The sequence below is a fragment of the Streptomyces sp. NBC_01537 genome (genome assembly GCF_045040445.1).
Lineage (GTDB): Bacteria > Actinomycetota > Actinomycetes > Streptomycetales > Streptomycetaceae > Actinacidiphila.
The window spans coordinates 3,086,101-3,143,771 of sequence record NZ_CP109392.1 but is presented as its reverse complement, the minus strand read 5'-3'; the positions used below and the strand labels follow the sequence as shown (position 1 = coordinate 3,143,771).

The following is a 57,671-nucleotide window of genomic DNA, read 5'->3' as shown; positions in this document are numbered from 1 at the left end:
GGTGTTGCGCAGGGTCAGCCCGGAGAGCTTGCTGTCGGTGCCGTGGATGGCGGTGACTTCACTGTCCCAGGCGAAGGAGATCTTGGGGTCGGCGAAGGCGCGGTCCTGCATGGCCTTGGAGGCGCGCAGGGTGCGAAGCGGGAGAGGAAGGTGGCTTCCTCGATCGCGGTGTCGCCGCCGCCGACGACGGCGATGTCGTGTTCGCGGAAGAAGAAGCCGTCGCGGTGCGCGGTGCCTTCGGAGTCGGTGACGGTCTTGATGTCACCGTCGAGGTCGACCGCGACCACGTCGTCCGCGATCAGTTCGGCGCCGAAGCGTTCGGCCTGGGCTCGCATGTTGTCCATGAGGCCGGGGCCCATGATGCCGTCGCGGAAGCCGGGGAAGTTCTTGACCTCGGTGGTCTGCATCAGCGCGCCGCCGGCGGTGTCATGACGCGGGGGCCGGGGCGATCTCGGCGATCAGGGTCTCGATGCGGGCCTTGATCTCGTCGCGGATCGGCCGTACGGCCTCCACGCCCTGGCCGGCCGGGTCCTCCAGGGTCCAGTCGAGGTAGCGCTTGCCGGGGAAGACGGGGCAGGTGTCGCCGCAGCCCATGGTGATGCACACGTCGGAGGCCTGGACGGCCTCGACGGTGAGGATCTTGGGGGTCTCGGCCGACATGTCGATGCCGACCTCCTTCATCGCCTCGACGGCCGCCGGGTTGACGGTGTCGGCCGGGGCGGAGCCGGCGGAGCGGACCTCGACGCGGTCTCCGGCGAGGTGGGTCAGCCAGGCAGCGGCCATCTGGGAGCGGCCCGCGTTGTGGACGCAGACGAACAGCACGGAGGGCTTGTCGGACATCGGGGTCTCACTTGTCTCATGGCTGGTGACGAAGGGGGTGACCGGGCTGGTATCAGGCCCGACTGATGTGACAGTATCAGCCCATGATGACGTCAGTCGATACTGATCTGATCCGGGTGCTGGCCGACCCGCTCAGGCTCCAGATCGTGACCCTGCTCGCCCGCGAGACGCTGTGCACCACGCATCTCGTGGAGGAGACGGGCGCGAAGCAGACCAACCTCTCCAACCACCTGCGGGTGCTCAGAGAGGCCGGGGTCGTGGAGGCCGAGCCCTGCGGCCGGTTCACCTACTACCGGCTGCTCCCCGACGTCATAGAGGCGCTGGCAGGCTCCTTCGCGGAGCTTGCCACCACCGCCCGCGCCACCGCCGAGGGCAACGTCAAGCGCGCCTGCCCCTGATCTGTCGTCCCGCCCCGCCCCCAGGAGTCCCCGTTGAGCGCCACCGAAGCCAGCCGCCAGACCACTGCGGGGCCCGCCATAGCCGCCACCGAGCCCCAGCCCGCGCCCGGGGCGACGCCGCCGCGTGTTCCGCTCGGCCGACGGGCCGCCGCCGAGTTCGTGGGCACCGCCGCCCTGGTGGCCGTGGTGATCGGCTCCGGCATCCAGGCCACCGGGCTGACCCAGGACGTGGGTGTGCAGCTGCTGGCCAACTCCCTCGCCACCGTCTTCGGCCTCGGCGTGCTCATCCTCTTGCTCGGCCCCGTCTCCGGCGCACACTTCAACCCCGTCGTCACCCTCGCCGAGTGGTGGACCGCCCGCCACGGCGGTGGCGGCGTCACCGCCCGCGAGACCCTGGCCTACATCCCGGCCCAGATCGCCGGGGCCATCGCGGGCGCGATTTTGGCCGACGCGATGTTCGGCCGGCAACTGGTGAAGTGGTCCACCCACGACCGCTCCGCCGGGCATCTCCTCCTCGGCGAGATCGTGGCGACGGCCGGACTGATCCTGCTGATCTTCGGCCTCGCCCGCACCGACAACCTGCGCTTCGCCCCGGTCGCCGTCGCCTCGTACATCGGCGCCGCCTACTGGTTCACCTCCTCCACCTCCTTCGCCAACCCCGCGGTCACCATCGGCCGCGCCTTCTCCGACACCTTCGCCGGCATCGCCCCGGCGTCCGTGCCCGGCTTCATCGGCATGCAGGTGGTCGGCGGAGTCGTGGGTCTCGCCCTGGTCGCGCTGATCTTCGGCCGCCCGGGGGATTCCGGCCCTAGCGGGCCGTGAGCAGCCCGGCCATTCCGGCGAGGACGCCGGGGGCGAGCCGGTAGTAGACCCAGGTTCCGCGCCGCTCGGACTCCAGTAGTCCGACGTCGCGGAGCTTCTTCAGGTGATGGCTGACGGTGGGCTGCGATACGCCGACGTCGGAGATGTCGCAGACGCACGCCTCGCCGTCCGGGTGCGAGGCGACCCTGGAGAACAGCCGCAGCCGGACCGGATCGCCGAGCGCCTTGAACATCGCCGCCATCCGCACGGAGTCCTCCTCGGACAGCGCGGAGGAGGTCAGCGGCGGGCAGCACGGGGCGACCTCTTCGATGACCGGCAGTTCGACCGTCTTCAAATTCGACATGCGTCTATGTTGACATCTGTCGATGCAAAGTGCCAGGCTCTTTTGTATCGACGAATGTCGAAACAAAAGTCTGCCGGCCCAGAAAGGCACCGCCTCATGAGCGAGACCGCCGCACTCCCCGTTGTCGTCGTCGGCGCCGGCCCGATCGGCCTGGCCGCTGCCGCCCACCTGCTGGAGCAGGGCCTGGAGCCCCTGGTGCTGGAAGCCGGTCCGAGCGGCGGCACGGCCGTGCGTGAGTGGTCGCACGTACGGCTGTTCTCCACCTGGTCCGAGCTGGTCGACCCTGCCGCCGAGAAGCTCCTTGCCCCCACCGGCTGGGTCCGCCCCGACGGTGCCGCCTACCCGACCGGCGCCGACTGGGCCGACCAGTACCTCCAGCCGCTGGCCGAGGCCCTCGGTGACCGCGTGCGGTTCGGCGCCACCGTGAGCGGGGTCGCCCGCGCCGGGCGCGACCGCGTGGTGGATGCCGGCCGTGAGGAGCAGCCCTTCACCGTCCACCTCACCACCGCCGACGGCACCGAGGAGCGGATCGCCGCCCGCGCCGTCATCGACGCCTCAGGCACCTGGTCCACCCCCAGCCCGCTCGGCGGCGACGGCCTCCCGGCCCTGGGTGAGCGCGCGGCGGCCGACCGCATCGTCTACCGCGTCCCCGACCTCAAGAACCCCGCCGTACGCGCCCGCTACGCAGGTAAGCGCACGGCCGTGGTCGGCTCCGGCGCCTCCGCTTTCACGGCCCTGGCCTACCTCGCCGACCTCGCCAAGGACGAGGCCGGCACACACGCGGTGTGGATCCTGCGCCGGGGCATCGGCGGCAGCACCTTCGGCGGCGGCGAGGCCGACCAGCTCCCCGCCCGTGGCGCGCTCGGCCTGCGGGCCAAGGCCGCCGTCGACGCCGGGCACGCGAGCGCGGTCACCGGCTTCCGTACCGCCGCCGTCGAGAAGGACGGCGAGCGACTGGCCCTCGTCGGCGAGGACGGCCGCCGCAGCGAACCGGTGGACGAGGTCATCGTCCTCACCGGCTTCCGCCCCGACCTGTCCTTCCTCGCCGAGCTGCGCCTCGGCCTCGATGCGCGCCTCCAGGCCCCGGTGGAGCTGGCCCCGCTGATCGACCCCAACGTCCACTCCTGCGGCACCGTCTACCCCCACGGCGTGAAGGAGCTGTCCCACCCGGAGCAGGACGTGTACCTCGCCGGCATGAAGTCGTACGGGCGCGCGCCCACGTTCCTGGCCATGACCGGATACGAGCAGGTCCGCTCCATCGCCGCCGCCCTCGCCGGCGACCACGAGGCCGCCGCCCGCGTCGAACTCACCCTCCCCGAGACCGGCGTCTGCGGCGGCGCCGGACTCTTCGACGAGCCAGAGGCCGCCCAGGGAACCGACGCCGGAGGCTGCTGCTCCGCCCCCGCCACGTCCGGCGGCTGCTGAACCCCAACCCGCTCACCAGGAGGCACGTCATGTCCCGCGTACAGCTCGCCCTCCGCGTCCCCGACCTCGATGCGTCCATCGCCTTCTACACCAAGCTCTTCGGCACCGAGCCCGCCAAACTCCGCGACGGTTACGCCAACTTCGCCATCGCCGAACCGCCGCTCAAGCTCGTCCTCTTCCAAGGCGACACCACCGAGGACACCCGCCTGGACCACCTCGGCGTAGAAGTCGACACCACCACCGCCGTCACCGACGCCACACGGCGCCTCGCCGACGCCGGACTGGCCACGACCGAGGAGGTGGACACCACCTGCTGCTACGCCCTCCAGGACAAGGTCTGGGTCCACGCCCCCGGCCAGGAACCCTGGGAGGTCTACGTCGTCAAAGCCGACGCCGACGCCCTCGATCGCCAGGAGGGCAGCGCGTGCTGCACAGCGGCGGCCGAGCCCGCTGCCGCCACCTCCAGCAGCACCTGCTGCTGACCCGCCGCCGCCCTCGCATCAAGGAGGTCAGGACTCTGTTGCCAGGCGCACGGCACCGGGCTGTGGTCGCGTCCTGGTCAGTCCGGCTTCCACGGCGGTGAGCAGTGTCAGGGCCGCGTCGAGGTCTGTGGTGTCGTGGCCGGCGGCCGCGGAGACGGACGTGGCCCATTCCTGCCGGACGAGGACGGTGTTGCTGCGCCCGCGTTCGGTGGAGTGGACCGTCACCCCGCGACCGTCGCCCGAGTGGGCGTGCCGCTCGATGAAGCCCTTGTGTTCGAGCCCGCGCAGGACGGTGGAGAGGTTGGTGCGCTGTAGCCCGGTTGCGGCGGCGATGCGGCTGGGCGTTGCGTCGGGGTCGCGCTTCAGGTAGCGCATCACCATGCCCTCGGACTGCGACAGGTGGACGGCCCGCTCGTCGGTGTAGCGGCGGAACTGGATCTCCCGGCTGATGATCAGCACGAGGTCGGCCAGGTCGGCCCATCGCTGCTCTTCGGCCGGTCCGGCCGCCGAGCCCGCCTGGTGCGTTTTGTCGTGCATCACATCTCCCGGGTGCGGGGTTGCCAAGGAACTGGTTATGACATCATACTCGTCATGCCCTCATAGTTATGAGTGCATAACTACCATCGAGGATCTGTCATGACGACAACCCTTTCCTCCGGGCAGGCCGGGGCCGCGACGGCCTCCCCCCGCGCCATGGCCCGCGCGGGCGGGCTGCACCCGGTCGGGGTGTTCATCCTGCTGGCGGGCGCGTTCCTGCCGATCATGGACTTCTTCATCACCAACGTGGCCCTGCCCAGCATCGACGCCTCGCTGCATGCCTCGGCCTCGTCGCTGGAGCTGGTGATCGCCGGGTACGGCGTCGCGTACGCGACCCTGCTGGTCCTCGGGGGACGGCTGGGTGACCGCTACGGCCGCCACCGCATCTTCTTCGGCGGGCTCGTGGGCTTCGTCCTGGCCTCGCTGGCCTGCGGCGTCGCCCCGACCGTGGGTGCGCTGATCGCGGCCCGCATCATCCAGGGCGCCACCGCCGCGCTGCTCATCCCGCAGGTACTGGCGACCTTCCATCACGTACTCGAAGGTGAACGCAAGTCCCGCGCCGTGGCCCTGTACGGGGCGACCTCCGGCATCGCCGCCGTGGTCGGGCAGCTGGTGGGCGGGCTGCTGGTCAGCGCCGACATCGCCGGTACCTCCTGGCGGCCGATCTTCCTGGTCAACGTGCCCATCGGCGTGGTCGTGATCCTGGTGGCGGCGCGGATCGTGCCCAGCACCCGCTCGCCCCACCCCGTCGGCATCGACCTGCCCGGCACCGTACTGTTCGCCGCCACCCTCACCGCCCTGCTGGTCCCGCTGACCGAGGGCCACTCCCTGGGCTGGCCGTGGTGGACCTGGCTGCTGCTCGCGGTAGCCGTCGTCCTCGGCGCCGCCACCTACCTCGTGGAGAAGCGCACCGAGCAGCGCGGCGAGGTGCCGCTGCTGCCGCCGTCCCTGCTGCGCCTGCCGTCGATGTGCCGTGGCCTGGCGATGGTGTTCGCCTTCAGCATCGGCTTCGGCGCGTTCATGTTCGTCTTCGCCCTCACCATCCAGAACGGCCTGCACGCCGACGCCCTGCACAGCGGCCTGGCGATCCTGCCCATGGCCCTGCTGTTCTTCGCCGGCTCCCTGGTCGCACCCCGCATGATCACACGATTCGGCCGCGCCGCACTGTCCACCGGTGCCGTCATCCAACTCGCCGGACTGATCGCGCTGGTGGTCATTCTGGTCGGGAAGTGGCCGCACGTCAGCCTGTGGGCCATGGCCGTGCCGCTCGCCCTGGTGGGTGCCGGGCAGTCGATGCTGTTCGCCGGCCTGTTCCGCAGCGTGCTCGCCGACGTCCCCGCCCACCTCGGCGGCATCGGCAGCGGCGTGCTGATCACCCTGCAGCAGAGCGGTCTCGCCCTCGGTGTGGCCACCCTCGGAACCCTCTACCTGACCCTTGCGCCGCACAACGTCGCTCACGCCTTCGCCGGCGTCGAGTACGTGCAGATGGGCATCGTCGCCCTGCTCGCGGTCAGTGCCGCCGCCCTGCCGCGCTTCACCAAGGCCACGGCCAACGCCCCGGTCGCCGACGCCTGAACCCGCCCCTCCCCGAAAAGGAGCAGTGATGAGTCTTCTGGACTTGTCGCGATGGCAGTTCGCCATCACGGTCATGTTCCACATGACCTTCCCGGCGATCACCGTCGGACTCTCGATTTTCCTGTCGGTCGTCTACGGCGTGTACTGGCGCACCGGCAGGCCCGTCTACCTGCAGATGTTCCGGTTCTGGCGGCGCATCTTCGCCGTCGGCTTCGCGATCGGCGTGGTTGCCGGAGCCGTCATCACGTTCCAGATGGGTTTGAACTGGGGCGTGTACGGGGCCAGGACCGGCCCGATCATCGGTCCGATCATCGGCATGGAAGTGGTGACCGCCTTCTTTGTCGAGGCAGGGTTCATCGGCGTCCTTCTCTACGGAGAGGAGCGGGTCCGCAAGAGCACCATGTTCTTGTCCACCGTCATGGTGGCGCTGGGCACCATCCTGTCCTCCACCTGGATCATCGCGGCGAACTCGTGGATGCAGACCCCGGCCGGCTTCAAGATCGTCCACGGTCGGTTCGAGCCCACGGACTGGGTACGGGTGATCTTCAACCCGTCCTTCATCTGGCGCTGGCCGCACATGCTGACAGCGGTGCTCATCTCGGCCGCCTTCTTCATCGCCGGTATCTCGGCCTGGTACCTGGTGAAGGGGCGCGCCAAGGGTTTCGCTCGCCGGTCGATGTCGATGGCTCTTGGTGTCGCCGCGCTGTTGATGCCGGTCCAGCTCTACCTCGGTGACGCCGTCGCCGGGCACGAACTGCCCCACCAGCTTTCCAAGCTGGAGGCGATCGAAGGCAACTGGAACAACGGCAACACCGGTTTCGTCCTGTTCTCCGTTCCCGACCAGGAGGCCGCGCGCAATATCGCCGAGCTGAACATCCCCTGCCTCGGCAGTGCCATCGCCAAGGACCTGACCTGTGACACCGCGATGCCGGGTCTGAAGCTCACCCCGGCCGCCGACCGCCCGGACATGGCCGCGACCTTCTGGGGTTTCCGCGTCATGTTCCTGGCTGCCGTGCTGATGTTCGGCACGGTGTTCGCCGCCACGGTCCTGCGCATGCGCAACCGCCTGTGGACCGCGCGGCGATTCCACAGGTTCGTCCTCTGGACGACCCCGGCGGGCATCCTGGCCATCCTCGGGGGCTGGGTCACCGCCGAAGCGGGACGGCAACCGTGGATTGTCTTCGGCCAACTGCGCACCTCCGACGCGGTTTCCCACCTGGCACCCGGCGAAGTCCTGTTCTCGGTGATCGGCTTCTCGGCGCTCTACCTGTTCATGCTCCTGGCGTACATCGCCTACATCCTCCGCACCATGCGAATCGGCCCGGAACGTGACGATCCCCGACACGACCCCCCACCGGACCTGCCTGGCACGGATTCAGCCCGGTTCGCCGAGGTCCCCGGACCGCGCAAGGTTTCCGAACCGCTCGTCTCCCAGGAGGTGACGACCCGGTGATCACCACCCTCTGGCTGGCTGTCGTGCTCGTCTGCTTTCTCATGTACGTGGTGCTGGACGGCTACGACCTGGGCGTCGGCGTGGCCACCCTCTTCGAACGCGACGCCACGCACCGGCGGCACATGCTGGAATCGGTCGCGCGTGCCTGGGACGGCAACGAGACCTGGCTCATCCTCCTCGGCGTCGGGCTCTGGGCAGGTTTCCCGCTGGCCTTCGGCACGATCCTGCCGCACGCCTATCTGCCGCTGATCGTTGTGCTCTTCTCGCTCATCACGCGCGGCGTGAGCGTCGAGATGGCTTCCCAATCGCCGCCGGGCCACCGCTGGACAACCGCCTTCGGCGTAGCGTCCCTGCTGGCCTCGTTCGGGCAGGGCTTCGCACTGGGCACGCTGACCTCGGCCCTGCATCTGCGGGGCGGCGTCTTCACCGGGCCGGCCTTCGGGGCCTTCAACTGGTTCTGCGTGCTGACGGGGTGCACCGTCACGGCCGCGTACACCGCCCTTGGCTACGCCTACACCAAGCTCAAGTCGTCCGGGCGCCTGCGTGAGACGGTGGCACGCCGAGGTGTGGTCGCCACGGCGGTCGCGGGTGGGTTGGTGGTCGCGGTCCTCTTCGCGGTCAACGCCACCGCGGCACCGTTGAATCTCGACAGTCCGGGGCGCGCCTTCGCGTTCGGTGGCCTGCTGCTGTTCGCCGCCGCCGCAGGAGGGACCTCCCTCGTCACGTTCCCGTGGAAGCGTCAGTCCGGCCCGGCGGACACCCTGCCCATCGGCGGACTCATCGTCGCGACGGTGTCCACGTTCCTGGCACTCGGCGTCGCCCGCTACCCGGTGCTCGTGCCGCCGGGCCTCACCGTCAGCAGTGCGGTCAGCCCCCACGACACCATGGTCTTCATCCTCGTGGGCATCGGACTGAACATGCCGCTGGTGCTGGGCTACAACGTGTTCGCCCACCGGGCCTTCGCCGGGAAGTCCGACGCCGGGCTCCACACAGACGAACCCCCAACTGCTGAGAGCCTCGTTGTCACAGGAGCACAATCATGACCACCCCAAGCGTCACCCCCGGCGCCGGGCCCGCGTCGTCGCTGCCGAAGCCGGTCCGCATCGTGCTGCGCCTGCTCGCCGCGGTCGCCTGGACCTTGCTGGGCCTGCTGGCCTACTGCATCTGCCAAGGAATGTTCGGTGGTTACCAGCAGATCCACTCGGCACTCCTGACCACCCTTGGCATGATCGCCATCGCCCTGATCGGCGGTATCACCTGGATCGTCGATGAGCGGCGCCCTCATGACGACGAGTGAGCCCACCACCGCCGAAACGGGTCGGGCCGACTCCTGGCTCACGGCGTGCGCCGCACCAGGACAGCGCTGGTTCGGCCTGTCAGGCGCCCTCCTGACTGTCGAGACGGTGTTCACGATCGCCCGCTGGGGCGCTCTGGCGTGGACAGCCCAGGGCGTGATGAACCGCAGCACGTCGCAGGACACCCTGGGCCTCACGGCCTTCGCCATCGCCGGCACGCTGGCGATGGCCGCCAACTGGACGGCAGGCATGCTCGGCGAGCGAGGCGCGCGCGCCGTGTCCATCAGGGCGCGGCAGCAGTTGGCCGGCGCACTGCTGCCGACCGCCCGGCGGATCTGTGACACCGGCCCGGCCGAGGCCGCGCTGGCGATGGTCGACCTGGTCGATGACGTCGCCGACTATCACGCGCAGGTCGCGCCGCTGCGCCGGTCGGCGCCGCTGTCCATGCTCGCCGTCCTGGCGGTCACCGCCGCGGTGCACTGGCCGGCCGCGATCGTGCTCGTCCTGACCACGGCGCTCATTCCCCTCAACATGCGCTTGGCTGGGCTGTTCGCCCAGCACGGCGCGGACCGGCAGTTGGCCGCGACGCAACAACTGAACGCCATCGTCCTCGACAGCTTCCGCGGCATGCGGACGCTGCGCGAGCTCGGCGCGGCCGGCCGGCGCGGTCGAACCCTGACGACGGCCGCCGAGCGTCTGAACAGGGCGACGATGAGCGTGCTGCGCCGCGCATTCCTGTCCGGGATGATCATGGATGTCGTCATCACGTTCTCCATAGCGGTGAACGCCACCTACATCGGCTTGTCGCTGCTCGGGTACGTTCATGTGCCGCACGCGCCGGGGCTCACCCTGTTCACCGGTCTGCTGGTGCTGCTGGTGTGCCCGATGTACTTCGCCCCGATGCACGCCAGGGCCTCCGCGTTCCACCGACGTGAACACGCCGTGATCGCGGCCGGCGTCATCAGCGACATCGTCCAACACACCCCCGCCCAGGCGATCAAGGCGGCGCGTCCACGGCCGACCGAGCCCGTCGGGGTGTCCCTCGACGCAGTCCGGTTCCGCTACGCCGGCGCCGACCACGACACGATCAGCGCCGACGTCGACTTCGCGCCGGGTACCTGGACCGCGATCACCGGTGCCTCCGGCTCGGGCAAGAGCACGCTGCTCTCGCTGATCGCCGGCATGCGGCCGCCGTCGGCCGGACAGGTCCGCTGGCAGACCTCGGCCGTGCGGCAGGCGCCGACACTCGGCGAATGCGCCTGGATCGGACAGCAGACAGTGCTGCTCGACGCGACCGTCCGCGACAACATCCGCCTCGGCCGCCCGGCCGCCACCGAACAGCAGATCCAGCAGGCAGTCGACGCCGCCGGGTTGAGCTCTGTGACGGAGCGCCTTCCCCAGGGTCTGGACACCCGACTCGGCGAGGGCGGGTGGGGCGTGTCGACCGGCGAAGCCCGTCGGATCGCCATCGCCCGCGCCTTTGTGCGCGGGGCCCGGCTCTGGCTGCTCGACGAGCCGACCGCGCACCTCGACGCCGACAGCGAACGCGACGTCATCAAGGCCCTGCGGCGAGCCACCGACGGCTGCACCGCCATCATCGCGACCCACTCCTTCGCCCTGGCCGCCGCAGCCGACACCGTGCTCGCGATCGACAGCGGCCTCCTGCGCGACGCGAGGCCGGTGAACGCATGAGCAGCAGCCTTCGGCCGAGCCGCAGCCGCAGTCGGCGGGCACGCTCCCTCGCGGCCCTCGGGCTCGTGCTCTCCGTCACCGCCGAACTGTCCTCCGCCGGTCTGCTCGGCCTGTCGGGCTGGTTCATCAGCACCTGCGCCGTCGCCGGCGCGGCGACCTTCAGCTCCTTCTCCTACATCGCCCCCAGCGGTGGCGTGCGTGCCTTCGCCCTGGCCCGCATCGCCGGCAACTACGGCAGGCGTCTGACGCTGCATGCGGCTGCCCTGCAGCAGGTCGCCACCACTCGGGCCGACCTCTTCGGCAAAGCCGCAACCACGCACCGGCCGCAGCTGGACGGCATCTGGTCCGGCGAACTGCTCGATCGCACCATGGCCGACGCCGACAGCGCCGGGATGGCGCTGATCCGGTCCACCGCGCCTGCCGTCGTCACCGCCGCGATGACCGCCGGCACTGTCCTCGCCGTCGCGCCGGCCACGTCCGTCGCACCGGCGGCAGTGCTCGCGGCCGGCGTCGCGATCGCCGCCGTGATCGCCTACCGTACGCCCGGCACCACCCGCGCGGCCGAGCAGCAGACCCGCAAGGCGCTTCGCGCCGAACTGGTCACCGCCATCGACGCATGGACGGAAATGGCATCACTCGGGGCCGCCGAGCAGCTTGCGGCACGCACTACGGCGAAGTTCGCGCACCTCGACACCGCACGCGAAGCAGTCAGCCGACGCCGGCTCCGGACCACGCTGATCACCGGTCTGGTCTGCATGGCGACCCTGGCCGCCACGACCGCCTGCGACATCGGCACCCGCCCGGACCCTGCCACGTTCGTGTTCGTCGCCCTGATGACTGTCGGCGTGCTGGCCCATACCGAGCACCTGCCGACCGCCGCCGAAGCCCGATCCACTGCGAAGGCCGCACACCACCGGCTCACGGCAAGCGCGCCAACGCACACCCCGAGCGACGTGACCGTTCCGGCGATGCGGTCATGGGCCACCGAGCAGGACGTCGGCTTCGCCGGCTACCCACTCCCACCGATCGCCCTGCGGCCGGGGCGCATTCTCAGCGCCCGCGTCACCCGCGGCGCGATGCTCGTCGTCACCGGCCGCTCCGGCAGCGGGAAAAGCACACTGCTCCGCGCCCTTGCCACGTCGCTGCGAAAGTCGCTCGACCCCCACGACGGCCGGCCCGCCGTCACGGCCGTCGCGGCCGACGACTACCTCTTCACCGGAACACTCGGATCCAACTGGCGCCTCGCCGACCCCACCATGACCGACGACGACATCACCGCACGCCTCGCCGCGCTGTGGCTGGACGAGACCGGACTCACCGCCACGACACCCGTCGGCCCCGGTGGAAGGCAGCTCTCGGGCGGAGAACTCCGCCGGGTCTGCCTGGGCCGGGCCCTGGTCACCCGACCCCACGTGCTGATCGTCGACGAACCGACCACAGGCCTGGACGACCGGACCGCCCAACACATCATCGGCATCCTCGCGGACCTGCCCGGCACCACCGTCGTGATCGCCATGCACGACGTGCCGGCGTCTCCGGCATGGGCCGGGGATGTGTCCGCTCTGCCGCTTGACCTGGAGCTGGGCAACGCTGAACAACCAACACATGGAGGTCAACGATGAAAAGCATGAGCAAGGGAATCGGCGGTGGCACGACGCGTCGTCAGGTCCTGACGGGAGCAGCCGTTGGTGCGGCGGCGGTTGCCACCGCGTCGCTGCTTCCTGCCGACAGCGCGCAGGCGCGCGCCGGCCGGCCCGGCGGCGCGCAGTACGTGACGGGCGTCGATGTGCTGCCCGACACCTCCCACGCGTCGAAGGCGCTGGTCAACCACATTCGTGGGTACTTCCAAGCCAAGACCGACAAGAACCTCGACTGGCAGACGTCCTACTTCTCCCGCGAGCAGTTCACCTACATCGACGCGATCCTCGGCTGGCACTGGTACACCTGGCAGGCCTTGCACGACGCGCTCGCCGGCTGGTATCCCACCTGGCCGGAAAACAGCAAGTCCTACCCCACCCGGATTCTCGGTGACACGACCAGCGCGATCCTGATCTTCACCGATACCCCTGGCATGTTCGGCCCCGGCCAGGTCCGCAACTTCGGCGCGGTCAACTTCAACCGGCAGGGAAAGATCGAACGGTGGGTCGACTACTGGGACGCCAGGCAGTTCGGGGTGACCGACTGGCAGAAGGAGCAGGAGCCCCCGAACCAGTGGCCGACGAACTTCAGGGAGACCACCGTCGGGGAAGCCGCTTCACCGGTGATGCGGCGCGTCGTGTCCCGCCTCTCCGAGGCCCTGCGCACCAGCGACATCGCGGCCGCGGTGGAGTTGTTCTCCTCTGACGCCGTGTACGAGGACGTGCCCGCACACATCCAGATCACCAGCCAGGCCAGCATCGAGACATACCTGACCAAGGCGGCCTCCCTACTGCCCTACGTCGGCGCCGGCACCGGCGTGCGTCACGTCCTCGGCAGCCAGGCCGGCGGCGGCTACGAGTGGACCGCGGCCAACGGCCCGATACCCCGCGGCATCACGGGCATAGAACTCGATCCCTGGGGCAAGATCGAACGGTTCACCTCCGTGTGGAACGGCGCATACGCCGACGCAGCGTTGCTCACCGCCTTCGCGCAGCAGGCCATCGAGCACTGACGCCCAGCCCGTCACGACCCCGCGGCCACATCCGCCGGCTTGGCCGCCACCGCCGGGACCGAACACGCTCGGTGCTCACAGCGGAACTGGCTGCATCGGAGGTTGCGGCGGGTGGCCGCGGGACGGACGCTGGAAGGAGAGAGCCAACAGGGAGATGAGGTTTTTCCCATGGCAGAGAAGACCGTACTGCTCAAGCGGGGCGAGGGCAGGTCGTTCTGGATGCTGAACGGCCTGTACACGGTGAAGGCGTCCGGCGACGAGACCGGTGGCGCGTTGACCGTCATGGAGATGACGATTCCCGCGGGCTGGGGCCCGCCGCCCCACACCCACCCCGGAACCGAGAGCGTCCATGTCCTGGAGGGCAGGATCCGCTACTACATCAACGGCGAGACGATCGACGGCGGCCCGGGATCCTTCTTCCATATTCCCGAGGGAACCTGGGAGAGGTTCGAGCCGCTCGAGACGTCGCGCCTCCTCGTCGTCTACACACCGGGTGGGTATATCGAGGAGTTCTTCGCCGATGCGGGCGAACCCGCCACGGCGAATGAACTGCCCACGCCCTCCACCGAGCCGCCGGACTTCGAGCGGTTCGCGCAGGCCGGCGCGCGGCACGGCGTCCAAATGAGGCCGAAGCCGGAGGGCTGACCGTGTCATGCAGCCCCGGTTCGGGCGAGGACATGTTGGATGGTCTCTGCGGGTCGGACAAGGACGAATTGGATGCTTTCGTCGGCAGCGATGCGCACGCCGTGGACAGCGGGGTCGGGAAGACTGTTGTAGTGGAAGGGCGTGGAGGAGTAGTAGGCGCCGGTGTCTAGGAGCGCCACGATGTCGCCGGGTTCGAGCTGGGGCAGCGGGCGGGCCTGGGCGAGAAGGTCGCCGGCGAAGCAGCAGGGGCCCGCGATGTCCTGGGGTACGGCTTCCCCGCTCTTGGGGGAGCCGGTGGGGTCGTGGGCGGTGATCCGCAGCGGCCAGGCTTCGGGCATGAACACCGTCCGGGTGGCGACCTGGGCGCCGGCGTGGGTGATCGCGATCGGGCGTCCGCCGGAGGTCTTGGTGTACTCGACGTACGCGGCGGTGAATCCGTTCTTGGCCAGGAGGGACCGTCCGAACTCCGTGACGACCTGGTAGTCGCCGCTGAACAGCGCCGGTGCGTCGGCCTGGAGGTGCGCCACGTACTCGTCGAAGGCCGGGGCCGTCTCGTCGCTGTCGAAGTTGACGGGGAGCCCGCCGCCGATGTCGATGCCGATCACCTGGCGCCGGCCGAGGTCGGCGTTGACCTCGTCGGCGAAGGCCACGGCCTTCGCGATGCCCTGAGTGATCAGATTCAGCGGGCAGCCCTGCGACCCGACGTGGGCGTGCACCCAGGTGAGCCATGGGCGGTCCCGGTAGGCCTGCAGGAGCTGCTCCCGGCTGCCGGCGTCCTCCAGCGGTATGCCGAACTTGGACGTCGCGGTGGCCGTGCTCATCGCGGCGATATCCCCGCTGCCGACCTGGGGGTTGATCCGCACACCGATCCGGGAGGTGGACGAACGGCTTGCGAGGATCTCGTCGACGCGTGAGAGCTCCTGGAAGTTGTCCACGTTGACCGCGACCCCCAGGGCCAGGGCCTGGTCGAGGTCGGAGCGGGTCTTCGCCGGGGAGTCGAAGACGATCCGTTCGGGCGCGAAACCGGCGGCCAGGGCCTGGGCGAGTTCCCCGGGGCTGGCGACCTCGCAGCCCATGCCATGCGTCCGCAGCTCCTCCAGCACCGGCACCAGGCAGTTGGCCTTCGCCGCGAACGTGTGCAGGGCCTGAACCGAGGGCGGGAAGGCACGGTGCAGCGCCTCGACGCTCGCGGCGACGGCGTCGAGGTCGACAAACGCCGCCAGTACGGCATGGTCGGGGTCGAGAAGCCTCTCGCGTACGGCGGCGCGCAGGATGCGTTCGCGCCGTTCGGCTGCTGGGGAGTCACTCACTGGGTTCCTTTCGTGGCCGCGAACCGGGCGCAGGACGCGACGAAGTCGTCGAAAAGGGCACGGTGGGCTCGTTGCTCGATGAGCTCTTCCGGGTGGTACTGGACGCCTACGATCCAGCGGTCGGGGTCCGCGGCCTCGACGGCTTCGACGAGGTCGTCCTCCGATGTACCGACCACCCTCAGCTCTTCGGCGGGGGTGGCGATGACCTGGTGGTGCAGGCTGTTCACGCGCAGAAGCCGCGCGTCGGACAGTCTGGCGAGCCGGGAGTCGCCGTCGATCCGGAGCTCATGGACCTCCGAATCCAACGGCAGGTCCTGCCGGTGGTTGACCGGGCCGCCCGGCTCCAGGTGCTGGACCAGGCTGCCGCCGAGGGCGACGTTGAGGATCTGGCAGCCCCGGCAGACGCCGAGAACGGGCATGCCCAGGTCGGCCGCGCCGGCGATGGCGCTCATCTCCAGGGCGTCAAGGTCCTCGTCGATGACCGTCTCGGGGTGTACGTCCTCGCCGAAGTAGCGGGGGTGCGGGTCGACTCCGCCGGGGAGAAGCAGGCCGTCGACACGTTCCATCACATATCGGGTCGCCGCGTCATCCGTGCCGGGCATGATGGCGACGGGTATCGCGCCTGAACTCGTCAGCGCCCGTACGTAGCTGTCCGCCAGCCTGAAGACGGAGGGACGGTCGGGCAGATCCCGTCCCAGGGTGACCGCGATCAACGGTCGATGGGCGACGTCAAACACAGGGGGTGGCCCTCTCGTTGTGGCGTGTTGTGGGCGTGTTGTGGCGCGAGGTCGTCTACAGGACGCTGTCGAGGAATGTCCTCGTACGCTCGTGCTGCGGGCTGCTGATCACGTCGTTCGGCGCACCGGACTCGACCACGATGCCGTCGTCCATGAAGACGACCTGGTCCGCCACCTCGCGGGCGAAGCCGATCTCATGAGTCACCACGATCATGGTCATGCCGCTCTTCGCCAGATCGCGCATCACGCTGAGCACATCACCGACGAGTTCCGGGTCCAGGGCCGAGGTCGGCTCGTCGAAGAGCATCAGCTTCGGGTCCATCGCGAGTGCCCGGGCGATGGCCACCCGCTGCTGCTGACCGCCCGAGAGCTGAGCCGGATACATGTCGGCGCGGTCGGTGAGGCCGACCCGGTCGAGCAGCTCCCTACCTCGTGAGTGAGCGTCGGCCTTGCTCTGACGGGCCACGCCGACCGGGGCCTCGACGATGTTCTGCAACGCTGTGAGGTGAGGGAACAGGTTGAACCGCTGGAAGACCATGCCGATGCTGCGGCGCTGGGCCGCGATCTCTCCGGGCTTCATCTCGCGGGCGCGGGCGCCGTGTTCGCGGTAGCCGATCAGCTCGCCGTCGACGTATATGCGCCCGCCGTCGACCCGTTCGAGGTGGTTGATGCAGCGCAGGAACGTCGACTTGCCCGAGCCCGACGGCCCGAGCAGGCACATCACCTGCCCGCGCTCGACACGGAGGTCGATCCCCTTGAGCACCTGGTTCGCGCCGAAGTGCTTGCGGACGTCCCGGGCTTCCACCAACGGCATGTTCATGATCCCGCCTCCGTCCTTGCATCGGTGTGCGCGACCTGCGCGATCCGGGTCCGCACCTGGCCGACCAGGCGGCGTGCCTGCTGCCAGGGCGTCAACGGCAGGCTTCGGTTGGAGCCGCGCCCGTATCTGCGCTCCAGGTAGTACTGCGGCACGGAAAGCACCGAGGTGAGAACCAGGTACCAGGCGCTTGCGACGATCAGCAGTTCGACCTGGCGCAGGTTCTGCGCCGAGATCCAGCTGCTCTGCGTATAGAGCTCCGGCACCGCGATGAGCTGGAGCAGAGCCGTGTTCTTGAGCATGGAGATCGTCTCGTTGCCCATGGGCGGGATGATCACCCGCATCGCCTGCGGCAGAACGATGCGCCGCAGGGTGTACGTGGGCGACATCCCCAGCGAGTGGGCCGCTTCGACGTTCCCGTGATCCACCGAGAGCAGTCCTGCGCGGACGATCTCGGAGGCGTACGCGGCCTCGTTCATCCCCAGGGCCAGCAGGCCGGCGACGAAGGGCGTCACGATCGCATTGGTGTCCGCCGAGGCGAACTGAATCGAGGTGAAGGGGACGCCCAGGGTGAGCTTTCCGTACAGCAGGCCCAGGTATCCCCAGAACACGATCTGGACGAGCAGCGGGGTGCCCCGGAAGAACCAGGTGTATGCCCAGGACATCACGCGCAGAACCGGGTTGGCCGACAGCCGCATCACCGCCAGCAGGACGGCGAGCGTCGTCGCCAGCGCCATCGCGCAGCCGGTCAGCGCGACCGTGAGCAGGACACCCCGGACGATCCGCCCGTCGAACAGGAAGTCGGCGATCGTCAGGTGCTCGATGTTCGGGTTGTTCCACAGCGAGAACACCCAGCCCGCGCACAGAGCGATGAGCACCGTCGCGGCCACCCACCGCCCCGGATGCCGCAGGGGCGTGGCAGCCACATCGTGTGTCCCGGCAGCCATCTCGCTCGTCACGACGCGCCGTTGACGATCGCGGACGTGACGCCATAGGCGGACAGGTCGTACTTGTCGAGCAGCTGCTTGTAGACACCGTCCTTCACCAGCGAATCCAGCGCCGCCTGCAGAGCGAGGACGAGGTCGTGGTCCTTTCGGAGCACCCCGACTCCGGTGTAGACCGGGGCGACGCCGGTGGGATGCGCGGGGTCGCTCGCGACCTCGAATATGGCGCCGTTCCCTGCCGTGGCGGCGTTGTACCTGGCGGGGGCGGCGTCGAGCACGTCCGCGATCGCCTTCCCCGCGCGGACCGCGATCAGGGCGTCCCCTTCGGAGGGCAGCTCGACCACGGTGATCGGCTTCTTCCCGGCGGCCGCGCACTTCGGCGCCTGGGCCCTCATCAGGTCGGCCTGCGTGGTGGCCTTGGCGACCGCGACGGACTTGCCGCACAGATCGAGCACCTTGCCGATCTTCTCCGGGTTGCCCTTCTTCACGACGATTTCCATTCCGGCGTGGAAATAGTCGACGAAATACAGGCTCTTTTCCCGCTCCGCCGTGTCATTCATTCCGTACATGATGATGTCGTGCTTGCCCGACTGCAGTGAGGGGATGATGCTGTCGAACGCCTGGTTCGTGAAGTTGAACGCGACGCCGAGCTTGACGCCGAGCGCCTGCCCCAGGTCGTAGTCGAATCCGGTGAACTTCTGATTCTGGTCGAGCATCTCCATCGGGGCATAAACGCCGCTGGCCACATTGATCCCGCCCTTGAACCGCTTGGGCAGTAGTGCCGCGATCTTCGCATCGGCGGTAACCGACGGCTCAGCCTTGCTCCCGCTTGCGGCAGGGGCCGAGGTGCCGGCGGTGGCCGATGTGCCACTACAGGCACTGAGGAGAATTCCCGCGGACGCCACCGCGAGAGTCACGGTGGTGAAACGACTTCTGGCCATGTGTGTCTCCATGTCACTTGTCCCGACCGGTGACCGGGCCTGGAGCGGAAAGGTCATCGCGGCGATTGTTGTCCTCGCCCGCACCACCCGTCCTGGTCCGATTGGACTAGGATCCCGTCATGTCCTTGTCCGATCGCCCAAGCGGCGCGATCACCGCCGACCCGCCGGCCACCACGGTCCGGCACCTCGTCACGACCATCGGATCGCCGGTCCTGCAGGTGCTGACCGCCCCACAAGGGCTGGAACAGACGGTGCGAGGGACCGTCCTGCACGACCCCCACGACCCCCTGCCGGGCGGTGTCGACCAGCTCCTGCTCATGCCGGGGCTCCAGGGCGACCACCCCGGCGCCGCCGAGCTCGTACGGGAGGCCGCCCGCCGCGGATACTGCGCCATGGTCCTGAAGGTCAGGGGGACCGACACCGGCGCCCTCGTCGCGGAATCGGCGGCCAACGGCCTCACCCTGCTCGCCGCGGCCGACGAGGTCTCCTGGCGCCACCTCGACGCACTGCTGCTCTCCGCCCTGGGCTCCCAGGGTGTCGGCGGCGATCCGAAGGCCGGCTCCGGGGACGGGCTGTTCATCCTTGCGAACGCCGCCAGTGCCGTCATCGGCGGATCCGTCGCGATCGAGGATCTGGACCGGCGGGTGATGGCCTATTCGTCATCGCCGGACCACCGCATCGACGCCCTGCGACGCGAAGGAATTCTGAGCCGTCGAGTCCCGGAGATCGACCACAACCTGGAGCGCTATCGGATCGTTCTCGGCACGGACGAAGTCGTACGCTTTCCTGAAGCGCTCGGCGCGCTGCCGCGCGCGGCTATCGCCATCAGGGCCGGAACCCAGCCACTCGGCACCATCTGGGCCATCGAAAGCACCGACGGCATCCACAGCGACGGCGAGCAGGCGCTCATCGATTGCGCACGGCTGGCCACCCTCCACATTCTTCGCAGCCGCAACGCGAACGAACTCGAGCTTCAAAAGCGCGAGAGCGCGTTGCTCGGGGCACTGGAAGGCTCCTGGGCGGCTCACGAAACAGTCTTTCGTCTGTCCATCCCCTCGGGAGCCGACCTCGGGCTCATCGGATTCGCCACCACGGCCGACGCGACAGGTTCCCTGGCGTTGACCGCTCACCTCAGCCACGCACTGTCCCGCTATGTCATCCCCTTCCGTCCCGACGCGAGCATTGCCACGACCTCTCGTGCGGTCTACGTCCTGCTGCCCGGCGGCGGCTCACAGGCTGCGAAGCGAATCGCGAGAGACGCGCTCACCGCGATCCGCGGCTCCTCCGGGGGGTCCTTCGGCGACCACGTGCGCGCAGCGGTCGCGCCCACCGAAACGGATCCGGCGGCCCTACCGGCCATGCGCCGGGAGATCGACGACATCCTGCGGGTGACAACCGCCCACACCGACGCGCCGCCGGTCGCCGGGCTGACCGACGTGCACGCACGTCTCCTGCTGGCCCGCGTCGCCGACGAACTCAGCCACGAACCGCGCTTGAGACATCCGGCTGTTGCCGCAATGGCCGCCCACGACGCCGAGCACGGCACGGACTTCGTCGTGTCGGTCCTCGCATGGCTCGACGCCGCGGGCAACGTCGCCGAAGCCGCGACCCGGCTGGGTGTGCACACCAACACCCTGCGCTACCGGCTGCGCCGGACCGCCGAACTCTTCGACATCTCGCTGGACGACCCCGACGACAGGCTCTCGCTGTGGCTGCAGCTGCGTCTCATCCGAGGGCAGTAGCCAGGTGGGGCCATATCACGCTGACTTATGATCACCGTGGTGACCTGGAATGTCCTGCACCGCATCCACGCGGAGAACTGGGGTGAAGACACCACAGCGAACTGGCCGGACGAATCGGAGAGGATCGCCGCGGTCACGGCACGGTTGGCGGAACGTGCTGAACAGGTCGTCGCCCTGCAGGAAGTGAGCGGTGACCAACTGGCCGCCCTGCGTCGTGCCATGCCCGACCGTACGGTCCACGCTCTGCGGTTTCCACGTGTCCCGCGACCACGCCACGGAAGGTGCTCACTCGAAGATCCGGGGGAGCACCTCGTGCTCCTGGTCAACGGGCCGGCTCAGCAGTTGGCCGCCCAACGGCAGCCCCGTCAGCTGGCTCGCTTGGCAGAGCTGGCCGCTACGTCAACCGGGCCGGTGGTTTTGCTCGGTGACTTCAACGCCGACCGCGTCACCGTGGCTGCCGGCCTCGCCCCAGGGTTCACCGTTGTGGACCTGCCGCCGGACGCTCTGCCAACACCACCGGGCGGGTCGGGCATTCCGTCACAGTGCATCGACCACGTGGTCGTGCGCGGCGGCGGGATCAGCGGGGTGGTGGTCGAAGACGCCGACGGCCTGTCGGACCACAACCTCCTGTGTGCGAACGTGACGGTCTGAGCGGCGAGGAGCCCGAGCCACCACTGCCCGAGCCGCCCGACTGAGGGGCCGGCCGGGGTCCGCGTACGCAACGATGCCCCGCCGACCGGCATGGTCGGCGGGGCATCGCTGGCGTGGCGTCGGAATGCGTCAGCTGATGTAGCCGGCGACGTCCGCGATCACGTTGGTGGTGCTGCTGGTGTAGAAGTCCACCTTGCCGTCGGAGCCGACCGGCGCGATCACCTGGTTGGAGATCGTCTTGCCCTTCACCCAGTTCAGGTTGGAGGCCGTCGGGCGGCTGCCGCCATCGGCAAAGGCGGTGAGGTAGCCGGTGCCGGTGGTGCCGGTGACGGTGACGGTGAGTACGACTGCCTTGACGCCGGCCGGGATGGCGTCGCGGCCGGAGATCTGCAGGGCCAGGGTCTTGCCCGAGCCCAGGGGGGCCGTCGTACGGGTGTCCAGCAGGCGCAGCGGGGTGACCGTGCCGAAGGTCGAGCCGCTGGTGGAGAAGTAGCCGGAGACATCGGCGATGACGTGGCTGGTGCCGTGGACGTAGATGCTGACGTTGCCGTCACTGGCGATCGGCACGACCACGAGGTTGGGGATGGTGGTCCCGGTGGCCGACCAGTTGACGTTGGAGGCGGTCGGGCGGGTGGCGCCTTCGGGGTAGGCCTCCAGGTAGCCGCCGCCGACGGTCTGGGTCGCCGTCAGGTTGAGCACCACTGAGGTGGCGCCGGTCGGTACGCCGCCGTGGCCGCGGACCTTGAGGCTGATCACCGCGTTGGAGATCTTGGTGCTGGTGGGGATGCCGACCTTGGAGCGGGTGTCCAGCAGGCGGGCCGGGGTCAGCGCCGTGTACTTCGAGCCGGTGGTGCCGCTGGTGTAGTAGCCCTGGACATCGGCGATCAGGTGGGTGGCGCTGCTGGTGGAGAGGTCCACCACGCCGTCACCGGCCACCTTGACGGTCGCCGAGGCTGCGACGGTCTGGCTCGCGCCGGTCCAGTTGAGGTTGCTGGTCGACGGCTTGGTGGTGCCGTCGGCCCAGGCCGTCACCGCACCCGCGCCGGTGGTGCCGGTGACCGTGAGGTTGAGCACGACACCGGTGACGCCGCTGCTCGGGATCCCTCCGACGCCCTCGACCTTCACCGGGGCGGTGCCGCCCGCGACCAGGGGCTTGGTGGTCGGGATGGAACTGAGGCCCCAGCCGGTGCCGTTGCGGGTGTCCAGCAGGCGTTTGGGGCTGCTGAGCGGGTGGAAGGTGGAGGCGCCCGTGGCCGCTGTGCCCTTGGCCGCGCACAGTGCGGTGGTCAGGCCGGCCTCCTTGGGCGAGCCCAGGCCGGTGACCTCGTCGTAACCGGCCGCCGCCGTGAAGCCGGTGGCGTACGTGGAGTTGTTGCCGCTGGTGACGTCCCAGAAGTTCGTCGGGTAGCTGCTCCGCGCGGCCTTGTAGAGGGCGTTGTTGAGGAAGCCGACCTGGCCGTTGGCCTGGCAGGCCGTGCCGGCGTTGGCCTGGACGATCGCGGCGGCCCAGGTCGGGGCCGCGCCGCTGGTGCCGCCGATGATGCCGGGGACGGGGCTGGAGGACTGGCTGTCGTCCTGGAAGTAGACCGGGTAGCCGGCGTACGGGTCCGCCAGGGCGGAGACATCCGGAACGGCACGCTTGGTGGTGGTGGCGATACCGCCCTGGTAGACGACGGGAGCCCAGCGCGAGGAGACGCCGCCACCGGTACCGCCGGTGTCGTTGTTCCACGTCTTCTGGGTCGCGCTGCTGCCCGAGCCGGTCATCGTCGTACCACCGACGCCGGTGACATAGGGCTGGCTCGCGGGGTCGTCGACGGCCTTGGCGGTGGAGCCGGTCGCGCGGTAGCAGTCGCTGGAGCCGTCGTCGCCCGAGGCTGCGACCACGCTCTGGCCCTGCGTGGCGGCCTCCGCGAAGATGGTGTTCTCTGCGTTCGCGGTCGCGCTGCTCTCGACCGCCTCGCACTCACCCCAACTGGTGGAGATGACCTGCGCCTGGTCGTCGGTGACCATCCGCTGGTAGACGTCGAGCACGTTCTGGTCGGTCGCGGACGCGGCGTCCGGGCCCTGATAGTCGATGATGCTCGCGCCGGGCACCAGTCCGATCAGGTCATCGATGTCGAGCGCCGACTCCACGCCGACCGATCCGTCGGTGGCCGGTGCGCCGGCCCCTGCCGTCGTATCGACGAACACGGTGGAGACCGAGGTGTTGGTGCCGACGCAGGACTGGTACGCGGCGATGCTGCCGGCGTCGACGTTCTCCAGCTCGAACACGGCCACGGTCTGCCCCGCACCCACGGTGGCGGAGCTGGTCATCCCGTAGGTACCGGCCAGCTTGCCGGGGCTGTAGTAGTCGGAGCCGTCGGTGAGGCCCGAGCCGGTGAAGTCGGCGCAGAGCGCCGGGCTGTACGCGTTGGCGGTCACCGTGCGCGAGCCGCGTCCGGAGGCGGTGGCGGAGGCGGAGGCGGTGGCGGAGCTGGACTTGCTCGTGCGACGCACCGCGGAGTGGTGGCTGGTGACGGTGTTGACGCTGCTCAGGCCGACGACCCCGGTCACCGACGCCGCTACGTCCGCGGGCAACGAGGGCGCCGAGGTGTTGAGGTAGTCGGTTCTGCCGTCCTTGAGCCGGACGTTCCGGAAGCCGGTGCCGAAGGCGTGGGACGCCTGCTCGGCGGTGGCGGTGACCGGGATGGACAGGCCGTCCGAGCTGACCTTGCCGGGAGTGAGGCCGGCCGCCTTCAACGCCCGCGAGACTCCGGCGATGGTGGCCCGCGTAGGACCGAAGACCGAGGCGAACTGCCCCTTGGCCAGGTAGTGGTGGTACTGGGCGTTCCCCGGCGTGGACACCGCGGTGACGAAGTCCGCCAGCGACTGCGGGTCACGCGGGGCCAGATTGACGCTGAGGTGCATCGTCGTTCCCGACGCGGTCGCGCCGGTCACCGTCGCACCCGCCGGGACACGCGGGGCCGTCCCTATTCGCCGGGGTGCGTCCGATCCGGCCGTTCCCCCCTGGGCGACCGCGCCATTGGCGGTCGCGGTGACGACGGTGAGAGCGACGGCAGCGGTGGATGCCGCCATGATCACCCTGGCCCGTCTGCCGGTCTTGACTGCCGCGCGTCCGGGACGTCCCGGCGCGGCGTGGACCTTCTTGGGCATGCAGAAATCTCCTAGAAACTGACGCACCGTCACGCCTGTGGGCGTGGCGATGGTCGAAGCGTCACTCAGGCCGACGGGTGCATCCGTGTCACCAGGCGCACAAGGCGCACAGGAGCTGTCCCTCTTAACCGAAGTGTGCGCATTTCTTATCAGGAACGGACAGTTACTGTCTCCGTTCGCCCGGGAACCATGGGGGGATCTTTACGCCACCGCCGCAGGGCGAGCGTGTGCGCCACGTCGACGAGTGCCGTCAGTCTGCGCTCCGTCGCCCTCCAGCCTGAGGGCCCGGCTCGGTCGGCACGGTCATGTCCCATGGAGTGGTGTGGTTCGGGATGGTCTTGGAGTAGCCCCTGGCATGGGGCGAGCCATCGTGCGACGGTCAGCAGGGGGTTGAGGGCGCAGGCGGCCTGGCCTCGGCCGTCGCCAAGGTCCTGCTCGGGTTCGGTGACGACATCACCCGGGTCCAGCGCAGGATCAACCGGGATTGCCAAGGGTCGCGGAAGGTCGCCTGTGTCTGCCCGCCGCAGCATGTCAGGGACTGAGCCACCACGGCACCGGGGGCCGTGCCCCAGTCGGTGATCACCCCGTCGACGTACGGCTTCTTCGCCTCCGGGCCGAAGCCGGTGGCACGGTGCCGGCGCAGCCGCTCGATCTCGTTGGACGAACCCTCGTCCAGCAGCAGGTCGATACGCTCGCGCGCCGTCAGCTTGCCCTTGAGCTTCTGGGCCTCGGTAGCACGGTCGCCGGGCCCGCGTCGGACCTGCTCGCGGATGGCGTGCAGGTCGGCCACCCGCTTCCGCGAGTCACCCATCAGCCGGCCCTGCTGATGACTGTCATGTCGCCGCTCCGGCCGACCACCCCCACCGTGGCCCAGCGCTTCTCGGCGCTGCCGCGCAGGATCTCCTGCTGCAGGTCCTGCAACTCGGGCATCGGCTCGATGCCGAGCTCGTCCCGCAGCGCGGTTCGCAGCCGTGTGAAGACCTCCAGTGCCTGCCCGCGACGGCCCATCCGGTGGAGTGCCAGCATCAGTTGGGCGTGAAATCCCTCGTGCAGGGAATGGTTCTCCGTTAAATGCTTCAGTCTGCTGAGCACCTGACGATGCCGACCGGTGTGGAGTTCGGCCTCTATCTGGCCCTCCATCGCCGTCAGGCGGAGTTCGTCGAGCCGGGCGACCTCCAGTGCGAGGCGCGGGCCGAGGGGCACGCCGTCCAGCGCGGGGCCCCGCCACATTCGGAGGCCTGACCGGAAGATGCCGGACGCCTCGGCGTAGTGCCCCTCGCTCAGGCGCTGGCATCCCAGGTCGACCGCCCGCTCGAAGAGATCGGCGTCCACGGTCCCCGTCCCCAGATCGAGGCGGTATCCGCCGCGTGAGGTGATGAGGATCTTCTTCGGGTCCATCCGCCGCGACACCGCGCCCCGTCGGGATGCCATCAGCGAGCGCAGGCCAAGGACATAGGTCTGCACGGCGGTGACCGCGCTGCGCGGAGGCACCCCGCACCAGAGCTCGTCGATCAGGCCGGACATGGTCACCACGTGTCCGAGTGCGAGTGCGAGCGTCGCAAGGAGCTGCTGTTGCTTGGGCGCCGACGGTCCCAGTGAGATGTCGCCGTCTGTCAATTGAATTTCTCCGAGCACTCCTACATCCAAGACGATCCCCCCAGGGTACGAATTTCTTCGCTTTCGACTTCGTCGAATTTACCGCACACGCGAGCGACACCCCAAGCTTTACGAGTTGTGCGTTACTCTGATTTTACAGTTCACACAACTGGTGTCGCCGAATTGGAATCCGAATGCGAGGCGATCTTTGCGACCCGGTGACTTCTGTATAAAATTCCTGAAAATCTCTCCCCGGACCAGCCGGTCCGCGAATGCCACAGAGGCGCGGCAGGGTCGACGTTCCCCTGCCACGCCTCTGTGGCCATCGCTGCTCTGCCCACTTACTGGGCGGGGCGCCGGCCGATGAACCCGACAGCGAGCAACGCACCCGTCGCGAGCGCTACGGCTGCCACGGCGAGCGCCACCCGCGTCCCGCTGTCACCCGATGCGTGCAGCACCGACCCGAGGATCGCGACACCCGCGACAGCGCCGGTCTGCCGGGCCGAGTTGAGGGCGCCCGACGCGATACCTGCCTGCTCCTTGGGGACGGAGGAGACCATGGTCGTCACCAGTGAAGGGATGGCGAAGGACACTCCGAAGCCGAAGACCAGCAGGCCGACTCCGGTGAGCACCTTGGATCCGGTCCCGTCGTTGCCCACGAAAAGCAACTGGACGACCGCGCCGAGCGTCATCAGGGAGAAGCCCAGCACCGACGGCACCCTGGGGCCTGACCTGGCCACCAGCCGACCGGTGTAGACCGGGTTGAACGCGGTCGGGAGGGTCAGCGGCAGGAAGGCGAGTCCGGCCGCCAGCGCCGAGTAGCCGAGTCCCTGCTGGAAGTGCAGGGTCATGATGAACAGCACCCCGGACAGGCCGAAGTTGACCAGCAGACCGTTCACCAGGCCGACGGAGAAGGCGGGCTTGCGGAACAGAACGAGGGGCAGCATGGGCCCCCGCAGGCCGGGCTCCCGGCGCTCCACGGAGATGAACAGGACCGCGGCGACGGCCCCGACCGTCAGCGCCACCAGCACCGGCGCCGAGGTCCAGCCCTCCGGCTCGCTCTGGATCACGCCGAACGTCAGGCCGGTCAGGGCGAGTACCGCGAACAGCTGGCCCGGCAGGTCGATGCCGCGCTCCGGGTTGCGCGGCACCTGGGGTGCCAGGGCGCGGGTGAGCAGTGCGCTGAGCAGCGCCACCGGCACGTTGATGATGAAGATGCTGCGCCAGCCGAAGGTGTCGGTGAGTACACCGCCCACCACGGGGCCCGCGGCCAGCGCGACGCCGGTGATGGCGGCCCAGGACCCGAGTGCGCGGGCCCGCTGGGCCGGGTCGGTGTAGGCGGTGGCGATGACGGCCATGGAGGCGGGCAGCAGTGCGGCGCCCGCGATGCCCAGCACTCCGCGCATACCGATCAGCACACCCAGGTTGGGCGCGGCCGCGGTGAGGCCGGAGGCGATCAGGAACGCCCAGGTGCCGCTGAGGAAGACCCGGCGGGCACCGAACCGGTCGGACAGTGCCCCCATCGTGAGCAGCAGCGCGGCGAACGTGAGCGTGTAACCGTTGACCACCCACTGCAGCCCGGAGAGGCCTCCGCCGATATCATCGCGGATGGCGGGCAGTGCCACGTTCACCACGCTGGTGTCGAGCAACACCATGAAGTAGCCGAGCGAAAGGCCCAGAAGCAACAGCCCCCGGCGTCGCGCCCCGGCATCGGACTGCGGACCCGCCGAGCCATTCCCTCCTGATGCTGTCGTCACCGTCGATGACTGCGAGGACATAGTTGTTCCCTTCTCAATTTCACGATGAAGACACATGACTCGGTGCAGGCGTGAGTCTGCGACAGAAACAGCCTGGCGGAAACCAGGGCCAAGGAGAAGCGGGAAGTTCCGATGACGCCATCGGCAGCGCCGATGGAACGGGAGAGGTCGAGATTTGCAGCTCCGACAGCTGAACACGTTCCGGACGGTCGCCGAAACTCTCAATATCACGCGCGCGGCGGAAAGACTCAATTACGCGCAGTCCAGTGTCACTGAACAGATACAATCGCTCGAAGCGGACATCGGTGTCGCGCTCTTCGACCGCACCGGCCGCCGGCTGCGACTCACCGCCGCGGGGAACCGGCTCGTCGACTACGCCGAGCGCATGCTCGCGCTCGCCGAGGAAGCCAGGGCCGTGGTCGCCGGTATGGATGATCCCGTGGGTGAACTCGCCATCGGCGCGCCCGAGACACTGTGCGTGTACCGCCTTCCCGCACTGCTCACCCGGTTCCGTGAGACGCATGCCAACGTCCGCGTCCTGCTGCGCCCGGGCAATCGGTCGGAGTCCCGCAACGGCGTGCGCGAGGGCACCCTGGATCTCTGCTTCACCTTCGGACCGCCGCCCACGGAACCGGAGTTCGAGAGCATGGCGCTCGCGCCCGAGCCCGTGGTCGTGGTGGCGCCGCCGGGCCATCCGCTGACCAAGCCGGCGCAAGTGCGGACCGAGGAACTGGCGGGCGTGAACTTCCTGGTGACCGAGCAGGGGTGCAGCTACCGTCGGATGTACGACGAGATGCTGGGCTCCTCCCAGGGGCCCCGGCCGCGCATCGTGGCCGAGCTCGCCAGCATCGGTGCCCTGCGGACCTGTGTCGCGGAGGGGATGGGGTGTGCGCTGCTGCCGCGGATCGCGGTGGCGGCGGACCTGGCGCGCGGCGCTCTGGAGACCGTCCCGTGGATGAACGCCCATCACGAGACGGACGTGCATGTCACCTGGCGACGTGACGGTGTCCCGCCGTCCGGCCTGCGGCCGTTCCTGGACACCACACGCGAACTCCTGGGCAGCCCGGTGGGGTAGCCGGCCGCCGGCCGGGTGCGACGGCCGGCCGGCCATCATGCCCCCGTCACCCCTCGTCCAGGCACAGTTCGTCCTCGTCGAGCCGGACCAGCCGGCCGGAGAAGCCTCCGGTCAGGGCGGCGAACCAGACCGCCGGACGGGCGCCCACCTCATGGCGGCCCAGGACCAACGGCCCGTCGGCGGAGACCTGGACGTAGTCGCCGGCGGAACGGATGTGATATCCCGTGTCGCGGGCAACCCTCACCAGATCGGCGAACTCGGGGATGTCGAGTACGTACAGCGTGGTCATCGGGTGCTCACCTTCTCCTCGGCCTGCTCGGTGTGCGCCCGGGCGAGTTCGCCCTTGCGGAGCCACATGTCCTCGACGGTCGGGGTCTTGTCCCGCGTCACGTCGGCGAGCGCCCGCAGGGTGAGTTCGGCGTCGCGCGCGTCCACCTCGGCGAAGGCCCGCAGCGGGCGGGTGATCTCCAGCTGGATGCCGTTGGGGTCGTCGAAGTACAGCGACTCCAGCAGTTCGTGCGCGAGCGGCGGCGTGACCCGTACGCCGTGTTCCTTCAGCCGGGCCCGCCAGCTGAGCAGCTCCTCCTCGGTGTCGACATGCAGCGCCAGGTGGCGCGAGCGGTGCATCAGGTCGCCCGGGTCCTCTTCCTCGGGAAGCCCGAAATAGTAGAAGAAGGCAAGGTGGTTGCCTTTGCCGAGGGCGAAGAAGAAGTGCACGAAGTCGGGGAAGGTCTCGCTGACCCAGCCGGTGGCGGTGATGGCATGCACCAGGGGCAGACCGAGCACGTCCCGGTAGAAGACCAGGGTCTCCGCGGGTTTCCAGGTGACGTGGGCGAGGTGGTCGACACCCATCAGACGCAGCGATCCGGTGTCGAGCGGCGCGCCGGCCGCCGGGGGCAGTGTCATGGCAGGTTCCTTACGTGACGGGTGACGAAGCGGTGGAGGCGGAGCGCTGGGCGGGCACGGCGGCTTCGGAGAACTGCAGCACGTGGTCGCGGAGCGTCCTGCGGTCGACCTTGCCGACCGCGGTCAGGGGGAATTCGGCCACCAGATGGAGCAGCGCGGGCCATTTGAACGCCGCCACGCCCCGGTCGGCGAAGAAGGCGCGGATGGACTCCAGCGTCGGGCGGTGGCCGTCCTCGACGATGACGCACACCCCGACGCGTTCCCCCAGCACCGCGTCGGGCAGGGCGAGCGCGGCGGCGTCCGCCACGCCGGGGGCCGCGCGCACCAGATCCTCGACCTCGTCGATCGAGACCTTCTCACCGCCGCGGTTGACCAGGTCCTTGATCCGGCCTTCGATGACCAGATTGCCGCTCGGGTGCCACCGCACGAGATCACCTGTGCGGTACCAGCCGTCGGTGGTGAAGGCACGGCGGTTGTGCTGCGGAGCACGGAAGTACCCGCGGAGGGTGTAGGGCCCCCGGGTCAGCAGCTCCCCGGTCTGCCCGTCGGGCACCGGGTGGCCGGTCTCGTCAACGATGAGGATCTCGTCGGCCTCGGAGATCGGACGGCCCTGGGTCTCCCGCTGAACCTCCGCAGGGGCGTCGGGGCGCGTGTAGTTGAGCAGTCCCTCGGCCATCCCGTACACCTGCTGAAGCGTGCAGCCCAGGCCCGGGCCGAGGCCGCGGGCGAGTTCGGCGGGCAGGACGGAGCCGCCGACCTGGAGCAGCCCCAGACTGCCGATGTCGTGCGGCGATCCTGCGGCGTACTCGAGCCATCGGTGGGCGACGGCGGGCACCAGGGAGGTGACGGTGATCCGTTCCCGGGCGATCTGAGCGAACGCGGTCCTGGGATGGGGCGACGACGACATGACCGCGCGTCCTCCGACGGCGAGCGTGCCCAGGACTCCGGGACAGCCCAGCGGGAAGTTGTGCGCCAGCGGCAGCACGGCCAGATAGGCGGTGTCGGCGTCGAAGCCGCACACCTCGCCGCTGCGCCGGAAGTTGTACTCGTAGTCGTTGTGCGTACGAGCGATGATCTTGGGCAGTCCGGTGGTGCCGCCCGACAGCAGGAACAGCGCCACCTCCCGGGCGTCCGGGGCCCGTTCGTCCAGCCGGCGGCGCCGCTCCCGGGCCCCCGGGCCGACCCGCAGCGCCGCCCGCAGCTCGATGTGACCGGGGGCGATCCGGTCCGGGTCCCCGGCGACCAGGACGGGGACCGGGCGGCCGCGCGCCGCGCCGATCCGGGCCGCCAGCTCCTGGTGGTCGAACTCCCGCCAGCGGTCGGGGACGGCGATCGCGGCGACGTCGGCGAGTTCGGCGAGGTACTCCAACTCGTGTTCCCGGTGCGGCAGGAGCGCCAGCACCGGTGCCACGCCGACGCGCTGGCAGGCGAGGAAGAGCGCCACGAACTCCCAGCAGTTGGGCAGTTGGACGAGGATGTTGTCCCCGTCGCCGAGACCGAGGCCGATCAGGCGCTCGGCCAACGCGTCGGCACGCTCGGCGAGTTCCTGGTAGCTGACCGTTTCCGGGCCGTCCACGATCGCGGTCCGGGCGGCGAACCGGTCGGCCCAGGTCCACATCCAGTCGCCGAGCGGACGCTGCCGCCAGTACGCGGCCGCGGTGTAGCGGGCGGCCACCTCGTCGGGCCAGAAGACTCCCCCGGCGCGCTTCATCTGATCCTCCATCGCAGTGATCGGGTGTCACAGGGCAGGGGTGCAGGAATGCAGGGGTGGTGGGGGCGGCCCGGGCCCGACGTGTCTCAGCCGGGACCGGGCCGCGTACTCAGCCGGTCAGGCGGTCAGGCGCTCCGCGAGATACTCGGCGATGGCCGTCACCGTGGGCCGGTCCCACAGCAGCGTGGCCGGCAGCGCGAGCCGGAAGAGCTTCTCCAGCCGGCGCCTGATGACCAGCGTCATCACCGAGTCCAGGCCCATCTCCATGAGCGGACGCCGCACGTCGAACGCGGACGGCGCCCACTTCATCTCGGCCGCCACCAGGCCGCGCACCTGGTCCACCAGAGCGGCATGCAGCTCTTCCGGCGCCAGCGAGGCCCAGTCTGCCTGAGCCTGCTCCGTGGCAGCGGAGTCGGCGGTCTCGACGGTCAGTTCGTCCAGGAGCGCGGGACGGACCGCGCCGGGTTCCAGCTCGATGGTGCGCATGACGGCGAAGCAGGGGGAGTCGTAGCGGGACGCGAACTCCCAGCTGCGGAACGCCTCCGCGGCGGAGATGTCCGCGGTGCCACGGGCCGCGAGTTCGGCGTCGATGACCGCCGAGGACGTCGACATGCCCAGGCCGCGCCAGGAGGTCCAGGCGAAGCTGACGGCGTTGTCGTCGCCCAGCGTCTTGCGGTGTGCGGCCAGGGCGTCCAGGAACGCGTTCCCGGCGGCGTAGCTGGCCTGGCCGGTGAGACCCAGCAGTTGGCCGCAGGAGGAGAACAGAGTGAAGAAGTCCAGGCTGCCGGGGGCGAACTGCTCGTGCAGGACCAGCGCTCCGGCCACCTTGGGCCGCATCACCTGCTCGAGTGAGCTCTCGTCGACCGTCACCGTCATACGGTTGTCGAGCACGCCGGCCGCGTGCACCACGCCCCGGACCGGGGGCAGGTCGAGGGCCTGCGGAGACAGCGCCGCTGCCACGGCCTCGGGGTCGGTGATGTCGACGGCCACGGTGCGGACGGTGACGCCGAGCCCTTCCAGTGCGCGAACCGCCTCGATCTGCCGGCGCGTCGAGGCGTCGCTCTGCTCGTCCCACACCGCGCGGGGCGGCAGGCCGTTGCGGCCGACCAGGACCAGGCGCCGGGCGCCGCGTCCGGCGAGCCAGGTGGCCACTTCCAGACCCAGGACGCCGAGTCCTCCGGTGATCAGATAGGTGCCGTCGGGGCGGCATTCGAGCGAGGCACGGACCGGCTCCCGCTCCACGGCCACGAGCCGCGCGACCTCCGCGTCGGTCCCGCGCAGCGAGACGAGGTCCTCGCCGGGCTGCGCCCGTACGATCCCGACCAGCGCCGACAGCGTCCCTGTGTCGGGTTCCTCCGCCACATCGACGGTGCCGCCCCACAGCTCGGGGTGTTCGCCGCCGACGACCCGGCCCAGGCCCCACAGCGGGGCGTCGCCCAGGGACTTGGCGCCCAGGGACTCGAGTACGCCGCGGGTGACGCACCACACGGCCGGCTGCACCGCGGGGCCGGCGGCCGCGAGCCGCTGGACCGTGCGGGTGAGCAGCCAGGCCGCACCGACCGCGGCGCCGCCGACGCTCTCCCCGGGGGCGGCCCGTTCCGGCACCACCAGTACGGCGGTGCCGGAGGTGAGCGGTTCGGCGAGGGAGTCCAGCTGCTCGGGGGTGTCGAGTACGGTCCAGGGCAGGCCCGCGCCGGTGAATGCGTCGCCGATGAGAAGGCCGGTCTTCCGGTCTCCGACGATCACCGCGGAGGTCACGGGGCCGCGCCCGCGGGCCGGCTCGGCCGGAAGCCGCAGCGGGCGCCAGGTCACCTCGCTGACCAGGCGGCGCGGACTGGCCGTGGCTCCCGGGTCACCGTCCAGCACGCCGTAGCGCAGGCCGGTCAGCCGGGCCAGCGCCCGGCCGTCCGTGGCGGCCACGGTGACGTCGACGGTGTCGGCGGCGGCGGGGCCGTCGACCGTCCTGACGTGGAGCAGTACCTCGGCGGGGCAATCGCCCTGGACCACTGCCTCGCGGATGTGGGCGGGCATCCGGAGAATCGGTTCTCCCGGGAAGACCACCGAGGCGATGGAGAGCGCGGCGTCGAGCACGGAGGCCCAGGACGCGGGCGGCTCGCCGTCGGGCAGCGCCGAGACGACGGCGAAGATCTCCCCCTCGGCGCGCCGCATCTCCCGCACCTGCCACGGGAAGCCCATGGCCGCCACACCGATGTCGGCGAGCCGGTCGACGACGAAGCCGGCGTCGAGGACTTCGGCGCACCGGGCATGCAGCGCATCGGCGTCCAGAGGCTGTTCGGCCACAGTGGTGCCAGGGGAGACGACGGCCGTGGTGTGGGTGAGCCAGGCGGCATCGGCGTCGTCCGCGCTGCCGGGACCGTCCTGCCCGAGGATCCGGGACGCCAGACGCACCGTGCCCTCCTGGTGGACGACCTGGAGTTCGCGCGCCGTGCTGACCGCCACCGGCACGCGCAGGGTCACATCGGCCAGTCCGGGGCGCCGGCCGCCGTCGGAGGCGGCGGTGAAGAAGGTGTTGAGCAGTACCGTCGCCGGGATGATCTCGACGCCCTGCACGGGGTGGTCGCCCGGGTAGGGGCGGCAGGTCTCGTCCAGATAGGTCTGCCACATCCGCGCCGGGGTGCTGCCGTTCACGGCGACCTGACCGCCCAGCAGGGTGTGGCTGTCCACGTCGTGCTGACTGCCGCCGCCGGTGGTGCGGCCGGCCGACTCGTACCAGTAGCGCCGGTGCTGCCAGACCGTGTGGGGCAGATCGGCCAGGCGGCCGCGGGTGGCCGTGGCCCAGTCGACCGGGACGCCATGGCAGTGCAAGGCTGCCAGGTTGGCGAGCAGGGTGCCCTGTTCGGGCCGGTTGCGGCGCAGGGTGTGGGCGACGAGGGCGTCCTCGACGCCCAGTTCCTCCAGCGTCTCGCCGATGGAGTGTGCCACCACCGGGTGCCCGGACACCTCGACGAAGACCCGGAAGCCGTCCTCCACGGCCGCGGTGACGGCCTGGGTGAAACGGACCGCGTTACGGAGGTTCCCGGCCCAGTACGCGCCGTCGCGGGGAGCGCTGCTGCGGGGGTCGTCCAGCGCCGTGCTGTACACCGGCAGCCGGGGCTGGGATATCTCCAGCCCCTGGGCGGCGTCGCGGAGTTCGGCGAGCAGCGGGTCCATGTGGGTGCTGTGGAAGGCGACGTCCGAGGCGACCCTGCGGACGACCAGCGACTCGCTCTCCCACTGTGCGGCCAGCTCCTCGACCGCGTCGATGTCGCCGGCGACGACGGTCGACCGGGGGGAGGCGGATATGGCGGCCGCCACGTCGTCGCGGCCGGCAAGCCGGTCCGCGACGTCCTCGAAGGCGAGGCCGACCATGACCATCGCCCCCTGGCCGGCGACGCGGCGCAGCAGCACGGAGCGGCGGCAGATCAGGCGGGCGCCGTCGGCGAGTCCGAGCATGCCGGACACCACGGCTGCGGCGATCTCACCGACCGAGTGGCCGACGACGGCCGCCGGTGCCAGGCCGCGTTCGTTCCAGACGGCGGCCAGCCCCACCTGCATGGCGAAGATCATCGGCTGGATCCGGTCCACGTCGTGCAGGTCCCCGTCGAGCAGGACCTGCCGCGGCGAGAACCCGATCTCGTCGAGGAAGATCGGGTCGATCTCGGCGAGCACCTTCGCGAACATCGGCTCGTCGGCGAGGAGTTCGCGCCCCATGCCGATCCACTGCGAGCCGTGGCCGGAGAACACCCACACGGCACCGCGCTGGGCGGCCGGCAGAGTCGTCCCGGACTCGGTGCCGTCCTCGGCCCGGTCCTCGGCGAAGGCCGAGAGGCGGGTGAGGAGCTGGTCCCGGTCGTTCGCCGTGACGACGGCCCGGGCGGGAGCGTGGCCCCGGTGCACAGCCAGGGTCCGGGCCACGTCCTCCAGCGGGGTGTCCGCGCCTTCGGCGGCCAGCCAGGCGGCGATCCGGGCGGCGTTGGCGCGGGCACCGGCCTCGGTGGCGGCGGACAGCGGGAACAGCCGTACGGTGTCGTTCTGCGGCACCGAATCCGCAGGGGCCAGCTCGTCGGTGCTCTCGGGTGCCTGCTCCAGGACGATGTGCCCGATCGTGCCGCCGTAGCCGTAGCCGGACACACCGGCCCGGCGCGGATGGTCACCGGCCGCCGGCCAGGGTGTCGGCTCGGCCACGACCCGCAGCCGCGCCTCCTCCCAGGGGATGGCGGGGTTGGGCTCGTTGAAGTTTGCCTGCGGCGGGATGTGTGCGTGGTGGAGCGCCAGTACGGCCTTGATCAGACCGGCGACCCCCGCTCCGGCTTCCAGGTGGCCGATGTTCGGCTTGACCGAACCGATGAGGCAGGGCCGGTCCGCGGGCCGGCCGGCACCGAAGACCTCGGCCATCGCTGTGGTCTCGATGGGGTCGCCGGCCCGGGTGCCGGTGCCGTGCGCCTCGACGTAGTCCACGGTGAGGGGATCCACGCCCGCGTTGCGGTAGGCCTGGTGCAGCAGATGTGCCTGTGCCTCGGAACTCGGGGCCATGATGCCGTTGGTGCGGCCGTCCTGGTTGACCGCGCTGCCCCTGATCACGGCGAGGACCCGGTCACCGTCGCGCTGGGCCTCCGACAGCCGCTTGAGCACCACGACGCCCGCGCCCTCGCCCCGGCCGTATCCGTCGGCGGCCGCGTCGAAGGACTTGCTGCGCCCGTCGGGCGAGACGGCTCCGGCGGCGTCGAGGACCATGGTCAGCCCCGGTCCCGCCATGATGTTGACCCCGCCGGCGAGCGCGACAGGGCACTCCCCCTCGCGCAGCGCCTGGAGGGCGAGGTGGAAGGCGACGAGCGAGGCCGAGCAGGCGGTGTCGACGGCCAGGCTGGATCCGCGCAGGTCGAGTGTGTAGGAAACGCGGTTGGCGACGGCGCAGAACGCCGCGCCGATGCCGGTCCACGCCTCGATCCCGGGGAGGTCCTCCAGCATCCGCCGGCCGTAGTCGTCCGACCCGACACCGATGAAGACCCCGGCGTCGCTGCCGGCCAGGGTGTGCGGGGCGATGCCCGCGTGTTCGAGTGCCTCCCAGGAGACCTCCAGCACGATCCGCTGCTGCGGATCCATCAACTCGGCCTCGCGCGGGGTGATTCCGAAGAACTCGGCGTCGAACCCCTCGATGTCGTCCAGGAAACCACCGTGGCGGGTGGTGCGGCGCAGGGCCGCGGCGTTCTGTGGCGAGGCCTGCTCGTACGAGGCCCAACGCTCCGCCGGCACCTCGCTGATAGCGTCCTGCCCGTTCGTCAGCAGGCGCCAGAACGACTCAGGGGAATCGACGCCGCCGGCGAATCGGCAGCCCATGCCGATGACGGCGATCGGCTCCGGCCCGGTCCGGTTGTCTCGGAGACCTTCGGTCAGGTGGGTCACGTGCTCCTCCAGGGGAATCGCGCTGACAGGAAGACGCCGGTGCGGGGCGGGGAGAGAAGTCAGTAGCCGGGTTGGGTGACGGTGTTCGGCAGTGGCCAGCCGGTGACGGCGTCGATCCGGCCCGCGACCAGGGCCGTGTGCAGCAGCGTGTGATGGCCTTCGCCACGGCCGGCCGGGGGCTCCAGGGCCCACCCGACGGGCCTTTGGAGCAGGACGGGCAGCCCGGTCCCGGTACGGAGCCGGTCGGCGTGTTCCAGTTCGTGCGTCCAAGTGCCGACGCGTGCCGGGGCGGCGGCCGCCCGTAGATGCAGCCCCGCCGCGCCTGCCTCGGCCGCGCCGCGTGCCCGCTCCACCAGGTGGTCCCCGGCTGCTTCGTACGCCCCCGCTGCGGGGCACGCGAGACCGGCCAGCACCACCGCCCCCGCGGGGAGGCCGCTCATGAACTTCCGCTCGACGATGGCGTGTTCGTTGCGCTGTGCCTCTCCGTAGGCCGAGATGTCGTCCAGCACGACCTCCACGACCGGGAATCCGACGGCCTCGGCCCGCGTGGCCCCCACGTCGTCCAGCGCGCGCAGTACCACACCCAGGACGGTGCCGTCGGCGCTGATGCGTTCCAGCGCCGCACGCCAGGCATCGAGCTCCCCCACGCCCTGCGGGCGCCGCCAGTCCGCGAGCACCAGCCCGCTCCCGGCCACCGAGTACGCCTCGCAGGCCCGGATCTGCCGCTCTGCCCGGTCGCCAACGGCGGTGACCAGCCGGTTCCGCAGTAGCGCGCTGCCGAGCTGCAGTGGTGCGCCCAGGGCGTGTCCGCCGCTGCTCGGCCCGGCCGGCCGCGGAGCGCTGTGGGCGTAGGCCTCCTCCGCGGCGGCCACGCGCTCCGGGTCGCGGCGGCGCAGCCCGGCCAGGCCAATGGCGTTCGTACGGGTGAGGAAGTGGAATCCGAACCGATCGGGGTCCCGGCCCATCCGCGCGCCGAAGGTCTCCCACCACCGCATGCTCGGCAGGGCCCAGTTCTGCGTACGGTCGATATCGGGGCGGCGGAGCGTCTCGTAGCGGGAGAGCGCCGCCCCGACCGGCTCCTCGGCACCGCCGTCGGCCAGCTCTGCGGCCAGGGTTATGGCGTCCTCCATCGCCATCTTGGTGCCCGACCCCACCGAGAAGTGCGCGGTGTGCGCGGCATCTCCCAGGAGCACGAGGTTCCGGTACGACCAGTTCCGGTTGCGCACATGACGGAAGTTCGCCCACTTGCTGTTGTTCACCAGCAGCGGGTGTCCTTGAAGATGCTCGGCGAAAACCTGCTCCATGAGCTCCTGCGCATAGTCGTCGCTCACGCCTGGTGCCGAAGACCGCTCCGTCGTGATCTCCAGGCCGGCCGCCCGCCAGGTCGCCTCATCCGTCTCGACGATGAAGGTGTGCAGTCCGCCACCGTACGGATAGGCGTGCGCGGCAAAGGCCCCGAACCCCGTCTCCACAAAGGGGAACGTCACCAGCTCGAAGGGGGCGTGGGTGCCGAACCAGATGTACTTCGCCGCACCGGGCTCCACCTGCGTACCGAAGTGATCCGAAAGCGCCGTTCGGGTGGGCGAGTTGGCACCCTCGGAGGCCACCACCACGTCATGGCCGGCGGCGAGGTCCAGCGCGTCCGCCTCGGTCTCGAACGAGAGCACGGCCCCGGCACGGGTCGCCTGCTCCTGCAGGATCGACAGGAGCGCCTTCCGTGAGATGGCGGTGAATCCGTATCCGCCGTAGCGCAGAGCCCTGCCCGCGTACCGGAGTTCCATGTCCGTCCAGGCGACACTCGCTTCGACGATCCGCTGGTGCGTGTCCGGATCCGCCTGCTCGAACGTGGACATCGTGCGGTCCGAGAAGACGACGCCGAATCCGAAGGTTGCGTCCGGGGCGTTCCGTTCGTAGACAGTGACCCGCCGCGCGACACCCCGCGCCTTCAGCAGTCGCGCGAGGAACAAGCCCCCAGGACCACCACCCACGACAGCGACATCCAGCACGGCCCGCACCTTCTTCCCCGGTCGGTGGCTTGCCGTCTGCGACTGAGTGCTGAGCGGCGAGAACAAGCCTGGCGTGACTACCTCAAGCGGTTCTCAAGGCCGGTTCAACCGAACCTGACCGAGTGCCCGCCCTTCCCCCCAGGGCGGCACCGAGCCATCGCCGCCTGGCTGGACCGCAACCCCGACGCCCGCATGGTCGTCATCGACGTCTTCGCCAAGATGCGCGGCCAAGCCCCGCAAGGCGTATCCGCGTACGACGCCGACTACGTCTCCGTCGGCTACGCCAAGCGGCTCGCGGACCACTACGGCATCGCCGTCGTCCTGGTCCACCACGTCCGCAAAGCAGCCTCGGAAGACTTCCTGACCGAGGTCTCCGGGACCAACGGCATTGCGGGTGCCGCGGACGTCACCCTCGTACTCAAGCGGGCCCGGGGACAGGCTGACGGCATCCTGCACGTCACCGGTCGCGACGTGGACGAATCCGAATGCGCCCTCCAGTTCCAACCCGCCTCCGGAGCCTGGCACCTGCTCGACGGGCCAGTCTCCGACCACACGGTGGGCGACACTCGCGCCGCGATCCTGCGGCACGTCCGTGTCAACCCTGGTGCCAAGCCCAAGGACATCGCCGACGCGCTCCCGCAGGTCGCTGCGGACAACGTCCGGCGGACGTGCGCCCGCGGAGGTGTCCCAGCTGTCCGACTGTCCCACTACCTTGCCTGACCTGCGTGAAGAGGTGGGACAGCCGGAATCGGGGCTGTCCCACCTGTCCGACCTTCCGCCCACCGCACGCCCGGGGAGGGCCTGACCATGCCGCGAGACGAAATGCTCACGATCGACCAGGTCATAGACGAGACCGGTGTGCCGAGGGCGACCTTCTACGGCTGGCGGCAGCGCAGGAAGGGCCCGAAGTCCATCAAGCTCCCGAACGGCGCCGTACGCATCCGACGTTCCGAACTCGATCGCTGGATTGCGACCTTGGAGGAAGCCGCGTGAACCAGCGCAAGCCCAGCCAGGTTCCGGGCGCCCGCGATGGTGGACGCCCGGCCGGGCCCGAAGAGCCCACACTCTCCACCGACGTACGGGTGTGGAAAGTCAGCAGGATCACCAGCAAGGCGGCTCCCTACCAGCTGCGTTGGGTGGTGGCGGGGAAGGTCCGCCATGCCACCTTTCCCACGGTGGCGCTGGCTGAAAGCCGCCGCTCGGAGCTGTGGCAGGCCATGCGCAGGGCGAGGGCTTCGACGTGGAAACGGGACTCCCGGAGTCCGAACTCCGGGCTGCCGCCGCGAAGCAGAAAGCTGCGGCAGAGGAAGCCAAGCCCGACCCATCATGGTGGGACTTCAGCCGCGAATACATGGCGACCCGCTGGCGCGGCACCGCAGCAAAGACGCGCGAGGGCATCGCGGACAGCCTCGCCACGGTGGCGCTCGCGATGTTGGCCGAAGACGCGAAAGCACCGACACAGGAAGACGCCAGGCTCGCTCTCCGATGGGCCGTGGTGCCCGCCAACAAGGACGAAGAGCCGCCGTACGAGCTTGAGGACGCCTGCGCGTGGCTGTCCGCGCATTCGCTACCGCTGTCGTCCTTCCTGAATCCCAAGGTGGTGCGAGAGGTTCAGCACCGGCTCTCGTTCAAGCTGGACGACACCCCGGCGGCAGGCGAGACGTACAAGCGTCGCCGCCGTGGGTTCAACACGGCCATGGAGTTCGCAATCGCGTCGGGATACCTGGAGGTGAATCCACTCGCAGGGGTGAAACGGGCCACGCCCAAGGGCGACGACAAAGTGGATCGCCGTGTACTGGCCAACCCCACGCAGGGCACCCAGCTCCTCACCGCCGTGTCCTACGGGGGGTCCGTCCACCGCAACCGGGGGCGACGGCTCGTGGCCTTCTTCGCGGTCCTGCTCTACGCAGCCCTGCGGCCGGCGGAAGCCGTGGGTCTGCGAGAGGCGGATTGCTACCTCCCTGCCGAAGGTTGGGGCACCCTCACCCTTCGCCAGACACGCCTGGTCTCCGGGAAGAAGTGGACCGACTCAGGGCAGCGCCACGACAAACGAGGGCTGAAGGCGAGGGAGGCCGACACGGACCGCCCCGTCCCCATCCCGCCGTTGCTGGTAGCGATGCTCCGGGCTCACCTGAAGGAGTTCGGCACAGCCAAGGACGGCAGGCTGTTCCCCAACGAGCGCGGGGACGTACTGGGCACATCCAGCTACTGGCGCGTGTGGCAGGAAACCCGGCCCGTCGCCCTTCCGCCCGACAAGGTGGCGTCCCCGCTCGCCCACCGGCCGTACGACCTGCGGCACACGTGCATCACGAACTGGCTGAATGCCGGGGTGCCCGTGGCCGAAGTCGCTCGGCGGGCGGGCAACTCGCCAGAGGTCATCCACCGCCGCTACGAAGGGTGCATCGATGGCCATGAAGAGTTGAACAACAGGACGATTGAGAAGGCTATGGGCTGGTGAGGTGAAGAGTTACTGCCCCTCGTCTCACTAATCAAGAAGTATCTTTCCGAAGGCCGAGCCTTCTATGGAGCAACGATGGCGGCTCGTCTTTCGCGCGACAGGCCAAGTCTTCGAATAGCGCCATGAACTGAGTTCCGCGAATCTCGCGCTCTCGGTAGATGTACGGCCTGAGAACATCCCACACCCTCACGATGGTCAGCCCGAAAGTACTGATCACCACCTTGGGGTCTACCGCCTTATAGGCAACCAACTTCCCCAAATCATCATAGAATATCGTGACGTGGTCGATGTCTCTCCTCAGTGGCTCGGGGATTCCTGCGTATCCACCTGCGGGATCGTGGGCGGTAGACAGCTCATGCAATATGTAGCTCTGCGTCCGTGCGAAGTCATCCTGTCGCCACTCACGAAAAGCCGTGAATATGATAGGAATGAGATTCGCGCCGTGTGCGGCGAGGGCTTGACGGTAAGCCAAGTAACCAGAAAGAGCGACTGCCAGAATCGAAAGGAATAGTGAGCTTAGGTTGATCTCTAGCGAAGCATCCATCAAATGCTCACATTCCTGTCAGTGCTCGCCCATCAGTGCCTAGAGCTGGAATGTACGAGAAGTGCACCCAGACAGAACAGTCGCAACGATGGGCGCACAGACGCACACTGACGGCGTACTTGGGAGTCCGAGGTGAACCCAAGGCCAGCCCCCGTCGACAGTGGCAGGGGCCGCCCTGACTCACTCGCCACTCACTCGGGATCAGTGCGTAGGAGTGACAAAGAGCCGGACTCAGTGGGACTGAGTCCGGCTCTTTATGTGTGGCACTTTCGCAGGTCAGGGGCTTGATCACCCTGGTCACTACGGAAGTGCCCCCGGCAGGATTCGAACCTGCGCACACGGCTCCGGAGGCCGTTGCTCTATCCCCTGAGCTACGGGGGCGTGCCGTCCGCGGTGGCGGCGACGGGGGAAACACTACCAGCTTGGGGAGGGTGGCCGTGTACAGGGTTTTACGCGGCGCGAGCGGGGCGAGGAGGGCCCGGTGAGGGCTCAAAGGAACGGCTGGGGAGGGCTCAAGGGAAGGGCCGGGGGAGGGCCCGACGGAGGGGCTGGGCCGGGGGTGGGGACGGAGGCTGCTACCCCGGATCGGGCGGGTTAAGCCGGGTGGTGAGAAAGGTCCCTCGCACGGGGAAGAAGTGGGCAAAACGCAGGCGCGGGAGAGGGGGCGCGCCTACTCTTCGAACTGTGCCGGGCATGTCCGGCCGGGTGCTTGTGGTCGACGACAACAAGGTCATCCGGCAGCTGATCAGGGTCAACCTCGAGCTGGAGGGCTTCGAGGTCGTGACCGCGGCTGATGGTGCCGAGTGCCTGGACATCGTGCATCGGGTGCGTCCGGATGTGGTGACGCTGGATGTGGTGATGCCGCGGCTGGACGGGATCGAGACGGCGACGCGGTTGCGGGAGGACCCGGGGACGTGCGGGGTGCCGATCGTGATGGTGAGCGCGTGTACGCAGGTGGAAGTGGACGCGGGGGTGGCGGCCGGGGTGGACGCGTTCCTGAGCAAGCCGTTCGAGCCGGCGGAGCTGGTGAATGTCGTACGGAGGCTGGCGCACGGCGGCGGGCAGAGCGGGGAGCAGGCGGCCGGGGAGCCGGCTACTGCGCCGTAGGCCGACCCCAGGCGGGACCCCAGGCGGGACCCCAGGCCTGACCCCAGGCGGGCGCGCCCGTGACCGAGGGGTGAAACCCGCTGGCATGAGGGCCCCCCTCCTCGCCTAGGCTTGCGCTTGTGACTCCCGCTGAGCTCTCCCGCACCGTGCTGCGCACGGTTCGCCGTGCGGTGGAGGCCGAGGAGCTCAGCGTGCCGGAGCAGGGGGCGTGGCAGGAGCAGTTGGTGGTGCAGCGGCCGCCGAGGCCGGGGCACGGGGACTACGCGACGAATGTGGCGCTGAAGCTCGCGGGGCCCGCGGGGCGGCCGGCGAGGCAGGTGGCGGAGATCCTGCGGAGGCATTTGGCCCAGGCGCCGGGGATCGCGCGGGTGGAGATCGCGGAGCCGGGGTTCCTGAACATCACGCTCGACGCGGTGTCGTACGCAGACCTCCTCCGGACGGTGCGCCAGAAGGGCCCGCTCTACGGCCATGGGGACGGCCTCCACAAGCTACGCGTCACAGCCACCGGACCCGCCGACGCCCGCGCCGCCCTCACCGCCGAGGTCGTCAACCGGCTGCTCGGGGCCGCCGGGGCCGGCCCGGGTGAGCCCGAGCCGGTCACCGTCCATCCGGTCGGCGAGCCGCTGCCCGACCTGCTCCGCGTCCTCGGCCCGGACGCCGCCCGCTGGGCGTTGCTGCGCCCTCCGGCTTGGGACCCGCCGCAGCTGGATCCGGCCGTGCACCTCGCGCAGCGCGCGAGTAATCCGCTCTTCCGGGTCCGTTACGCCCACGCCCGCACCCGGGCCCTGCTCCGCAACGCCCATGACCTGGGCGTCGGGACAGAGCCGGGGGAGTACCGCCACCCGGCCGAGACCGAGCTGCTCGGCCTGATCGCGGACTTCCCGCGGGTCGTCGAGGCCGCGGCCCGGCACCGGGCGCCCGACCGGGTCGCGCGGCACGCCGAGCGAACGGCGGACGCGTTCTTCCGCTTCCATGACGAGTGCCCGGTGCTGCCCAAGGGCGAGGAGAAACCCTCGGCCGTTCACGGCGCCCGGCTGGCGCTCGCCGAAGCCGCCGGGACCGTGCTCGCCAACGGCCTGACCCTGCTCGGCATCAGCGCCCCAGACCACCTTTGACGTGAAAGTGCCACGAACATGAGCCGCTCCGCACACCCCGCCGGCCCGCGCTACGCCGATGTGATCCCCGAGGGTCACTACTCAGCGCCCCCCTCCGACCTCAACTCCCTCGACCCCCGGGTCTGGTCGCGCACCGTCACCCGCAGCCCCGAGGGCGTGGCCCAGGTCGGCGGCCTGGACGTACGCGCACTGGCCGAGGAGTACGGGACCCCGGCGTACATCCTGGACGAGGCGGATTTCCGTGCCCGCTGCCGCGCCTGGCGCGAGGCGTTCGGGGCGGACGCCGACGTCTTCTACGCGGGCAAGGCGTTCCTCTCCCGCGCGGTCGTGCGCTGGCTGCACGAGGAGGGCCTGAACCTCGACGTGTGCACCGGCGGCGAGCTGGCGGTGGCGCTGTCGGCCGGGATGCCGGCCGAGCGCATCGCGCTGCACGGCAACAACAAGAGCATGGACGAGATCGAGCGGGCGGTGGCCGCGGGGGTCGGCCGGATCGTCGTGGACTCGTTCCAGGAGATCGTCCGGGTCGCGGACATCGCGGCGAGGCACGGAAAGCGGCAGCGCGTACAGATCCGTGTGACCGTCGGGGTCGAGGCGCATACGCACGAGTTCATCGCGACCGCGCACGAGGACCAGAAGTTCGGCTTCTCCCTCACCGGCGGGGACGCCGCCGAGGCCGTGCGCAGGGTCCTGGCCCTGGCCTCGCTCGAACTGATCGGGATCCACTCCCACATCGGTTCGCAGATCTTCGACACGTCCGGTTTCGAGGTCGCCGCCCACCGCGTCGTCGGACTGCTCAAGCAGATCCGGGACGAGCACGGCGTGGAGCTCCCGGAGATCGACCTCGGCGGCGGGCTCGGCATCGCGTACACCGCCGACGACGACCCGCGCGAGCCGCACGAGATCGCCAAGGCGCTCGGCGAGATCGTCAACCGCGAGAGCCAGGCGGCAGGCCTCACCCCGCCGCGGCTGTCCGTCGAGCCGGGACGGGCGATCGTCGGCCCGACCGCCTTCACCCTCTACGAGGTGGGCACGATCAAGCCGCTCGACGGGCTCCGTACCTATGTGAGCGTGGACGGCGGCATGTCGGACAACATCCGCACCGCGCTCTACGACGCCGAGTACAGCGTCGCGCTGGTCTCCCGGGCCAGCACCGCCGAGCCGATGCTGGCCCGGGTGGTCGGCAAGCACTGCGAGTCGGGGGACATCGTCGTACGGGATGCTTTTCTGCCCGCGGACCTCGCGTCCGGCGATCTGATCGCGGTGCCTGCCACGGGGGCGTACTGCCGCTCGATGGCGAGCAACTACAACCATGTCCTGCGCCCGCCGGTGATCGCGGTCAAGGACGGCGAAGCAGGAGTGATCGTCCGGCGCGAGACGGAGGAAGATCTCCTGCGTCTCGATGTCGGGTGAAGCAGAATCTCAAAGGTAATCGGGCTGGTCTCACTTATCGGACAGGGCGTGGAAACTTCCGTCCGGTGAGTGAGACTGGTCCCATCCCAAGGCCGTAAAAGCTGTAAAGGAAACGAGGTCGGATGATGCGTACGCGTCCGCTGAAGGTGGCGCTGCTGGGCTGTGGTGTGGTCGGCTCCGAGGTGGCCCGCATCATGACGACGCACGCGGCCGACCTCGCGGCGCGCATCGGCGCCCCCGTGGAGCTCGCCGGGATCGCCGTACGCCGCCCCAACCGGGTCCGCGAGGGCGTACCGGCCGAGCTGCTCACCACCGACGCGACGGCCCTGGTCAAACGCGGGGACATCGACGTCGTGGTGGAGGTCATCGGCGGCATCGAGCCCGCCCGCGGCCTGATCACCACCGCCTTCGAGCACGGGGCGTCCGTGGTGTCCGCCAACAAGGCCCTGCTGGCCGCCGACGGCGCCGCCCTGCACGCCGCGGCCGTGGAGAACAAGGCGGACCTCTACTACGAGGCCGCCGTCGCGGGTGCCATCCCGCTGATCCGCCCGCTGCGCGAGTCGCTGGCCGGCGACAAGATCAACCGGGTGATGGGCATCGTCAACGGCACGACCAACTTCATCCTCGACAAGATGGACACCACCGGCGCGGGCTACTCCGAGGCGCTGGACGAGGCCACCGCCCTCGGTTACGCAGAGGCGGACCCCACCGCGGATGTCGAGGGCTTCGACGCCGCCGCCAAGGCCGCGATCCTGGCCGGCATCGCCTTCCACACCCGGGTCACCATAGACGACGTGCACCGCGAGGGCATCACCGAGGTCACCGCCGGCGACATCGCCTCCGCCAAGCAGATGGGCTGCACCGTCAAGCTGCTCGCCATCTGCGAGCGCAGCGCCGACGGCCGGTCCGTCACCGCCCGCGTGCACCCCGCGATGATCCCGCTCACGCACCCGCTGGCCAGCGTCCGCGAGGCGTACAACGCGGTCTTCGTCGAGGCGGACGCGGCCGGCAAGCTGATGTTCTACGGCCCCGGGGCAGGCGGCTCGCCCACCGCGTCCGCCGTGCTCGGCGACCTGGTGGCGGCCTGCCGCAACAAGCTGGCGGCGACGACCGGCCCCGGCGAGTCCGCGTACGCGCAGCTCACGGTGAGCCCGATGGGCGATGTGGTGACCCGCTACCACATCAGCCTGGACGTGGCCGACAAACCGGGCGTACTGGCCCAGGTCGCCACCGTCTTCTCCGAGCATGGGGTGTCCATCGACACGGTCCGCCAGCAGGGGCGCGACGGTGAGGCCACGCTCGTCGTGGTCACCCACCTCGCGACCGACGCGGCCCTGTCCGCCACGGTGGACGTCCTGCGCGAGCTGGACACCGTCCGGGCCGTCGCGAGCATCATGCGCGTGGAAGGCGACTGACATCCTGTGTTCGTCACCGTCGTCCCCTCTCTCCCTCCCCCTCTCCCCTCCCTGAGGTAGCCCAATGAACGCCATCGCCGACACCCCGCGAATGCCTCGCACCCACCAGTGGCGCGGCATCATCGAGGAGTACCGGGATCGTCTCCCGGTGACCGCCGAGACCCCCGTGGTCACGCTGCTGGAGGGTGGCACTCCGCTCGTCCCGGCGCAGCTGCTCAGCGAGCGCACGGGCTGTGACGTCTTCCTCAAGGTCGAGGGAGCCAACCCGACCGGCTCCTTCAAGGACCGTGGCATGACGATGGCCATCACCCGGGCCAAGGAGGAGGGCGCGCAGGCCGTCATCTGCGCCTCCACCGGCAACACCTCGGCCTCGGCGGCCGCGTACGCGGTGCGGGCCGGAATGGTCTGCGCGGTCCTGGTCCCGCAGGGCAAGATCGCGCTCGGCAAGATGGGCCAGGCGCTCGTGCACGGCGCCAAGATCCTGCAGGTCGACGGCAATTTCGACGACTGCCTGGAGCTGGCGCGCGGCCTGAGCGACAAGTACCCGGTCGCGCTGGTCAATTCGGTCAATCCGGTACGTATCGAAGGCCAGAAGACCGCCGCGTTCGAGATCGTCGACATGCTCGGCGACGCGCCCGACATCCATGTCCTCCCGGTGGGCAACGCGGGCAATATCACCGCGTACTGGAAGGGCTACCGCGAATACGCCACCGACGGCGTGTCCACCCGAAACCCTCGTATGTGGGGCTTCCAGGCGGCCGGTTCGGCCCCGATCGTCAACGGCGCGCCGGTGCGCAGCCCGCAGACCATCGCCACGGCGATCCGGATCGGCAACCCCGCGTCCTGGCAGTTCGCGGAGGAGGCCCGGGACGAGTCGGGCGGCCTCATCGAGGCTGTGACGGACCGTCAGATCCTGTCCGCGTACCGCCTGCTGGCGGCTCGTGAGGGCGTCTTCGTCGAGCCCGCCTCCGCGGCATCGGTCGCGGGCCTGCTCAAGGCCGCCGAGGAGGGCCGGGTCGACCCCGGCCAGCGCATCGTCTGCACGGTGACCGGAAACGGCCTCAAGGACCCCGACTGGGCCGTCGCCGGCGCCCCGCAGCCGGTCACCGTCCCGGTGGACGCGGACACCGCGGCCGAGAAGCTGGGCCTGGCCTGAGCAGGATCGCACCGCCGGACGGGCTCCTAGGGCCCTTCTGGCGGGTCTCCGTGGCGTCGCGTGCCCTGGCACCAGCGCTCGCGGCGTTGCCGAAGCGCCCACAGGAAACCACCCTGTGGACGCTCCGGCGCCTTGCGATCACAGGCGCCAGACCCCGCTCCTTCTCCCACGGAGACCCGCCAGAAGGGCCCTAGCGCCCGTCCGGCGGATGGGGGCGCACGCCCCTGGGGCGACACGCATCACGCGCTGTTCGTGCGCCCTATGTCGCAACAGAACCTTCCTTCGATAGGCTGGTGTCCACCGGCGTCGCAGCGCGCCGTCTCGGCCCATGCCACTGGCACAATTGGGCCAACCAAAGCCCTCGCCGTCCTCCGGCAACGATGCCAAGGCAGCACACGCCCAGGCATTCGAGGCAGAACCGCCCTTGAAGCACATGAAGCACAAGGAGAGTCATCGAACGATGGCCGGACCCGCCTTCCGCGCCGCCGCCGTCCGAGTGCGCGTCCCCGCGACCAGCGCAAACCTCGGACCCGGCTTTGACGCCTTCGGCCTGGCCCTGGGGCTCTACGACGATGTCGTGGTGCGCGTGGCCGACGCCGGCCTGAACGTGGACATCGCCGGCGAGGGTGCCGACAACCTCGCCCGGGACGAGAAGCACCTGGTCGTACGCTCCCTGCGCACCGCGTTCGACGTGCTCGGCGGACAGCCGCGCGGCCTCGAGGTCGTCTGCGCCAACCGCATTCCGCACGGCCGCGGCCTGGGCTCCTCCTCCGCCGCCATCTGCGCGGGCATCATGGCCGCCCGCGCGGTGACGATAGGCGGACACGAAAAGCTCAACGACGCCGCGCTGCTGGAGCTGGCCAACGAGATCGAGGGCCACCCCGACAATGTCGCCGCCTGTCTGCTCGGCGGCTTCACACTGGCCTGGACCGAGGGCGGCGCCGCCCACGCGATCCGGATGGACCCCGCGGAATCGCTGGTCCCGGTGGTTTTCGTACCGTCGAAGCCGGTGCTCACCGAGACCGCGCGGGGCCTGCTGCCGCGCACCGTCCCGCATGTTGACGCAGCCGTCAACGCCGGGCGGGCCGCGCTCCTGGTGGAGGCGCTCACCCGCCGCCCCGAGCTGCTGCTGCCCGCCACCGAGGACCGGCTGCACCAGGAATACCGCGCACCGGCCATGCCCGAAAGTGTGGCTTTGGTGAACCGGCTGCGCTCCGAGGGCGTACCTGCTGTCATCTCGGGCGCGGGGCCCACCGTGCTGGCGCTCACGGAGGAAGGCGCCGCCGACAAGGTCTCCCAGCTCGCGGGCGAAGGGTGGGCGGCCAACCGCCTGGCCCTCGACGTGGCCGGGGCAAGCGTTCTGCCGCTCGCTGTGGGGCAGTGAGGCGGTGAGAACGGCAGGGGGATCGGCAATGACACGATTGCCGGTCGAAGAGAGGGGGAATATTTGTTGGATCCGGTAGTGTTAATCTCAAGTCTGCACTCGACGCCTTTGTGGCGCGGTGCTCCGTGTCCCGTATCGGGACCGCCTTTCTTCCGGGAGCCTCCCACACCGCATAGGCAGCCTGCCTGAGCAGTGCCGAGCACGCTCCGGAGTCGGCGCGAGCGACACCCCACATGAGTGATCACTCCGCCGGAACCCGTGTATTCATTTCTGCCGCCGTCAGGCGGACAACCGCCCCGGATCAAGCCAAGGGACATCAAGGCCGGATCCGGACAGCACAACCGGTCGCCGAGCCAGACAGGCCGACGTCCGCTCCAGGGAAGGACCCTTCGTGAGCGACACCACCGATCTGATGGGCGCGCGTACGGACGCCGCGCCCGCGTCGGACGCCAGCGCGCCCGCCACCGGTGCTGCTGCCCCCAAGCGACGCCGCGCCGGCACCGGCCTTGAGGGCATGGTTTTGGCCGAGTTGCAGCAGCTTGCTTCCGGACTCGGGATCAAGGGCACCGCGCGGCTCCGCAAGAGCCAGCTGATCGACACCATCAAGGCCGCGCAGTCCGGCGGCTCCGCCGCACCGGCGGCCAAGGCCGCCGCTGCCGCCGCCACGGCGACGGCCACGGCTCCGGCTGCCGGGGAGGCTGCCGAGAAGCCCAAGCGCCGTGCCACTTCGCGGGCCCGCACGCTCGGCACGCCCGAGGCGGAGGTCAAGGCCGAGGCCAAGGCCGTCGCGCCCGAGCAGCCGAAGCAGATCGAGATCCCCGAGCAGCCGAAGACCGCGGAGAAGGCTGTCGCGAAGGCCGCCGAGAAGGCGGAGAAGCCCGCCGAGGCCGCGCCCGCCGCCGTCGCGGCTGTGGACAGCGCCGAGGGCAAGCAGACCCAGGCGCAGGGTGACGACGACCGTCAGGGCCGCCGGGACCGCCAGCGCGGTGACCGTCAGGACCGCGAGGGCCGCCGGGACCGCCAGGACCGCCAGCGCGACCGCCGCAACAAGGGCGAGGACGGCGGCGGCCAGCAGCAGCGCGTCGACCGCCAGCAGGGCCAGGGCCAGGGCCAGCAGCAGGGCGGCCAGAGCCAGAGCCAGGGTCAGCAGACCCAGCAGCAGCAGCCCCAGGGTCAGCAGGGCGGCCCGCAGGACGACTACGACGAGGACGGCGGCGGCCGCCGCCGTCGCGGCCGCTACCGCGACCGCCGCGGCCGGGGCACCCAGGGTGGCCAGGGCGGCAACCGCCGCGAGGAGCAGTTCGGCAACGAGCCGCAGGTCAACGACGACGACGTCCTGATCCCCGTCGCGGGCATCCTGGACATCCTCGACAACTACGCGTTCATCCGGACCTCCGGCTACCTGCCCGGCCCGAACGACGTGTACGTCTCCCTCGCCCAGGTCCGCAAGAACGGCCTGCGCAAGGGCGACCACATCACCGGCGCCGTCCGGCAGCCCAAGGACGGCGAGCGCCGCGAGAAGTTCAACGCGCTGGTCCGCCTGGACTCCGCCAACGGCATGGCAGCCGACTCGGGCCGCGGCCGTCCGGAGTTCAACAAGCTCACCCCGCTGTACCCGCAGGACCGCCTGCGCCTGGAGAACGAGCCCAACCAGCTCATCCCCAGGGTCATCGACCTGGTCGCCCCCATCGGCAAGGGCCAGCGCGGTCTGATCGTCGCGCCGCCCCGCACCGGTAAGACGATCATCATGCAGGCGATCGCCAACGCGATCACGCACAACAACCCCGAGTGCCACCTGATGGTCGTCCTGGTCGACGAGCGTCCGGAAGAGGTCACCGACATGCAGCGGTCGGTCAAGGGCGAGGTCATCTCCTCGACCTTCGACCGCCCGGCCGAGGACCACACCACCGTCGCCGAGCTCGCCATCGAGCGCGCCAAGCGTCTGGTGGAGCTGGGCCACGACGTCGTCGTCCTGCTGGACTCCATCACCCGTCTGGGCCGCGCGTACAACCTCGCCGCCCCCGCCTCCGGCCGCATCCTGTCCGGTGGTGTCGACTCGACCGCGCTGTACCCCCCGAAGCGCTTCTTCGGTGCCGCGCGCAACATCGAGGACGGCGGCTCGCTGACCATCCTGGCCACCGCTCTGGTCGAGACCGGCTCGCGCATGGACGAGGTGATCTTCGAGGAGTTCAAGGGCACCGGCAACATGGAGCTCCGCCTCGACCGCAAGCTCGCCGACAAGCGGATCTTCCCGGCCGTGGACGTCGACGCGTCCGCGACCCGTAAGGAGGAGATCCTGCTGGCCCCGGAGGAGCTGGGCATCATCTGGAAGCTGCGCCGGGTGCTTCACGCGCTCGACTCGCAGCAGGCCATCGAGCTGCTGCTCGACAAGATGAAGCAGACGAAGTCGAACGCCGAGTTCCTGATGCAGATCGCCAAGACGACCCCCGGTGTGAACAACGACTGACGGGTTCGTACGGGAAGGGCCACTCCGCTGATGCGGGGTGGCCCTTTTCGCATATTTCATACGCATTCATGCGCATCAGGAACCACAGCTGTCCGCCGAACGTCTGACAAGCAGGACAAGTAGTGCTTGATCACCACATCTGGGGGTACCCGCTCAGCTAGGCCCTGTCCGGGCGATCAGGGCCGGATAGGCCGCGGCGTCTGGCGCGGTGCATCGCAAGGCGCCGGAATGCCCGCAGACTGGTTCGTCTGTGGGCTTTTCGGCAACGCCGCGAGGTGCCGTGTCAGGCGTCGAGGGCCCGGCCCTGATCGCCCGGACAGGGCCTGACGACAGAGGAGCCCATGACGCAGCCGAATGAGCATGCCGCCCCCCGCCGCAAGGCGCTGCGCGTGGCCGCCTGGACAGCCGCCGTGGCCGTTCTGCTGGCCCTCACCGGAACCGGGTACATCTACGTCAAGCTCAACGGGAACATCAAGGGCGTAGACATCAACGGCGCGCTCGGCACCGACCGCCCCACCAACTTCGACAACGGCTCCATGGACATCCTCGTCCTCGGCTCCGACTCCCGATCCGGCGCCAACAAGAAGGCCGGCGGAGGCGACGACGACGGCACGGCCCGCTCGGACACCGCGATGATCGTGCACATCTACAAGGGCCACAAGAAGGCAACCGTCGTCAGCATCCCCCGCGACACCCTCGTCGCCCGGCCCTCCTGCGCCGGTAAGGCTGCCGCCAAGAGCGTCATGTTCAACACCGCGTACGCCGTCGGCGGGCCTGCCTGCGCCGTCAAGACCGTCGAATCGATGACCGGCATCCGTATGGACCACTACGTCGAGGTCGACTTCACCGGCTTCGAGCACCTCATCGACGCCCTCGGCGGCGTGAAGGTCACCACCGCCCAGGACATCGACGACGACGACAGCCACCTCCACCTCAAGGCCGGCACCCACACCCTCACCGGCAAGCAGGCCCTCGGCCTGGTCCGTACCCGCCACGGCGTCGGCGACGGCAGCGACCTCGGCCGGATAAAGCTCCAGCAGGCCTTCGTCAAGGCGCTCATCGACCGCATCGACAGCCTCGGCCTGCTCACCAGCCCCGCCAAGCTCTTCAAGGTCGGCGACACCGCCACCGGCGCCATCACCACCGACTCCGACCTCGCCTCGGTGGGCGACCTCGTCGGCCTCGCCCAGAGCGTCGAGGGACTGTCGTCCAAGCGCGTCAGCATGGTGACGATGCCGGTCACCTACGACCCGGCCGACCACAACCGGGTCGTGCCGCTCAAGGCGAAGGCGAAGCAGGTCTGGGCGGCGCTGCTCGCGGACAAGCCGATCCCCAAGAACGCGACATCCGGCTCCGCCGGAGACAGCGGTGACACCGCCGGTGTGGTGAGGAGCGCCTCGTGAGGGCCCGTCCCGGACCCGGGGAATAGCCGGAGGCAGCCTCTCGTTTTGGGAGATACGGCCGGTCCTGGCAGACTGGTACGTCGGCCCCGGTTCACGTGACGCAAACCCGCCTCACGACCCGGGACCCTCCCGAAAACTAGGAGCATCCCTTGAAGCGCGAAATCCACCCGGAGTACGTGGAGACCCAGGTCACCTGCACCTGTGGCGCCTCGTTCACCACCCACAGCACCGAGAAGAGCGGCGTGATTCGCGCCGACGTCTGCTCCGCGTGCCACCCGTTCTACACGGGCAAGCAGAAGATCATGGACACGGGCGGCCGTGTGGCCCGCTTCGAGGCCCGCTTCGGCAAGGGCGCCGCGAAGAAGTAGCGACCTACAAGCGCCGGTTCTCGGCGGCCCCGGTTCATGCCGGGCCGCCGGACCGGCGCTTTGTCGTCCCGGCCCTTCCACCCTTCAGCCTTCAGCAGCAGTAAGCAGGGATTCCAGATGTTCGAGGCGGTCGAGGAACTCATCGGCGAACATGCCGACCTCGAAAAGCGGCTTGCCGACCCGGCGGTCCACGCGGACCAGGCCAACGCGCGCAAGCTCAACAAGCGCTACGCCGAGCTGACCCCCATCGTCGGTACGTACCGGTCGTGGCGGCAGATGGGCGAGGACATCGACACGGCCCGCGAGTTCGCGGCCGACGACCCCGACTTCGTCGCCGAGGCGAAGGAGCTGGAGAAGCAGCGCGAGGAGCTCACCGAGAAGCTGCGGCTGCTGCTCGTCCCGCGCGACCCCAGCGACGACAAGGACGTGATCCTCGAGGTCAAGGCGGGGGAGGGCGGCGAGGAGTCCGCGCTGTTCGCGGGCGACCTGCTGCGCATGTACCTGCGCTACGCCGAGCGGGCCGGCTGGAAGACCGAGATCATCGAGGCCAACGAGTCCGACCTCGGCGGCTACAAGGACGTCCAGGTCGCCGTGAAGACCAAGGGCGGCAACGGTGCCACCGAGCCCGGCCAGGGCGTCTGGGCCCGCCTGAAGTACGAGGGCGGGGTGCACCGCGTCCAGCGCGTGCCCGCCACCGAGTCGCAGGGCCGCATCCACACCTCCGCCGCCGGCGTGCTGGTCACCCCCGAGGCCGACGAGGTCGAGGTCGAGATCGGCCCGAACGACCTGCGCATCGACGTCTACCGCTCCTCCGGCCCCGGCGGCCAGTCGGTCAACACCACCGACTCCGCCGTGCGCATCACGCACCTGCCCTCCGGCCTGGTCGTCTCCTGCCAGAACGAGAAGAGCCAGCTCCAGAACAAGGAGTCGGCCATGCGCATCCTGCGCTCCCGGCTGCTGGCCGCCGCCCAGGAGGAGGCCGAGCGCGAGGCCTCCGACGCCCGCCGCAGCCAGGTCCGGACCGTGGACCGCTCCGAGCGCATCCGTACGTACAACTATCCCGAGAACCGCATCTCGGACCACCGGGTCGGCTTCAAGGCGTACAACTTGGACCAGGTCCTCGACGGGGACCTCGACGCCGTCATCCAGGCGTGCGTCGACGCCGACTCGGCTGCGAAGCTGGCCGCTGCCCAGTAAGACATTCAGCCCGTCCAGCGGTTGAGGACATGGCTCAGGAGAGGACGAACGTGAACCTGCTGCTCGCCGAAGTCGCGCAAGCGACTCAGCGGCTGGCCGACGCCGGCGTGCCATCCCCGCGTTTCGACGCGGAGGAACTGGCCGCGTACGTGCACGGGGTCAAGCGCGGTGAGCTGCACTCCGTCCCCAACGTCGACTTCGACGCCCGCTACTGGGAGGCCGTGGCCCGCCGCGAGGCCCGGGAGCCGCTCCAGCACATCACCGGCCGCGCCTTCTTCCGCTACCTGGAGCTGCAGGTCGGCCCCGGTGTCTTCGTGCCGCGGCCCGAGACCGAGAGCGTGGTCGGGTGGGCGATAGACGCCGTGCGCGCCATGGACGTCGCCGAACCGCTGATCGTCGACCTGTGCACCGGCTCCGGCGCGATCGCGCTGGCGCTGGCCCAGGAAGTGCCGCGCAGCCGCGTCCACGCGGTCGAGCTGTCCGAGGAAGCGCTGGTCTGGGCCCGCAAGAACACCCAGGGCAGCAAGGTCGACCTCCGGCACGGCGACGCCCTCACCGCCTTCCCCGACCTCAACGGCCAGGTCGACCTGGTCGTCTCCAACCCCCCGTACATTCCCCTCACCGAGTGGGAGTACGTCGCCCCCGAAGCCCGCGACCACGACCCCGAACTCGCCCTCTTCTCCGGCGAGGACGGCCTCGACACCATCCGCGGCATCGAGCGCACCGCCCACCGCCTGCTCCGCCCCGGTGGCGTCGTCGTCATCGAACACGCCGACACCCAGGGCGGCCAGGTCCCCTGGATCTTCAAGGAGGACGCGGGCTGGGCCGACGCCGCGGACCATCCTGACCTGAACAAACGGCCCAGGTTCACGACCGCACGGAAGGCGACGCCATGATCATTCCGGCCGCCCACCGTTTTGAATGCTGGGGGTCCGGGGGTTATCCCCCGGGAGATTGCAGTAAGGAGGACGCGGGCTGGGCCGACGCCGCGGACCATCCTGACCTGAACAAACGGCCCAGGTTCACGACCGCACGGAAGGCGACGCCATGATGTCGCCGGCCCGCCCCGGGCTCGAATGCCGGGGGTACGGGGGTTGCCCCCCGGAAGACTGCAGGACCACAGCCCGTAAGGCGACGCCGTGACGACGGCGCACCCGTTCATGGAGGTCAGCTAATGGCACGGCGTTACGACTGCTCGGATGCGACCGACCGCGCGGCCGGACTGCGCGAAGCCGCCTCTGCCGTACGCCGCGGCGAGCTCGTCGTGCTGCCCACCGACACCCTCTACGGCATCGGCGCCGACGCCTTCAACAGCGAGGCCGTCGGTGACCTGCTGGAGGCCAAGGGGCGCGGCCGCAACATGCCCTCGCCGGTGCTCGTCGGTTCCCCGAACACCCTGCACGGGCTGGTCACCGACTTCTCGGAGCAGGCCTGGGAGCTCGTCGACGCCTTCTGGCCGGGCGCGCTCACGCTGGTCGCCCGGCACCAGCCGTCGCTGCAGTGGGACCTCGGCGACACCCGTGGCACCGTCGCCATCCGGATGCCGCTGCACCCGGTCGCCATCGAGCTGCTGACCGAGACCGGCCCGATGGCCGTCTCCAGTGCGAACCTCACCGGCCACGCGTCTCCGCAGGACTGCGACGCGGCCCAGGAGATGCTCGGTGACTCCGTCGCCATCTACCTCGACGGCGGGCCCACGCCAGCCGCCGTGCCGTCGTCGATCGTCGACGTCACCGGCAAGGTGCCGGTGCTGCTGCGGGCGGGTGCGATCAGCGCCGACCAGCTCCGGGAGGTCGTGCCCGACCTGGAGGTCAGCAGTTGATACCTGGCCTGCCGGGCCAGAGCGATGACGTATTCCGCATCCTCCATGTCTGCACCGGCAACGTCTGCCGCTCGCCGATCGCCGAGCGGCTGACTCGTCATGAGCTCACCCGGCGGCTCGGCGACGCCGCTGCCGGGATCCTCGTGGAGAGCGCCGGCACATGGGGCCACGAGGGCGCCCCCATGGAGGCGCACGCCGCGACCGTCCTCGCCGAGTACGCGGCCGATCCCGTCGGCTTCACCGGGCGCGAGCTCCTCGACGAGCACGTCATCAACGCCGACCTGGTCCTCACCGCCACCCGCGACCACCGCGCCCAGGTCATCTCCATGGGCCACGCGGCGGGCCTGCGCACCTTCACCCTGAAGGAATTCACCCGCCTCGTCCGCGCGATAGACCCGGCCACCCTCCCCGACGACGGCGGCGTCACCGAGCGCGCCCGCTCCCTCGTCCGCGCCGCCGCCGCGCTCCGCGGCTGGCTGCTCGCCCCCACGGCCGACGCCGACGAGGTCTACGACCCGTACGGCGCGCCGCTCACGTTCTTCCGCTCGATCGGCGAGGAGATCCACACGGCCCTGGACCCGGTCGTCACGGCCCTCACCGGCGTCCCGGCCCCCACCGCATAAACGGTTCACCGCTGCGCCCCGCCGAAGCGGGCGCGCGGGCCGCATCGGTGCCACAGTGGTGGGGGAGATTCCCCGTCACCCCGGAGCGCCGAGCCATGATGCCGACCAGGGAAACCGAAGCGCACACCGCCTGGGCCGCCGGCACCGGCATGGCGCAGCTCAGAGCGCAGGATCCGGAGCTGGCCGACGTGATCCTCGGCGAGGTGCAGCGGCAGAGCAACTGCCTGCAGCTCATCGCGGGCGAGAACTTCACGTCCCCCGCCGTGCTGGCCGCCCTCGGCTCACCGCTCGCGAAC

The 57,671-nt window shown here is 69.9% G+C and carries 50 protein-coding genes, 1 tRNA gene and 1 pseudogene (2 of these 52 only partly in view); 32 read left to right on the top strand and 20 right to left on the bottom strand.

The window, feature by feature from the left end:
* Positions 1–425 (bottom strand): annotated as a pseudogene (locus OG607_RS14325) (NAD(P)/FAD-dependent oxidoreductase) (its annotated part extends 84 nt beyond the left edge of the window); the annotation flags it as partial.
* A gap of 1 nt (position 426) precedes the next feature.
* Complete coding sequence (locus OG607_RS14320) at positions 427–840, bottom strand: arsenate reductase ArsC (RefSeq protein ID WP_405723208.1); 414 nt, start codon at positions 838–840, stop codon at positions 427–429.
* An 83-nt stretch (positions 841–923) separates the two neighbouring features.
* Here OG607_RS14320 and OG607_RS14315 point away from each other — a divergent pair, with 83 nt between their 5' ends.
* Positions 924–1,238, top strand: coding sequence for an ArsR/SmtB family transcription factor (locus tag OG607_RS14315; RefSeq protein ID WP_405723207.1), 315 nt, complete (start codon positions 924–926; stop codon positions 1,236–1,238).
* Positions 1,239–1,271: 33 nt separating this feature from the next.
* Complete coding sequence (locus OG607_RS14310) at positions 1,272–2,060, top strand: aquaporin (RefSeq protein ID WP_405723205.1); 789 nt, start codon at positions 1,272–1,274, stop codon at positions 2,058–2,060.
* Here OG607_RS14310 and OG607_RS14305 read toward each other — a convergent pair.
* Entirely contained in the window at positions 2,047–2,403 is a 357-nt protein-coding gene (locus OG607_RS14305; protein WP_405723203.1) for an ArsR/SmtB family transcription factor, read from the bottom strand. The two genes, OG607_RS14310 and OG607_RS14305, sit on opposite strands and share 14 nt — an antisense overlap.
* A 96-nt stretch (positions 2,404–2,499) precedes the next feature.
* On the opposite strand from OG607_RS14305, the gene OG607_RS14300 reads away from it, so the two are divergent.
* Positions 2,500–3,828 carry an NAD(P)-binding domain-containing protein gene (locus OG607_RS14300; RefSeq protein ID WP_405723201.1) on the top strand — a complete coding sequence of 443 codons (1,329 nt, stop codon included), beginning with the start codon at positions 2,500–2,502 and terminating at the stop codon, positions 3,826–3,828.
* A 29-nt stretch (positions 3,829–3,857) separates the two neighbouring features.
* Positions 3,858–4,310 (top strand): ArsI/CadI family heavy metal resistance metalloenzyme, encoded by a 453-nt coding sequence (locus OG607_RS14295; protein WP_405723199.1) that lies wholly within the window; start codon positions 3,858–3,860, stop codon positions 4,308–4,310.
* 27 nt (positions 4,311–4,337) lie between these two features.
* Here the strand turns inward: OG607_RS14295 and OG607_RS14290 are convergent, their stop codons facing one another.
* The gene (locus OG607_RS14290) at positions 4,338–4,847 is read right to left on the bottom strand and encodes a MarR family winged helix-turn-helix transcriptional regulator (protein WP_405723198.1); all 510 of its coding nucleotides are present in this window, start codon (positions 4,845–4,847) and stop codon (positions 4,338–4,340) included.
* A 99-nt stretch (positions 4,848–4,946) separates the two neighbouring features.
* On the opposite strand from OG607_RS14290, the gene OG607_RS14285 reads away from it, so the two are divergent.
* The 8 genes from OG607_RS14285 (at position 4,947) to OG607_RS14250 (ending at position 14,157) form a co-directional block, all read left to right on the top strand.
* Positions 4,947–6,422 carry an MFS transporter gene (locus tag OG607_RS14285; protein ID WP_405723197.1) on the top strand — a complete coding sequence of 492 codons (1,476 nt, stop codon included), beginning with the start codon at positions 4,947–4,949 and terminating at the stop codon, positions 6,420–6,422.
* A gap of 28 nt (positions 6,423–6,450) precedes the next feature.
* Positions 6,451–7,875 carry a cytochrome ubiquinol oxidase subunit I gene (locus OG607_RS14280; RefSeq protein ID WP_405723195.1) on the top strand — a complete coding sequence of 475 codons (1,425 nt, stop codon included), beginning with the start codon at positions 6,451–6,453 and terminating at the stop codon, positions 7,873–7,875.
* A complete protein-coding gene (locus OG607_RS14275; protein ID WP_405723194.1) occupies positions 7,872–8,918 on the top strand; it encodes a cytochrome d ubiquinol oxidase subunit II in 1,047 nt (348 codons plus the stop codon). The genes OG607_RS14280 and OG607_RS14275 overlap by 4 nt, the downstream gene beginning before the upstream one ends.
* Positions 8,915–9,172 (top strand): hypothetical protein, encoded by a 258-nt coding sequence (locus tag OG607_RS14270; RefSeq protein WP_405723192.1) that lies wholly within the window; start codon positions 8,915–8,917, stop codon positions 9,170–9,172. The genes OG607_RS14275 and OG607_RS14270 overlap by 4 nt, the downstream gene beginning before the upstream one ends.
* The gene (locus OG607_RS14265; RefSeq protein WP_405723190.1) at positions 9,144–10,862 is read left to right on the top strand and encodes an ABC transporter ATP-binding protein/permease; all 1,719 of its coding nucleotides are present in this window, start codon (positions 9,144–9,146) and stop codon (positions 10,860–10,862) included. Before OG607_RS14270 ends, OG607_RS14265 begins: the two co-directional genes overlap by 29 nt.
* Positions 10,859–12,484 carry an ATP-binding cassette domain-containing protein gene (locus OG607_RS14260; RefSeq protein WP_405723188.1) on the top strand — a complete coding sequence of 542 codons (1,626 nt, stop codon included), beginning with the start codon at positions 10,859–10,861 and terminating at the stop codon, positions 12,482–12,484. The genes OG607_RS14265 and OG607_RS14260 overlap by 4 nt, the downstream gene beginning before the upstream one ends.
* 5 nt (positions 12,485–12,489) lie before the next feature.
* Positions 12,490–13,512 (top strand): twin-arginine translocation signal domain-containing protein, encoded by a 1,023-nt coding sequence (locus OG607_RS14255; protein WP_405723186.1) that lies wholly within the window; start codon positions 12,490–12,492, stop codon positions 13,510–13,512.
* A gap of 168 nt (positions 13,513–13,680) precedes the next feature.
* Positions 13,681–14,157, top strand: coding sequence for a cupin domain-containing protein (locus tag OG607_RS14250; protein ID WP_405723184.1), 477 nt, complete (start codon positions 13,681–13,683; stop codon positions 14,155–14,157).
* A gap of 5 nt (positions 14,158–14,162) precedes the next feature.
* Here the strand turns inward: OG607_RS14250 and OG607_RS14245 are convergent, their stop codons facing one another.
* The 5 genes from OG607_RS14245 to OG607_RS14225 form a co-directional block, all read right to left on the bottom strand.
* Positions 14,163–15,467 carry a diaminopimelate decarboxylase gene (locus tag OG607_RS14245; RefSeq protein ID WP_405723182.1) on the bottom strand — a complete coding sequence of 435 codons (1,305 nt, stop codon included), beginning with the start codon at positions 15,465–15,467 and terminating at the stop codon, positions 14,163–14,165.
* A complete protein-coding gene (locus OG607_RS14240; RefSeq protein ID WP_405723180.1) occupies positions 15,464–16,180 on the bottom strand; it encodes a gamma-glutamyl-gamma-aminobutyrate hydrolase family protein in 717 nt (238 codons plus the stop codon). The genes OG607_RS14245 and OG607_RS14240 overlap by 4 nt, the downstream gene beginning before the upstream one ends.
* 79 nt (positions 16,181–16,259) lie before the next feature.
* Positions 16,260–17,018, bottom strand: coding sequence for an amino acid ABC transporter ATP-binding protein (locus OG607_RS14235; RefSeq protein WP_405736759.1), 759 nt, complete (start codon positions 17,016–17,018; stop codon positions 16,260–16,262).
* Positions 17,019–17,020: 2 nt separating this feature from the next.
* On the bottom strand, positions 17,021–17,947 hold the full coding sequence (locus OG607_RS14230) for an amino acid ABC transporter permease (protein WP_405723179.1): 927 nt from the start codon (positions 17,945–17,947) through the stop codon (positions 17,021–17,023).
* A 29-nt stretch (positions 17,948–17,976) separates the two neighbouring features.
* The gene (locus tag OG607_RS14225; protein WP_405723177.1) at positions 17,977–18,963 is read right to left on the bottom strand and encodes an ABC transporter substrate-binding protein; all 987 of its coding nucleotides are present in this window, start codon (positions 18,961–18,963) and stop codon (positions 17,977–17,979) included.
* Positions 18,964–19,025: 62 nt separating this feature from the next.
* Between OG607_RS14225 and OG607_RS14220 the strand changes: the two genes are divergently transcribed.
* Complete coding sequence (locus tag OG607_RS14220) at positions 19,026–20,648, top strand: PucR family transcriptional regulator (RefSeq protein ID WP_405723176.1); 1,623 nt, start codon at positions 19,026–19,028, stop codon at positions 20,646–20,648.
* A gap of 27 nt (positions 20,649–20,675) precedes the next feature.
* Positions 20,676–21,299: an endonuclease/exonuclease/phosphatase family protein gene (locus OG607_RS14215; RefSeq protein ID WP_405723174.1), complete on the top strand. Its 624-nt coding sequence runs from the start codon at positions 20,676–20,678 to the stop codon at positions 21,297–21,299.
* 129 nt (positions 21,300–21,428) lie between these two features.
* Here the strand turns inward: OG607_RS14215 and OG607_RS14210 are convergent, their stop codons facing one another.
* The 4 genes from OG607_RS14210 to OG607_RS14195 form a co-directional block, all read right to left on the bottom strand.
* Entirely contained in the window at positions 21,429–24,452 is a 3,024-nt protein-coding gene (locus tag OG607_RS14210) for a protease pro-enzyme activation domain-containing protein (protein ID WP_405723172.1), read from the bottom strand.
* 379 nt (positions 24,453–24,831) lie between these two features.
* The gene (locus OG607_RS14205) at positions 24,832–25,263 is read right to left on the bottom strand and encodes a carboxyl transferase domain-containing protein (protein WP_405723170.1); all 432 of its coding nucleotides are present in this window, start codon (positions 25,261–25,263) and stop codon (positions 24,832–24,834) included.
* Entirely contained in the window at positions 25,263–26,069 is an 807-nt protein-coding gene (locus OG607_RS14200) for a BTAD domain-containing putative transcriptional regulator (RefSeq protein WP_405723168.1), read from the bottom strand. The genes OG607_RS14205 and OG607_RS14200 overlap by 1 nt, the downstream gene beginning before the upstream one ends.
* Before the next feature lie 320 nt (positions 26,070–26,389).
* A complete protein-coding gene (locus tag OG607_RS14195) occupies positions 26,390–27,826 on the bottom strand; it encodes an MFS transporter (RefSeq protein ID WP_405723166.1) in 1,437 nt (478 codons plus the stop codon).
* Between the two features lie 154 nt (positions 27,827–27,980).
* On the opposite strand from OG607_RS14195, the gene OG607_RS14190 reads away from it, so the two are divergent.
* The gene (locus tag OG607_RS14190; RefSeq protein WP_405723165.1) at positions 27,981–28,880 is read left to right on the top strand and encodes a LysR family transcriptional regulator; all 900 of its coding nucleotides are present in this window, start codon (positions 27,981–27,983) and stop codon (positions 28,878–28,880) included.
* A 46-nt stretch (positions 28,881–28,926) separates the two neighbouring features.
* On the opposite strand, the gene OG607_RS14185 is transcribed toward OG607_RS14190, so the two are convergent.
* From OG607_RS14185 to OG607_RS14165, 5 genes are all read right to left on the bottom strand, one after another.
* Positions 28,927–29,169 carry a hypothetical protein gene (locus tag OG607_RS14185; RefSeq protein WP_405723163.1) on the bottom strand — a complete coding sequence of 81 codons (243 nt, stop codon included), beginning with the start codon at positions 29,167–29,169 and terminating at the stop codon, positions 28,927–28,929.
* The gene (locus tag OG607_RS14180) at positions 29,166–29,786 is read right to left on the bottom strand and encodes a VOC family protein (RefSeq protein WP_405723161.1); all 621 of its coding nucleotides are present in this window, start codon (positions 29,784–29,786) and stop codon (positions 29,166–29,168) included. The genes OG607_RS14185 and OG607_RS14180 overlap by 4 nt, the downstream gene beginning before the upstream one ends.
* Positions 29,787–29,796: 10 nt before the next feature.
* Positions 29,797–31,497, bottom strand: coding sequence for a (2,3-dihydroxybenzoyl)adenylate synthase (locus tag OG607_RS14175; protein WP_405723159.1), 1,701 nt, complete (start codon positions 31,495–31,497; stop codon positions 29,797–29,799).
* Positions 31,498–31,614: 117 nt separating this feature from the next.
* A complete protein-coding gene (locus tag OG607_RS14170; protein ID WP_405723157.1) occupies positions 31,615–36,900 on the bottom strand; it encodes a type I polyketide synthase in 5,286 nt (1,761 codons plus the stop codon).
* Positions 36,901–36,959: 59 nt separating this feature from the next.
* The gene (locus tag OG607_RS14165) at positions 36,960–38,906 is read right to left on the bottom strand and encodes an FAD-dependent monooxygenase (RefSeq protein ID WP_405723155.1); all 1,947 of its coding nucleotides are present in this window, start codon (positions 38,904–38,906) and stop codon (positions 36,960–36,962) included.
* A 24-nt stretch (positions 38,907–38,930) separates the two neighbouring features.
* Here OG607_RS14165 and OG607_RS14160 point away from each other — a divergent pair, with 24 nt between their 5' ends.
* From OG607_RS14160 to OG607_RS14150, 3 genes are all read left to right on the top strand, one after another.
* Positions 38,931–39,626: an AAA family ATPase gene (locus OG607_RS14160; RefSeq protein WP_405723153.1), complete on the top strand. Its 696-nt coding sequence runs from the start codon at positions 38,931–38,933 to the stop codon at positions 39,624–39,626.
* Between the two features lie 87 nt (positions 39,627–39,713).
* Positions 39,714–39,899, top strand: a complete 186-nt coding sequence (locus OG607_RS14155; RefSeq protein WP_405723151.1) for a helix-turn-helix transcriptional regulator — start codon at positions 39,714–39,716, stop codon at positions 39,897–39,899.
* A gap of 214 nt (positions 39,900–40,113) precedes the next feature.
* Positions 40,114–41,364: a tyrosine-type recombinase/integrase gene (locus OG607_RS14150; protein ID WP_405723150.1), complete on the top strand. Its 1,251-nt coding sequence runs from the start codon at positions 40,114–40,116 to the stop codon at positions 41,362–41,364.
* Between the two features lie 31 nt (positions 41,365–41,395).
* Here the strand turns inward: OG607_RS14150 and OG607_RS14145 are convergent, their stop codons facing one another.
* Together OG607_RS14145 and OG607_RS14140 are read right to left on the bottom strand one after the other, a co-directional pair.
* Positions 41,396–41,908: a hypothetical protein gene (locus tag OG607_RS14145; RefSeq protein ID WP_405723149.1), complete on the bottom strand. Its 513-nt coding sequence runs from the start codon at positions 41,906–41,908 to the stop codon at positions 41,396–41,398.
* Positions 41,909–42,217: 309 nt separating this feature from the next.
* Positions 42,218–42,289 (bottom strand) — tRNA-Arg (locus OG607_RS14140).
* A 312-nt stretch (positions 42,290–42,601) separates the two neighbouring features.
* Between OG607_RS14140 and OG607_RS14135 the strand changes: the two genes are divergently transcribed.
* The 14 genes from OG607_RS14135 to glyA all read left to right on the top strand — a co-directional run.
* Positions 42,602–43,015: a PleD family two-component system response regulator gene (locus OG607_RS14135; protein WP_405736757.1), complete on the top strand. Its 414-nt coding sequence runs from the start codon at positions 42,602–42,604 to the stop codon at positions 43,013–43,015.
* A 119-nt stretch (positions 43,016–43,134) separates the two neighbouring features.
* Entirely contained in the window at positions 43,135–44,130 is a 996-nt protein-coding gene (gene nrtL, locus OG607_RS14130; protein ID WP_405723147.1) for an ArgS-related anticodon-binding protein NrtL, read from the top strand.
* An 18-nt stretch (positions 44,131–44,148) separates the two neighbouring features.
* On the top strand, positions 44,149–45,540 hold the full coding sequence (gene lysA, locus OG607_RS14125) for a diaminopimelate decarboxylase (protein ID WP_405723146.1): 1,392 nt from the start codon (positions 44,149–44,151) through the stop codon (positions 45,538–45,540).
* 122 nt (positions 45,541–45,662) lie between these two features.
* Positions 45,663–46,955, top strand: a complete 1,293-nt coding sequence (locus OG607_RS14120) for a homoserine dehydrogenase (RefSeq protein WP_405723144.1) — start codon at positions 45,663–45,665, stop codon at positions 46,953–46,955.
* Between the two features lie 64 nt (positions 46,956–47,019).
* On the top strand, positions 47,020–48,111 hold the full coding sequence (gene thrC / locus OG607_RS14115) for a threonine synthase (protein ID WP_405723142.1): 1,092 nt from the start codon (positions 47,020–47,022) through the stop codon (positions 48,109–48,111).
* A 460-nt stretch (positions 48,112–48,571) separates the two neighbouring features.
* Positions 48,572–49,495: a homoserine kinase gene (gene thrB, locus OG607_RS14110; protein WP_405723140.1), complete on the top strand. Its 924-nt coding sequence runs from the start codon at positions 48,572–48,574 to the stop codon at positions 49,493–49,495.
* A gap of 391 nt (positions 49,496–49,886) precedes the next feature.
* Positions 49,887–51,962 carry a transcription termination factor Rho gene (gene rho, locus OG607_RS14105; RefSeq protein WP_405723138.1) on the top strand — a complete coding sequence of 692 codons (2,076 nt, stop codon included), beginning with the start codon at positions 49,887–49,889 and terminating at the stop codon, positions 51,960–51,962.
* A 341-nt stretch (positions 51,963–52,303) separates the two neighbouring features.
* Positions 52,304–53,365, top strand: a complete 1,062-nt coding sequence (locus OG607_RS14100; RefSeq protein WP_405723136.1) for an LCP family protein — start codon at positions 52,304–52,306, stop codon at positions 53,363–53,365.
* A gap of 149 nt (positions 53,366–53,514) precedes the next feature.
* Entirely contained in the window at positions 53,515–53,733 is a 219-nt protein-coding gene (gene rpmE / locus OG607_RS14095; protein ID WP_329312123.1) for a 50S ribosomal protein L31, read from the top strand.
* Between the two features lie 117 nt (positions 53,734–53,850).
* Positions 53,851–54,930: a peptide chain release factor 1 gene (gene prfA, locus OG607_RS14090; protein ID WP_405723134.1), complete on the top strand. Its 1,080-nt coding sequence runs from the start codon at positions 53,851–53,853 to the stop codon at positions 54,928–54,930.
* Positions 54,931–54,980: 50 nt separating this feature from the next.
* The gene (gene prmC / locus OG607_RS14085; protein ID WP_405723132.1) at positions 54,981–55,826 is read left to right on the top strand and encodes a peptide chain release factor N(5)-glutamine methyltransferase; all 846 of its coding nucleotides are present in this window, start codon (positions 54,981–54,983) and stop codon (positions 55,824–55,826) included.
* Positions 55,827–56,104: 278 nt separating this feature from the next.
* The gene (locus OG607_RS14080) at positions 56,105–56,752 is read left to right on the top strand and encodes an L-threonylcarbamoyladenylate synthase (protein ID WP_405723130.1); all 648 of its coding nucleotides are present in this window, start codon (positions 56,105–56,107) and stop codon (positions 56,750–56,752) included.
* A complete protein-coding gene (locus OG607_RS14075) occupies positions 56,749–57,375 on the top strand; it encodes a protein-tyrosine-phosphatase (RefSeq protein WP_405723128.1) in 627 nt (208 codons plus the stop codon). The genes OG607_RS14080 and OG607_RS14075 overlap by 4 nt, the downstream gene beginning before the upstream one ends.
* 98 nt (positions 57,376–57,473) lie before the next feature.
* Positions 57,474–57,671, top strand: partial view of a serine hydroxymethyltransferase gene (glyA, locus tag OG607_RS14070; protein WP_405736755.1) — the 5' end (the start) only. It continues 1,071 nt past the right edge of the window; only the first 198 of its 1,269 coding nucleotides appear in the window; it begins with the start codon at positions 57,474–57,476; its stop codon lies off the right edge, out of view.

Bases quoted from the DNA above. Each gene is read 5' to 3' on its own strand.
- OG607_RS14320 (WP_405723208.1), bottom strand. From the start codon at position 840: ATGTCCGACAAGCCCTCCGTGCTGTTCGTCTGCGTCCACAACGCGGGC.
- OG607_RS14315 (WP_405723207.1), top strand. From the start codon at position 924: ATGATGACGTCAGTCGATACTGATCTGATCCGGGTGCTGGCCGACCCG.
- OG607_RS14305 (WP_405723203.1), bottom strand. From the start codon at position 2,403: ATGTCGAATTTGAAGACGGTCGAACTGCCGGTCATCGAAGAGGTCGCC.
- OG607_RS14300 (WP_405723201.1), top strand. From the start codon at position 2,500: ATGAGCGAGACCGCCGCACTCCCCGTTGTCGTCGTCGGCGCCGGCCCG.
- OG607_RS14295 (WP_405723199.1), top strand. From the start codon at position 3,858: ATGTCCCGCGTACAGCTCGCCCTCCGCGTCCCCGACCTCGATGCGTCC.
- OG607_RS14290 (WP_405723198.1), bottom strand. From the start codon at position 4,847: ATGCACGACAAAACGCACCAGGCGGGCTCGGCGGCCGGACCGGCCGAA.
- OG607_RS14285 (WP_405723197.1), top strand. From the start codon at position 4,947: ATGACGACAACCCTTTCCTCCGGGCAGGCCGGGGCCGCGACGGCCTCC.
- OG607_RS14280 (WP_405723195.1), top strand. From the start codon at position 6,451: ATGAGTCTTCTGGACTTGTCGCGATGGCAGTTCGCCATCACGGTCATG.
- OG607_RS14270 (WP_405723192.1), top strand. From the start codon at position 8,915: ATGACCACCCCAAGCGTCACCCCCGGCGCCGGGCCCGCGTCGTCGCTG.
- OG607_RS14265 (WP_405723190.1), top strand. From the start codon at position 9,144: ATGAGCGGCGCCCTCATGACGACGAGTGAGCCCACCACCGCCGAAACG.
- OG607_RS14260 (WP_405723188.1), top strand. From the start codon at position 10,859: ATGAGCAGCAGCCTTCGGCCGAGCCGCAGCCGCAGTCGGCGGGCACGC.
- OG607_RS14255 (WP_405723186.1), top strand. From the start codon at position 12,490: ATGAGCAAGGGAATCGGCGGTGGCACGACGCGTCGTCAGGTCCTGACG.
- OG607_RS14250 (WP_405723184.1), top strand. From the start codon at position 13,681: ATGGCAGAGAAGACCGTACTGCTCAAGCGGGGCGAGGGCAGGTCGTTC.
- OG607_RS14235 (WP_405736759.1), bottom strand. From the start codon at position 17,018: ATGCCGTTGGTGGAAGCCCGGGACGTCCGCAAGCACTTCGGCGCGAAC.
- OG607_RS14225 (WP_405723177.1), bottom strand. From the start codon at position 18,963: ATGACCTTTCCGCTCCAGGCCCGGTCACCGGTCGGGACAAGTGACATG.
- OG607_RS14220 (WP_405723176.1), top strand. From the start codon at position 19,026: ATGTCCTTGTCCGATCGCCCAAGCGGCGCGATCACCGCCGACCCGCCG.
- OG607_RS14215 (WP_405723174.1), top strand. From the start codon at position 20,676: ATGATCACCGTGGTGACCTGGAATGTCCTGCACCGCATCCACGCGGAG.
- OG607_RS14210 (WP_405723172.1), bottom strand. From the start codon at position 24,452: ATGCCCAAGAAGGTCCACGCCGCGCCGGGACGTCCCGGACGCGCGGCA.
- OG607_RS14205 (WP_405723170.1), bottom strand. From the start codon at position 25,263: ATGGGTGACTCGCGGAAGCGGGTGGCCGACCTGCACGCCATCCGCGAG.
- OG607_RS14195 (WP_405723166.1), bottom strand. From the start codon at position 27,826: ATGTCCTCGCAGTCATCGACGGTGACGACAGCATCAGGAGGGAATGGC.
- OG607_RS14185 (WP_405723163.1), bottom strand. From the start codon at position 29,169: ATGACCACGCTGTACGTACTCGACATCCCCGAGTTCGCCGATCTGGTG.
- OG607_RS14180 (WP_405723161.1), bottom strand. From the start codon at position 29,786: ATGACACTGCCCCCGGCGGCCGGCGCGCCGCTCGACACCGGATCGCTG.
- OG607_RS14175 (WP_405723159.1), bottom strand. From the start codon at position 31,497: ATGAAGCGCGCCGGGGGAGTCTTCTGGCCCGACGAGGTGGCCGCCCGC.
- OG607_RS14155 (WP_405723151.1), top strand. From the start codon at position 39,714: ATGCCGCGAGACGAAATGCTCACGATCGACCAGGTCATAGACGAGACC.
- OG607_RS14145 (WP_405723149.1), bottom strand. From the start codon at position 41,908: ATGGATGCTTCGCTAGAGATCAACCTAAGCTCACTATTCCTTTCGATT.
- OG607_RS14135 (WP_405736757.1), top strand. From the start codon at position 42,602: ATGTCCGGCCGGGTGCTTGTGGTCGACGACAACAAGGTCATCCGGCAG.
- lysA (WP_405723146.1), top strand. From the start codon at position 44,149: ATGAGCCGCTCCGCACACCCCGCCGGCCCGCGCTACGCCGATGTGATC.
- OG607_RS14120 (WP_405723144.1), top strand. From the start codon at position 45,663: ATGATGCGTACGCGTCCGCTGAAGGTGGCGCTGCTGGGCTGTGGTGTG.
- thrC (WP_405723142.1), top strand. From the start codon at position 47,020: ATGAACGCCATCGCCGACACCCCGCGAATGCCTCGCACCCACCAGTGG.
- thrB (WP_405723140.1), top strand. From the start codon at position 48,572: ATGGCCGGACCCGCCTTCCGCGCCGCCGCCGTCCGAGTGCGCGTCCCC.
- OG607_RS14100 (WP_405723136.1), top strand. From the start codon at position 52,304: ATGACGCAGCCGAATGAGCATGCCGCCCCCCGCCGCAAGGCGCTGCGC.
- prfA (WP_405723134.1), top strand. From the start codon at position 53,851: ATGTTCGAGGCGGTCGAGGAACTCATCGGCGAACATGCCGACCTCGAA.
- OG607_RS14080 (WP_405723130.1), top strand. From the start codon at position 56,105: ATGGCACGGCGTTACGACTGCTCGGATGCGACCGACCGCGCGGCCGGA.